53 protein-coding genes (1 of these 53 cut by a window edge) are annotated in these 56695 nt (G+C 66.6%); 30 read left to right on the plus strand and 23 right to left on the minus strand.

Annotated features, from left to right (window positions below; translation table 11 throughout):
- Together LXE91_RS24075 and mdlC are read right to left on the minus strand one after the other, a co-directional pair.
- Positions 1-756, minus strand: partial view of an aldehyde dehydrogenase gene (locus LXE91_RS24075; RefSeq protein ID WP_039350017.1) — the 5' portion only. Its footprint begins 696 nt before the window's first position; 756 of the gene's 1452 nt are visible here — the first part of the coding sequence; it begins with the start codon at positions 754-756; the stop codon falls past the left edge of the window.
- 55 nt (positions 757-811) lie between these two features.
- Positions 812-2401: a benzoylformate decarboxylase gene (mdlC, locus tag LXE91_RS24080; RefSeq protein ID WP_039350014.1), complete on the minus strand. Its 1590-nt coding sequence runs from the start codon at positions 2399-2401 to the stop codon at positions 812-814.
- 312 nt (positions 2402-2713) lie between these two features.
- Between mdlC and LXE91_RS24085 the strand changes: the two genes are divergently transcribed.
- Positions 2714-3628, plus strand: coding sequence for a LysR family transcriptional regulator (locus tag LXE91_RS24085; RefSeq protein WP_039350010.1), 915 nt, complete (start codon positions 2714-2716; stop codon positions 3626-3628).
- 449 nt (positions 3629-4077) lie between these two features.
- Here LXE91_RS24085 and LXE91_RS24090 read toward each other — a convergent pair whose 3' ends face one another.
- The 3 genes from LXE91_RS24090 to LXE91_RS24100 are packed head-to-tail and all read right to left on the minus strand — an operon-like array spanning position 4078 to position 6087.
- Entirely contained in the window at positions 4078-4365 is a 288-nt protein-coding gene (locus LXE91_RS24090) for a hypothetical protein (RefSeq protein ID WP_135370698.1), read from the minus strand.
- Between the two features lie 11 nt (positions 4366-4376).
- A complete protein-coding gene (locus tag LXE91_RS24095; RefSeq protein ID WP_223274447.1) occupies positions 4377-5297 on the minus strand; it encodes a type 1 glutamine amidotransferase domain-containing protein in 921 nt (306 codons plus the stop codon).
- Positions 5278-6087, minus strand: coding sequence for an SDR family NAD(P)-dependent oxidoreductase (locus LXE91_RS24100; RefSeq protein ID WP_039350007.1), 810 nt, complete (start codon positions 6085-6087; stop codon positions 5278-5280). The genes LXE91_RS24095 and LXE91_RS24100 overlap by 20 nt, the downstream gene beginning before the upstream one ends.
- Positions 6088-6401: 314 nt before the next feature.
- Here LXE91_RS24100 and LXE91_RS24105 point away from each other — a divergent pair, with 314 nt between their 5' ends.
- Positions 6402-7349: a GlxA family transcriptional regulator gene (locus LXE91_RS24105; RefSeq protein ID WP_039350101.1), complete on the plus strand. Its 948-nt coding sequence runs from the start codon at positions 6402-6404 to the stop codon at positions 7347-7349.
- 145 nt (positions 7350-7494) lie between these two features.
- Here the strand turns inward: LXE91_RS24105 and LXE91_RS24110 are convergent, their stop codons facing one another.
- The 11 genes from LXE91_RS24110 to LXE91_RS24160 all read right to left on the minus strand — a co-directional run bounded on the left by LXE91_RS24110 (position 7495) and on the right by LXE91_RS24160 (position 19165).
- A complete protein-coding gene (locus tag LXE91_RS24110; RefSeq protein WP_039350098.1) occupies positions 7495-7890 on the minus strand; it encodes a tautomerase family protein in 396 nt (131 codons plus the stop codon).
- A 177-nt stretch (positions 7891-8067) separates the two neighbouring features.
- On the minus strand, positions 8068-9000 hold the full coding sequence (locus LXE91_RS24115; RefSeq protein WP_039350004.1) for an amidohydrolase family protein: 933 nt from the start codon (positions 8998-9000) through the stop codon (positions 8068-8070).
- A gap of 2 nt (positions 9001-9002) precedes the next feature.
- Entirely contained in the window at positions 9003-10325 is a 1323-nt protein-coding gene (locus LXE91_RS24120; RefSeq protein ID WP_039350001.1) for an MFS transporter, read from the minus strand.
- 11 nt (positions 10326-10336) lie between these two features.
- On the minus strand, positions 10337-11575 hold the full coding sequence (locus tag LXE91_RS24125) for an MFS transporter (RefSeq protein ID WP_039349999.1): 1239 nt from the start codon (positions 11573-11575) through the stop codon (positions 10337-10339).
- Positions 11572-12852, minus strand: a complete 1281-nt coding sequence (locus LXE91_RS24130) for an MFS transporter (protein WP_039349995.1) — start codon at positions 12850-12852, stop codon at positions 11572-11574. Before LXE91_RS24130 ends, LXE91_RS24125 begins: the two co-directional genes overlap by 4 nt.
- The gene (locus LXE91_RS24135) at positions 12849-13895 is read right to left on the minus strand and encodes an amidohydrolase family protein (protein WP_039349991.1); all 1047 of its coding nucleotides are present in this window, start codon (positions 13893-13895) and stop codon (positions 12849-12851) included. The genes LXE91_RS24130 and LXE91_RS24135 overlap by 4 nt, the downstream gene beginning before the upstream one ends.
- A gap of 10 nt (positions 13896-13905) precedes the next feature.
- Positions 13906-15057, minus strand: a complete 1152-nt coding sequence (locus LXE91_RS24140) for a porin (RefSeq protein ID WP_039349988.1) — start codon at positions 15055-15057, stop codon at positions 13906-13908.
- Between the two features lie 46 nt (positions 15058-15103).
- On the minus strand, positions 15104-16483 hold the full coding sequence (locus LXE91_RS24145; RefSeq protein WP_039349985.1) for an MFS transporter: 1380 nt from the start codon (positions 16481-16483) through the stop codon (positions 15104-15106).
- 85 nt (positions 16484-16568) lie between these two features.
- Positions 16569-17498, minus strand: a complete 930-nt coding sequence (locus LXE91_RS24150; protein WP_039349982.1) for an SMP-30/gluconolactonase/LRE family protein — start codon at positions 17496-17498, stop codon at positions 16569-16571.
- A 21-nt stretch (positions 17499-17519) separates the two neighbouring features.
- Positions 17520-18467 (minus strand): NAD(P)-dependent oxidoreductase, encoded by a 948-nt coding sequence (locus LXE91_RS24155; protein WP_039349979.1) that lies wholly within the window; start codon positions 18465-18467, stop codon positions 17520-17522.
- Entirely contained in the window at positions 18467-19165 is a 699-nt protein-coding gene (locus tag LXE91_RS24160; RefSeq protein ID WP_039349976.1) for an RraA family protein, read from the minus strand. The genes LXE91_RS24155 and LXE91_RS24160 overlap by 1 nt, the downstream gene beginning before the upstream one ends.
- Before the next feature lie 165 nt (positions 19166-19330).
- Between LXE91_RS24160 and LXE91_RS24165 the strand changes: the two genes are divergently transcribed.
- From LXE91_RS24165 to zwf, 5 genes are all read left to right on the plus strand, one after another.
- Positions 19331-20041 carry an IclR family transcriptional regulator gene (locus LXE91_RS24165; RefSeq protein ID WP_039349972.1) on the plus strand — a complete coding sequence of 237 codons (711 nt, stop codon included), beginning with the start codon at positions 19331-19333 and terminating at the stop codon, positions 20039-20041.
- A gap of 187 nt (positions 20042-20228) precedes the next feature.
- The gene (gene acuR, locus LXE91_RS24170; RefSeq protein WP_039349969.1) at positions 20229-20867 is read left to right on the plus strand and encodes an acrylate utilization transcriptional regulator AcuR; all 639 of its coding nucleotides are present in this window, start codon (positions 20229-20231) and stop codon (positions 20865-20867) included.
- A gap of 45 nt (positions 20868-20912) precedes the next feature.
- On the plus strand, positions 20913-21896 hold the full coding sequence (gene acuI, locus LXE91_RS24175) for an acrylyl-CoA reductase (NADPH) (RefSeq protein ID WP_039349967.1): 984 nt from the start codon (positions 20913-20915) through the stop codon (positions 21894-21896).
- Positions 21897-21981: 85 nt separating this feature from the next.
- Positions 21982-22560, plus strand: coding sequence for a peroxidase-related enzyme (locus tag LXE91_RS24180; protein WP_039349965.1), 579 nt, complete (start codon positions 21982-21984; stop codon positions 22558-22560).
- Positions 22561-22978: 418 nt separating this feature from the next.
- Positions 22979-24454, plus strand: coding sequence for a glucose-6-phosphate dehydrogenase (zwf, locus tag LXE91_RS24185; protein ID WP_039349957.1), 1476 nt, complete (start codon positions 22979-22981; stop codon positions 24452-24454).
- Positions 24455-24555: 101 nt separating this feature from the next.
- Here zwf and LXE91_RS24190 read toward each other — a convergent pair whose 3' ends face one another.
- The gene (locus tag LXE91_RS24190; protein ID WP_039349954.1) at positions 24556-25497 is read right to left on the minus strand and encodes a LysR family transcriptional regulator; all 942 of its coding nucleotides are present in this window, start codon (positions 25495-25497) and stop codon (positions 24556-24558) included.
- A 111-nt stretch (positions 25498-25608) separates the two neighbouring features.
- Between LXE91_RS24190 and LXE91_RS24195 the strand changes: the two genes are divergently transcribed.
- From LXE91_RS24195 to LXE91_RS24220, 6 genes are all read left to right on the plus strand, one after another.
- Entirely contained in the window at positions 25609-26811 is a 1203-nt protein-coding gene (locus LXE91_RS24195; protein ID WP_039349950.1) for an MFS transporter, read from the plus strand.
- A gap of 13 nt (positions 26812-26824) precedes the next feature.
- Entirely contained in the window at positions 26825-27784 is a 960-nt protein-coding gene (locus tag LXE91_RS24200) for an LLM class oxidoreductase (RefSeq protein WP_039349947.1), read from the plus strand.
- A 133-nt stretch (positions 27785-27917) separates the two neighbouring features.
- Entirely contained in the window at positions 27918-28724 is an 807-nt protein-coding gene (gene dkgB / locus LXE91_RS24205) for a 2,5-didehydrogluconate reductase DkgB (protein WP_039349945.1), read from the plus strand.
- A gap of 68 nt (positions 28725-28792) precedes the next feature.
- Positions 28793-29908: an alkene reductase gene (locus LXE91_RS24210; RefSeq protein ID WP_039349942.1), complete on the plus strand. Its 1116-nt coding sequence runs from the start codon at positions 28793-28795 to the stop codon at positions 29906-29908.
- Positions 29909-29930: 22 nt separating this feature from the next.
- Positions 29931-30941 carry an aldo/keto reductase gene (locus LXE91_RS24215; RefSeq protein WP_039349939.1) on the plus strand — a complete coding sequence of 337 codons (1011 nt, stop codon included), beginning with the start codon at positions 29931-29933 and terminating at the stop codon, positions 30939-30941.
- A 172-nt stretch (positions 30942-31113) separates the two neighbouring features.
- Positions 31114-31659, plus strand: coding sequence for a DUF3455 domain-containing protein (locus LXE91_RS24220; RefSeq protein WP_039349936.1), 546 nt, complete (start codon positions 31114-31116; stop codon positions 31657-31659).
- Positions 31660-31779: 120 nt separating this feature from the next.
- Here LXE91_RS24220 and LXE91_RS24225 read toward each other — a convergent pair whose 3' ends face one another.
- Entirely contained in the window at positions 31780-32445 is a 666-nt protein-coding gene (locus tag LXE91_RS24225; protein WP_039349933.1) for an O-methyltransferase, read from the minus strand.
- Positions 32446-32538: 93 nt separating this feature from the next.
- On the opposite strand from LXE91_RS24225, the gene LXE91_RS24230 reads away from it, so the two are divergent.
- The 6 genes from LXE91_RS24230 to LXE91_RS24255 all read left to right on the plus strand — a co-directional run bounded on the left by LXE91_RS24230 (position 32539) and on the right by LXE91_RS24255 (position 39374).
- Entirely contained in the window at positions 32539-33171 is a 633-nt protein-coding gene (locus LXE91_RS24230; RefSeq protein WP_223274446.1) for a TetR/AcrR family transcriptional regulator, read from the plus strand.
- Positions 33172-33699: 528 nt separating this feature from the next.
- On the plus strand, positions 33700-35088 hold the full coding sequence (locus tag LXE91_RS24235; protein WP_039349927.1) for an NCS2 family permease: 1389 nt from the start codon (positions 33700-33702) through the stop codon (positions 35086-35088).
- Positions 35089-35302: 214 nt separating this feature from the next.
- A complete protein-coding gene (locus LXE91_RS24240; RefSeq protein WP_039349924.1) occupies positions 35303-35896 on the plus strand; it encodes a hypothetical protein in 594 nt (197 codons plus the stop codon).
- A 207-nt stretch (positions 35897-36103) separates the two neighbouring features.
- The gene (locus LXE91_RS24245; protein ID WP_039349916.1) at positions 36104-37024 is read left to right on the plus strand and encodes a LysR family transcriptional regulator; all 921 of its coding nucleotides are present in this window, start codon (positions 36104-36106) and stop codon (positions 37022-37024) included.
- A gap of 226 nt (positions 37025-37250) precedes the next feature.
- A complete protein-coding gene (locus tag LXE91_RS24250) occupies positions 37251-38033 on the plus strand; it encodes an ABC transporter substrate-binding protein (protein WP_039349915.1) in 783 nt (260 codons plus the stop codon).
- 225 nt (positions 38034-38258) lie between these two features.
- Positions 38259-39374 carry a succinylglutamate desuccinylase/aspartoacylase family protein gene (locus tag LXE91_RS24255; protein ID WP_039349914.1) on the plus strand — a complete coding sequence of 372 codons (1116 nt, stop codon included), beginning with the start codon at positions 38259-38261 and terminating at the stop codon, positions 39372-39374.
- A gap of 129 nt (positions 39375-39503) precedes the next feature.
- On the opposite strand, the gene LXE91_RS24260 is transcribed toward LXE91_RS24255, so the two are convergent.
- On the minus strand, positions 39504-40310 hold the full coding sequence (locus tag LXE91_RS24260; protein ID WP_039349913.1) for a MetQ/NlpA family ABC transporter substrate-binding protein: 807 nt from the start codon (positions 40308-40310) through the stop codon (positions 39504-39506).
- Positions 40311-40618: 308 nt separating this feature from the next.
- Here LXE91_RS24260 and LXE91_RS24265 point away from each other — a divergent pair, with 308 nt between their 5' ends.
- The 9 genes from LXE91_RS24265 (at position 40619) to LXE91_RS24305 (ending at position 49973) form a co-directional block, all read left to right on the plus strand.
- Positions 40619-41776, plus strand: a complete 1158-nt coding sequence (locus LXE91_RS24265; protein ID WP_039349909.1) for a porin — start codon at positions 40619-40621, stop codon at positions 41774-41776.
- 212 nt (positions 41777-41988) lie between these two features.
- Entirely contained in the window at positions 41989-42249 is a 261-nt protein-coding gene (locus tag LXE91_RS24270) for a DUF2866 domain-containing protein (protein WP_011353838.1), read from the plus strand.
- A gap of 124 nt (positions 42250-42373) precedes the next feature.
- Positions 42374-42757: a DUF6232 family protein gene (locus LXE91_RS24275; RefSeq protein WP_039349906.1), complete on the plus strand. Its 384-nt coding sequence runs from the start codon at positions 42374-42376 to the stop codon at positions 42755-42757.
- Positions 42758-42957: 200 nt separating this feature from the next.
- Positions 42958-43185, plus strand: coding sequence for a hypothetical protein (locus LXE91_RS24280; RefSeq protein ID WP_039350095.1), 228 nt, complete (start codon positions 42958-42960; stop codon positions 43183-43185).
- 523 nt (positions 43186-43708) lie between these two features.
- Positions 43709-45976: a TonB-dependent hemoglobin/transferrin/lactoferrin family receptor gene (locus LXE91_RS24285; protein WP_039349901.1), complete on the plus strand. Its 2268-nt coding sequence runs from the start codon at positions 43709-43711 to the stop codon at positions 45974-45976.
- A 49-nt stretch (positions 45977-46025) separates the two neighbouring features.
- Positions 46026-47117, plus strand: a complete 1092-nt coding sequence (locus LXE91_RS24290; protein WP_039349897.1) for a hemin-degrading factor — start codon at positions 46026-46028, stop codon at positions 47115-47117.
- Positions 47114-48028 carry a heme/hemin ABC transporter substrate-binding protein gene (locus LXE91_RS24295; protein ID WP_278068170.1) on the plus strand — a complete coding sequence of 305 codons (915 nt, stop codon included), beginning with the start codon at positions 47114-47116 and terminating at the stop codon, positions 48026-48028. The genes LXE91_RS24290 and LXE91_RS24295 overlap by 4 nt, the downstream gene beginning before the upstream one ends.
- Positions 48029-48043: 15 nt before the next feature.
- Positions 48044-49132 (plus strand): FecCD family ABC transporter permease, encoded by a 1089-nt coding sequence (locus LXE91_RS24300; RefSeq protein ID WP_039349892.1) that lies wholly within the window; start codon positions 48044-48046, stop codon positions 49130-49132.
- Positions 49133-49151: 19 nt separating this feature from the next.
- Positions 49152-49973, plus strand: coding sequence for a heme ABC transporter ATP-binding protein (locus LXE91_RS24305; protein WP_039349889.1), 822 nt, complete (start codon positions 49152-49154; stop codon positions 49971-49973).
- A gap of 129 nt (positions 49974-50102) precedes the next feature.
- On the opposite strand, the gene LXE91_RS24310 is transcribed toward LXE91_RS24305, so the two are convergent.
- Both LXE91_RS24310 and LXE91_RS24315 read right to left on the minus strand, forming a co-directional pair.
- Entirely contained in the window at positions 50103-50714 is a 612-nt protein-coding gene (locus LXE91_RS24310) for a trimeric intracellular cation channel family protein (protein WP_039349886.1), read from the minus strand.
- Positions 50715-50722: 8 nt separating this feature from the next.
- Entirely contained in the window at positions 50723-52843 is a 2121-nt protein-coding gene (locus tag LXE91_RS24315) for a penicillin-binding protein 1A (protein WP_039349883.1), read from the minus strand.
- A gap of 239 nt (positions 52844-53082) precedes the next feature.
- Here LXE91_RS24315 and LXE91_RS24320 point away from each other — a divergent pair, with 239 nt between their 5' ends.
- Complete coding sequence (locus LXE91_RS24320) at positions 53083-53877, plus strand: aminoglycoside phosphotransferase family protein (RefSeq protein ID WP_039349880.1); 795 nt, start codon at positions 53083-53085, stop codon at positions 53875-53877.
- 77 nt (positions 53878-53954) lie between these two features.
- Here the strand turns inward: LXE91_RS24320 and LXE91_RS24325 are convergent, their stop codons facing one another.
- On the minus strand, positions 53955-54782 hold the full coding sequence (locus tag LXE91_RS24325) for an SDR family NAD(P)-dependent oxidoreductase (RefSeq protein ID WP_039349879.1): 828 nt from the start codon (positions 54780-54782) through the stop codon (positions 53955-53957).
- A 99-nt stretch (positions 54783-54881) separates the two neighbouring features.
- Between LXE91_RS24325 and LXE91_RS24330 the strand changes: the two genes are divergently transcribed.
- Positions 54882-55256 (plus strand): heavy metal-responsive transcriptional regulator, encoded by a 375-nt coding sequence (locus LXE91_RS24330; protein WP_039349878.1) that lies wholly within the window; start codon positions 54882-54884, stop codon positions 55254-55256.
- Between the two features lie 177 nt (positions 55257-55433).
- On the opposite strand, the gene LXE91_RS24335 is transcribed toward LXE91_RS24330, so the two are convergent.
- The gene (locus tag LXE91_RS24335) at positions 55434-56270 is read right to left on the minus strand and encodes a bifunctional allantoicase/(S)-ureidoglycine aminohydrolase (RefSeq protein ID WP_039349877.1); all 837 of its coding nucleotides are present in this window, start codon (positions 56268-56270) and stop codon (positions 55434-55436) included.
- Positions 56271-56695: the final 425 nt, after the last annotated feature.

Consider the following 56695-nt stretch of genomic DNA (forward strand, 5'->3'; position numbering starts at 1 on the left):
GAGTTCGAGTACCGAAGGCTTCAGGTATTTCGCGCACTGGGTCGCGACGATGCGGCCGACGCGGGTCGAGCCCGTAAAGTTCACCCGCCTGACCGCCGACTCGGCAATGATCGCTTCGACGATGTCGCCCGCATTCGCCGGCGCGTTCGTGACGAAGTTCACGACGCCGCGCGGTAGTCCGGCATCTTGTAACGCCTCGATGATGAGGCCGTGGGTCGCGGGGCAAATTTCGGAACCTTTGAGCACGACGGTATTGCCGCACGCCAGCGGCAACGCGATGGCACGTACGCCCAGGATGACGGGCGCGTTCCATGGTGCGATCCCGAGCACGACGCCGGCAGCCTGCCGCACGCCCAGCGCGAGACTGCCCGGTACGTCCGATGGAATCACTTCGCCCGAAATCTGCGTGATCATCGCAGCGGCTTCGCGCAACCCGTCGGCTGCAAGCTTGACGTTGAAATCCGCCCAAAGGCGGGACGCGCCCGTTTCGGCTGCCATGGCCAGCGCGAAAGCGTCGTCCTTCTCTTCGAGCGCATCCGCGGCTCGATTCAGCAATGCGCGTCGTTCGCCGGGACCCATTGCCGACCATGCGGGAAACGCCGCGGCCGCAGCGTGCACCGCCGCTTGCGCATCGGCGACAGTCGCGGCCGGCGCCGTCGATGCGACCGTGTCATCGAGCGGGTTACGGCGCTCGAATGTCGCCCCATCGCGAGCCATCGTACGCTCGCCGTTGATCAACATCGATACCTGGTTCATTACCGTCTCCTGGAATATTCTTGGAAAGCCAGCCTGTCGAATCACCGACTCACGATCAGGCCACGACGATCTCTACGAGGCATGTTTTGCCCGAGGACAGCGCGTCTTCCAGCGCGGGCTTCAGCAGCAGCGCGTCGCTCACCCGAACCCCTTTGCAACCCATGCTGTTGGCCAGAGCGACGAAGTCCAACCCCGGGAGGTCGGTGCCCTGTACCGGATCCGACGCAGAGAAGCCGAATACGGGCGCGAATTCCTGCAACGCTGCGTAGCGTGCGTTGTTCAGGATGACAAATGTGATCGGGAGATCGAGCTGGACCGCGCTGTAGATGGCTTGCGGCGAATACATCGTCGAGCCGTCACCGATGAGGCCGATCACGCGGCTGCCTGGTTTGCCCAAAGCCACGCCCACTGCGGCGGGCATGCCGTAGCCCAGACCGCCGCTTGCCATCGTGTAGAAAGTCTGACTGCGCGTGAACGGCAGGTAACGTTGCATGACGGGGCGCGAACTGGGCGCCTCCTCGACCACGATATCCGTTGCGTCGCGAACCTCGGACAGCGTCTGCAACGCATAGGCGACCGACATCACTGCCGTGGGCTCGGCTCGCTCGACGACCTCGCGCGGCGCCGGCAGAGGCCGGCCTTGCGGTGCGGGACGGGCGAGCAGGTCCGCCAGCCCCAGGCGAATGTTCGCCACCACCGACGTGCCGACCGGTGTCCATGCAGCGGTAGCCGGATCGTCGATGAGCTGGTACAACGCCGCGCCATCGGGCACGTGCGGCCCGCTGCCTTCGACGTGATACGTAAAAGCCGGTGCACCGACGGCGAAGATCAGGTCATGTCCGTTCAGAATCCCAACGATTTTTTCGCGCATCGCCGGAAGGAATCCGGCGAAAAGCCGATGATCTTCAGGGAAGCTGCAGCGCGACGACATCGGCGCAACATAAACCCGCGCATTGTGGCGCTCGGCCAGCTGGATTGCCTCGCTCCAGGCATCGGCACGATCGAGTTCCGCGCCGACGACGATGGCCGGCCGCTTGCAGTTGTCCAGCGCGTCACCGATCTCTGCGATCCGTACAGGATCGGCGCGGAACCGCGTGCTGACGCGCGTCACCTCGACGAAATCGGCCGGCTGGTCCCAGTCGTCGACCGGAATGGAAACGAACACCGGGCCACGCGGCTCCTGCATCGCTACGTGGTAAGCACGGGCGAGCGCCAGCGGAACATCCGCGGCACGAGCCGGTTCGATGCTCCACTTCACATAGGGCCGCGGCAGCTCGGTTGCTTGCGATGCCGACAGAAACGGATCGAACGGCAGAATCGAACGGGCCTGCTGGCCGGCCGTGATGATCAGAGGCGTCCGGTTCTTGAAGGCCGTGAAGATGTTGCCCATCGCGTTGCCGACACCGGCCGCCGAATGCAGGTTGACCAGGGCGGCATTGCCGGTTGCTTGGGCATAACCGTCCGCCATACCGACCACCACCGCCTCCTGCAACCCGAGCACGTACCGGAAGTCCGCCGGGAAGTCACGGAACATGGGTAGCTCGGTCGAGCCGGGATTGGCAAACACGGACGTCATCCCGAGGCGCCGCATCAAGTCCACGACGGCATCGCGAACGGTCGGCTGCCCACTTGTGTTTCGTTGCATCTCGAATCCTCTGCGGTTCGCCACTCAGGCTGGCGGTGATGGGATGAGCCGCAGTATGGGATTCGATACCTTGTTTGAAAATTGCCAAAAAGGCTCAAAGTCATTACATTCGGGCATGAGCCAATCGGGTGGCCGAATGGGACCATTCAGCCCGGAAGCCTTTCTGGACAAGGCTGTCCGCCGGCATCGCGAGCACTCCAGTCGCCACAGCGAGCTGGCACGGCGATCCCTTTCAGGGAAGACACCTAGCTGGCGCCGGGCAACCCGGGATCGCGTTCGATCCCTTCAACCCTTTCAATCTGGTTCGTCACGATGAGTTTCAATCTGCAGCAGTTGACGATGTTCACCACGATCGTCTCCGCGGGTAGCCTGGGACGAGCAGCGACCATGCTGAACATGACCCAGCCGGCGCTGAGCAGATCGATCAAACGACTCGAGGAGTCCGTAGGGGCGCCGCTTTTCGAGCGTCACACCAAAGGGATGCAGCTGACCGCGCTGGGCGAAGCATTGATGCCACATGCAATGTCGCTGCAAAGGGAGGCCGAACAGGCGCGCGAGGAACTGGACGCGATGCGCGGCCTGGCGAAAGGCGTGATCAAGGTTGGCGCGGTGGGCAGCATCGCGAGCCTCGTGTTACCGATGGCGATCACGTGTGTCCTCGAAAAATGGCCAAATCTGCGTGTGGAGGTGATCGAAGGCGTCTGGGATCGTCTCGTCGAGGGCTTGCTTGCTTACGAAATCGATCTGGCGCTTTGCACATCTGGAATCGAAACCGAGGATGTCGCCGCGATCTCCGATTGTTCATGGGCCGACAGGAGTTTCGTGGTCGCCGCGACCGATCATCCGTTGCGCTCGAAGTTCGGTCTTCGACTCGATGACACATTGACACAACGATGGGCACTCACACCCAAGGGAACCGGCCCCTATGCCCACATGCAGGAAACCTTCAGAGCCCACGGTCTCCCAATGCCAGTCATCGCGGTCGAGACTCGTTCTGTAACCGTGCTCAAAAGCCTGGTAGCGCGATGTGGCTTTGTCTCATGGATGGCAGAACCCATGTACGACACTGAAAGCAAGGCTGGCGTCATCGACGCTCTCGATATTGACGGCCTGGATGCGCAGCGCACTTTAACGGCGTTTCGGCGCCGGCGAGGCACGCTACCCACGCCTGCCGTCAAACTGCTGGACGAACTACGTCGCCTGACAGGAACTTTGCGCAAAGAATGACAAAGCCAGTCATGATGGCCGTGAATCAGGGATATCGGGTCGGCGCCACTTATCTACATCCGTAACAATCACCTGTACGTCACGGCAATTGCAGGATTCCACTGCTACGACAGAACGGGTAGTCGTTTTCCGGGCATGCTGCAGAATGCGACGCCCGCGGGACTGAAGCCGGAACACCTGCGCATCTCCATCCCAGCTGTCGAAGTACGGAGATAGTGCAAATCGTGTCCTTTCCAGCGTTAATCGCGTCCGCCTATTCTGCTAGCAGGCTGTCGCTTTCGACGCGAACGGTATTTCCCGAGGTGCCCCTGAGGATCGAGTACGCCATTTCGGCACCGGGCACCGGGCGGGCACTGCAATGCTGGCGCAGATTCCATTGCGGCGCTTATTCAACGCCTGCCCGATAACGTCATCGGGCTTGGCGAAAGCCGGCGGTCCCACGTACCGCATCAGGATTTTCCGCTTCTGTCGACCACCAGCGTCGTCAGCGCGAGCTGCACGTTGCCGAACGCGTGAGCCGGACTTCCGTCGTCAAGCGCAGCATGACCGCCAACTGGCGCGTCCTGGCACAGTTGATCGCATAATCGTGCGGTCGAGCGCCCCTTGCCGCCGCGCCGGATACTTCGCACCCAAGTTGAATACCGCGCTTTGCCCGGTCCATGTCGAATCGTCATGGCCGCCCGGTCATCGGCAACGAAGTCGGAGCGGCCGGGCACGACGCGGCCGGCCGCTGCCATCGCAGACGAACTCAGTTCGTACGGGCCTTCAGTTTCGCCACGAGGACGTCGCCGAATTCCGGTGCCGACATCGGCTGCTGCCCCGTGATCAGTTCGCGATCAACGACCACGTTGCTGTGCCAGTTCGCCACCGTGTCGACGTGAGCGCCGGCTTCGGCCAACGCGTTCACCGGATAGAACTGCACGTTGCCGCCCAGCCCGTGCGGACCTTCGAGCTGCTGCTCCTCGCCCGTCGAGAAGACGGTCATCCGGTAACCGGCATACGGCCAGCCAGCCGCCAGGGAATTCGCGTTACCGTCGTTGGCGGCCATCGATGCAACGAAGGCATTCGGGTCGCGCACCGTGGACAGCAACACGATCGGCCCGTGACAGATGATCCCGGTGGGGCGCCCGCTGTCGTGGAAGCTGACCAGGATCTTGCCAAGATTCCGGTCCTTGAGCAGGTCGACCATCGGCGCATGGCCACCCGGGATAAACAGGCCGACATAACCGCCGGTCCCCTCCGCGACAACGGAGGCCAGCGTCTTCGGATGCTTCAGTTGCGCGATGCCTTGCGCGTACTTCAGTGCATCCGCGCGCGCTGCATCGTCGCCACCGAAAAACAGCTTGTCGTTCGAATTCGCGTCCATCATCGGCATGTCGCCGTTCGGATTGGCGATCACGGGCTCGTAGCCAGCCTCGACAAGCTTGCGGTATGGAACGACGAATTCGTTGAGGTAATAACCCGTCGAATATTTCTTGCCGTCGCGCAAATCGAGCGCGTGAGCGCTCGACATGACAACCAGCACCTTGCCGCGCGATTGCGCCGACGCGCCCACCGGCAATGCGAACGCGGTCGCCGTGGCAAGTACGGCAGCACCGATCTTGAGGATGTTCATCATCAATCCCTTCCGAAGAAATAAGTGAGCCGGTTCAAGCGCCGGTCCCGGCATCCGCGATGTAGCGCGGAGCGGCCTTGGCGTTGGCGAACTGGGGAGTGAGTGCGCGGCGAGCCGCTTCCCATTGCGTCCAGCCGTCGCCGTCGTGCAGCGTCGGGATCGTCACGAGCTCGCCCTGATCGAGGCCCGCGAGCGCGGCATCCACCAGGTCGTCGGCCGTCATCGTGCTGGCGGCCTCCTTCTGCTTCGCGTAGCCGGCCACATCCCAGAACTCGGTCGCCGTCGCTGCAGGCAGCACGGTCTGCACGCGCACGCCCTTGTCCGCCAGGTCGCGCTGAAGCGTGTGACCGAAACTCAGCACATACGACTTCGATGCGCTGTACACGCCGTTGAGCAGTTCGACCGCGATACCAACGACCGAGCTGATGTTGATGATGGTGCCTGTGCCCTTGCCGGCGAACACCGGTGCGACGGCGTAAGTCAGGCGCGTGAGCGCGGTGATGTTCAGATTGATCATCGACTCCATCGTGTCGACGTCGCCGTTGAGAATCGATGCGACCGAGCCGATGCCCGCGTTGTTCACCAGCATCGTGATGTTGCTGTTCTCGCGCAGGATGTCTTCGATCTTCGCGAGCGCCGCCTTGTCGTTCAGATCGGCGGCGACGGTCTCGACCGAGCGGCCGGTTTCGGCCATGAGGCGGCGCGCGAGCGTGTTCAGACGGTCCTGGTTACGCGCTACCAGGACGAGGTCGTAGCCGCGTTTCGCAAGGCGGTCTGCGTAAATCGCACCGATGCCAGCCGATGCGCCAGTGATCAGCGCGGTGCCTTTCGTGGAAGTGGTCATGATTTTTCCTTTCCGTGAATTGAGCCGACCGGGTGTCGGTTCGTGGAAAGAATTCTGGCTTCGACTGAACTCATCCTCAATGTCATATATGCAATGATTCATGCCATCCGCGCGCTGACCGGAAACCTTGCGGATTCGTCCTTTGAGACAGGCGCCCGATTACCCAAAATCGGTTCCGTAGCTGGCTCCGCCCGGCGCCTTGCCTCCTGAAGACGACCGCGCGCAACGCCATCCAATGACACGCTGCCGCAGCCCGTGACGATGTCCGTTTTATGCTAGATTCAATTGATCAGGACACACACATGGCGGACGTCATGCACACCGTGGGGCTCGTTGTTTACCCAAATTTCCAGTCGCTCGCGCTCGCGGTGGCGAGCGTGTTCGAGTACGCGAACCTGCTGCGCGGCGAGGAGGTGTACCAGTTCCGGATCGTGTCCGAGCACGGCGGCGCGGTCGTGTCGTCGCAGGGCTTTTCGGTCAACACCGAACCGCTGGCCAAAGAGGGATATGACACGCTGATCGTCTCCGGCGACAACGAATGCCGGCTTCCATCGGCGACGCTGGTGGACTTCCTGCATCGCGCGCCCGTCCACTCGCGGCGCATTGCGTCGATATGTACGGGAGCCTTCGTCCTCGCGGCCGCCGGGCTCCTCGACGGGAAACGGGCCACGACGCACTGGTATCACGCGCGGGACTTCAAGAAGCAATATCCGAACGTGCAGCTCGACGAAGATCGCATCTTCGTCGTAGACGGCCAGGTCTGGACGTCGGCCGGCATGAGCGCCGGGGTGGATCTCGCCCTCGCGATCGTCGAAAGCGATTTCGGGCTGGAAACGGCGCGCATGGTCGCGCGCAAGCTCGTGCTATACCAACGGCGCGGCGGTGGTCAGTCGCAATTCTCGACCTTGCTCGAACTGAACGCGCGATCGGACCGCGTGCAAATGGCGCTGACCTACGCGAGCGAAAACCTGGCGAGCAATCTGTCGGTGGAACGCCTGGCAGAGGCGGCACGTCTGAGCCCACGCCAGTTCAGCCGCGTGTTCCGGGAGGAGACGGGGCAATCCCCCGCCAAGGCGGTTGAGCGGCTGCGCGTCGAAGCCGCTCGCCTGATGATGGAAACGTCGCGCCACCCGATCGAAATCATTGCGAGAGAAACCGGCTTCGGCGACCGCGAGCGCATGCGCCAGGCATTTCTGCGCGCGTTCGGGCAACCCCCGCAGACCATCCAGCGCGCCTCCGGAGTTGCGCCGCTCACGAATTAGGACGTGTTGAATCCATAGGCCGGCAGGTACGCGCAGTCCGGCTTGCCCAAACCGTGAGCGCTCGCTTCGTCCATCGCGAATGACGAGCGGTTCTGCGTCGATGAAGTGCCAGGGCTGCAAGCAGCACCCGGTCCAGGCGGAAAATCTACTGCTCGCCGGGCGCCCACTCCGGGCTATAGCCGCCAAGCGCCGGGTGGTACATTTCATCGCCGGAATGCTGCGTGAATTCGACATTGAGCCGATCCTCACGCAAGCCGAGAATCTCCACGCAATGCGCGCAAAGTGCCTGCGCCACCTCCATGCGCTGCCCGGGCGGGCGGCCCCGTCGGATATCCAGCATCATCACGGCGACCGGGACAGGCGCTTCGCCGGCCTCGGCGATACGCCAGACACCGCCTTGACCCAGCTCGCGGATCGCGACGCTGATACGCCGAATATCGACCGACATCATCCGCGCATAGGTCTCGCTCATTTTGGCGGCGAGCGACTGCTTGGTTTCCACCGAATAGTGGTCGTTCACGTCCAGTTGCAGATAGGGCATGGTATTCAGGATTCCGGGTGATTGATCGAACGCGCGCGGCATCGGCCTGTCCGGATACCGTCAGCCGATTCTGGCACCCGGCTCGCCGCCCTCACCATGTCGAATAAGCAATGATTCCGGACACGGGTTCAAAAACGACACCTGTTCGCGGAAGCGCCTCGCGACATCCTCCCCGCGCTACGCAAATCCGTACAGCTTCGCCGGGTTCGTGACGAATATCCGTTGCTGCCAGTCCGCACGCCCGATCCAGCCGGCGATCACGTCCAGCAAGCTTGCATCGTCCGGCTTGTCCGTCTTCTGCGTCGGGTGCGGCCAGTCGGTGCCCCACAGCATGCGCTCCGGCGCCATGTCGATCAGCGCCTTCGCGACCGGCGCGACGTCGTCGTAGGCAGGCGCGCCCGTCTTGCTGTCGACGTACGGCCCCGACAACGTGATCCACGTATGGCCCTTGTCGACGAGGCGTTGCGCAGTCCGAAACGCGGCCGACGAGAGCCCGTCGGGCTGCGGCACATGCGCGATATGGTCGATGACGAGCGGACACGGCAGCACCGCAAGATGACGCTCGAGCTCCGGCAGCCGCGCGCCCTGCACCACCAGCTCGATATGCCAGCCGAGGTTCGCGATGCGCGCGGCGAGCGGCGCCAGCATGTCGAGCGTCGTCGCACCCGGATAGCTCAGGTTGAACCGGATCGCACGGACGCCGCCGCGATCGAGCGCCAGAAGTTCGTCGTCGCTCACGGTGCCGTCGACGACGGCCACGCCGCGCGCGGCGTCGCCGAACTGCGCGAGCGCCGCCAGCGTGCAGCGGTTGTCCGTCCCGTACGTCGACGGCGTCACGACCACGTTGCGCTTCACGCCGGTCCGCGACTGCACGCCCCGGTATTGCGCGACGGTCGCATTCGGCGGGCGCAGCGTCGTGCCCGGCGCGACCGGAAACCGGTCGTCGTAGATATGCATGTGGCAGTCGATCGCCCCGTCGGGCAGCCGGAATGCCGGCCGCCCGATGCCGCTCGACCACGTTTCGTCGGCCTCGGCCAGCCCCGGCAATGCAGCCGAAGCCAGCGTCGCGCCGGCGACTCGGAGGAATTCGCGTCTCGCGATGCGCGCCATGATCAGATGGTCCCCGTCTTGCCGACCAGCTTGCCCGACGCATGATTGCGCGTGAGCAGCAGCAGCGTCGCGACGCTCACGAGCGTGAGGATCGCGAGCGGCATCAACGCGAGCGCGTAGCTGCCCGTCGCCGCCTTCACCCACCCGTACACGTTCACCATCAGCCCACCGCCGAGCAGGTTCGCGATCGCGTTGACCGTCGCGAGCCCGGCCGCCACGGTGCTGTTGGACAGCATGTCGGTCGCAAGCGCCCAGAACGGGCCCTTGAACGAATACGCGCCGACCAGCACCGCGCAGAGCATGCAGACCGTCGGCAGCAGCGATCCGCTCAGCGACGTCGCGAACAGGCCCACGCCGATCAGCAGCATCGGCACGACCGTGTGCCAGCGCCGTTCGCCGACGCGGTCCGAGCGACGGCCCCAGTAGACCATCAGGACGGAAGCCACCGCGTAAGGCACCGAATTCAGCAGGCCGGTCTCCATGACGCTCAAGCCGAACGACTTCAGCAACTGCGGCTGCCACACGGACAGCGTGCTGCCTGCCGCGGAAGCGCACGTGTCGACGAGCGCGAGGCACAGCACGTAGCGATTGCGGAACAGCTGCGTGAGCGGCAGCGACGGCACCTTCTTGCGCGTCTTGTGGCCGGCGGCCAGCGCGGTCGTGAGCCATGCGCGCTCGTCGTCGTCGAGCCACCTCGCGTCGTCCGGCTTGTTCGTCAGCACGAACAGGCACGCGATGCCGAGCAGCACGGTCGGAACGCCTTCGAGGATGAACAGCCAGTGCCATCCGCGCAGGCCCCACACGCCGTCCATCTGCAACAGCAGCGCGGAGATCGGCGAGCCGATGAAGCTCGCGGCCGGAATCGCGACCATGAACGTCGCGACGATCCGCGCACGATACTGCGCGGGAATCCAGTACGACAGATAAAGCAGCACGCCGGGGAAAAAGCCGGCCTCGGCCGCACCCAGCAGGAAACGCAGCACGTAGAACGTCGTCGCGTTGTGCACGAGCGCGGTCGCCGCCGACACGATGCCCCACGTGATCATGATCCGGGCGATCCAGATCCGCGCGCCGTATTTCTGCAGCGCGAGATTGCTCGGTACTTCGCAAAAGAAGTACGAAATGAAGAACAGGCTGCTGCCGAACCCGAACACCTGCGCCGACATCCCGAGGTCATGGTTCATCTGCAGCGACGCCATCCCCACGTTGCCCCGGTCGATGAAGGCAAGCAGGTAGCAGATCATCAAAAAGGGAATGAGCCGCCAGACGACCTTCCGTATGGTCCGGCGCTCGATCGCGGACGCGTCCATGAAACCGGTTTGCATGTTGTCTCCGTTTATTGTGCGCCTGAGCGCGTTCCTGTGAACCGTTGCCACGCGATGACCGCGATGACGCCGCACGCGAGCACGGCGGCCATGGCGGCGAAGGTGTGTCGCACGCCGAGCGCCTCGGATGCGCTGCCGACGAGCAGATAACCGAACGGCATCGTGCCGTTGTAGGCCATGCCGTACATCCCGACGAGCCCGCCGCGCACGTGATCCGGACACTGGCGCTGAATGGTCGCGTTCGTCGACGTGGCCGCGAACGTGAGGCTGAAGCCGAGTGCATAGAACGCGGGGATCGATCCGGCCGCATCGGTCGCCGCGGCCAGCACGGCCAGCGCGCCGACGGCCGTCCACGGCGCATACGCGATGAACCGGTGCGACGCGCGCGGCCCGACCGCCGACGACAGCAGCACCGCCGCGCTCAACGAGCCGGCGCCGGCGCACGCGAAGAACACGCCGGTAAAGCGCGCGGCGTCGTGAAAGCCCTGGTCCGCGAGCAGCGGCACCAGTGTCTGGTAGCTGCCGGCGAACAGGCCGATGCACGCGAGAATCGGCAGATAGCGGGCCGAGAACGCATCGGACAGCACGTAGCCGACCGCGTCGCGCAGGCCGCTGTCCGCGCGCGACGGGCGGTCCGCCGCCGCAGTCCGGATCGACCGCACGCATGCCGCCATGAAGCACAGCGCGAGCGCATAGATCGCAAACGACGTCCGGGGCCCGAGCGTCGGATAGACGAAGCCGGCGATGGTCGGGCCGACCATGCGCCCGACGTTGTAGACCATCGTGTTCATCGCGACCGCGTTGGAGGTGTGGGTCGCATCCTGAAGGCTCGTCAGCAGCAGCACCTGCCGCGCCGGCGTTTCCACCGCGCTCGACACGCCGATCGCCAGCGCATGCGCGAGGATCAGCTTCACGCCGAGCAGGCCGAGCAGCGACAACGTGAAGAGGCTGCTCGTCAACACCAGCGACGTCGCCAGCACGCAGAGCGTCACGCGCCGCGCGTTGGCCGAGCCGATGCGGGAGCCCGCCACCGGCGCGACGATCAACTGCGGCCCGTACAGCAGGAAGTTGAGCAGCGCGAGGATCGCCGCCGAGCCGGACAGGTGATAGATCAGCAGGTTCAGCGTGACGTTCTGCGTCCAGCTGCCGAGCACCGATGCGACCTGCCCGCTCAGGTAGCGCCGCAGCGACGCCTCGGTCAATGCGGGAAACAGCCTGTTCACCCACCCCGCTTGCGTTGCCACGTTCATGACAGCGCCTTCCCGCGAGTTTCGGGCGCGACCAGCACGACCGCAGCTGCGGCGACGAATGCGACGATCGTCGTCGCGAGTCCGAGCACGAAGCCGCCCGACGTCGACGCCAGCGAACCGATGACCAACGGCGCGATGAAACCGCCGAGCCGGCCGCCGTTGTATGCGAGGCCCATGAAGAAGCCGCGCGAGGCGGTGTTGCCGATAATCTCCGCGAGGAACGGGCCGGCACCCGCGAAGATGCCGTTCACACTGAATCCGGTCAGAAAGATCGCGGCCATCAGCAGCAACGGATTCGCCGACACGATATACACGCCGACCGCCATCGCGCCGACCAGCAGGTAGGCCAGGAACATCGGCCGCCGGCCGAGCCGGTCGACCCATGCCGAGAACAGCAGGAATCCGGTGATCGCGCCGAACTGCAGCGCCAGCACGAACTTCAGGCTATGCACGAAGTCGAGGTGCTTCACCGTGACGAGGAACGTCGGCGTCCACGTGAATACGCCCCAGTACAGGTACTGCAGAAAGAAGATGAAGCAGAAAGCGGTGAGCAGGCCGCGCACGTTCAGCTTCTCGCGGCTTGCCGTGCCGAGCGTGCGGGCCTGCGACTTCGCGTGCCTGCGTTCGAGCCAGATCGGCGATTCCGGCGTCTTGCGCGCGACCCAGAACAGAATGAAGAACGGCGACGCGCCGATCAGGAACAGCACACGCCAGCTGTCGCCGGCCAATCCGCCATGCGCGGCGCCGACGATGCCCGAGATCGCGATCGCGAGAATCGCGCCGATCGGCAAGCCCATCTGCATCAGCGCGCCGCCCTTGCCGCGCCGGCTCGGGTGCCAGGTCTCCGCGATGAGCGCCGCGCCGGCGGTCCAGGTTCCGCCCATGCCGAGCGCGCCGAAAAAGCGCAGCGCGGCGAACGAATGCGCATCGGGCGCAAATGCGATCAGGCCGGAGAACAGCGAGTAGATGCCGACGCAGAGCAGCGCGGTGCGCACGCGCCCGATCCGGTCCGACACGAAGCCGAACAGAATGCCGCCGACGATCTGTCCGGCCGCCGTGACGCTCGTGAACATGCCGAGCTGCGCCTTGCTCAGCCCGAACTGCAGCGCGAGCGTCGGCAGCAGCAGCGACAGCAGGAACGAGTCGTAGCTCTCGAACGTCCAGCCGAGCCCCGCGAGCGACAGCGAACGCCACTCGATATCGGTCACGCGCGTGAACCCTTTCTCCGCGGCTGCGGAATCGATGTCCTGTGTGGCCACGGTTGCACTCGTCTTCATCGGTTGTCTCCGGGAATCGCGACGCGATACGTCGATGCGGCCGTCCGGCTGAACAGCGCGGCCTTTTCATCGGCCGACATCGCGGACGCGAGTCGTTTGAAGGCGTTCCACAGCACGCGATAGCCGAACATCCCCTTGTCGACGGGGAAGTTGCTCTCGAACATGCAGCGTTCGACGCCGAAGAGGTTGACGCAGGTGTCGAAATACGGCTGCCACGCGGCCGCCAGTTCCTGCGACGACGGCGGCAGGTCGCGCGTGGCGAAGTCGAAGCCGAATACGCTCATGCCCGCGCCACCGAGCTTCATGCGCGTGTTCGGCAGCGCGGCGAGACGCGCGAGTTGCCGTGTCCATTGCGCATGGACTTCCGCGCGTTGGCCGGCATGCGGACCCACGCCGAGCGGACCGCCGAAATGGTCGATGACGACGGTGACGTGCTCGCATGCGCGCGCGAGTTCGTACAGGTCGTCGAGCTGCGTGTGATAGACCCACGCGTCGAGCGACAGCCCATAGCGGCCGAGCGTCGCCACGCCCCGCCGGAAAGCCGGATCCGACATCCGGTCGCGCGGCGGCGTCACCGGGCTCGATCGCACGTCGGCGCTCGCATGCCACGCGAGCGGATTGCGAATCCCGCGCAGTCGCCCGCCGGATACCTGCAGCATCGTGTCGAGCACCGCATCGAGTTCCGCGCCGAGCGACAGATCGGCGCCGCCGACGATGGCCTCGCAGCACCGCGTGGGGCCGTATGCGCCGCTGTCGAACATCGCGGCGACGCCGCTCGCGAACGCCACTTCGCCCACCGGCTTGAATGCCTCGGGCCCGCTTGCACGCAACATCGATCGACACTGCACGTAGACCGTCGACACGACCCGATGTCCGCTGCGCACGTCCGCACCGAACTCGTCCGCGAGATAGCGACCGGTCTGGCGGTCCCACAGGTGGTGATGGGCGTCGACGATGGCAAGCTCGGGTTCGAGCACCGGCTCGTCGCGCAAGGCGAGCCACGCGGGCCGGACGGGCAGATGGGGCGCGTGAACGGTCTGCATCGCACGCGCCTCAGAACTTCTGGCGCATGCCGATCACCACGCCCGTCTGGTTGTGATCGGGCGCGACCGTGCCGTAGCCGTTCACGCCGAGCGCGGAGCCGCCCTTGTTGCGCGCGAAACCCGCCGTCGCGTAGATATCGGTGCGCTTCGACAGCAGATAGTCCGCGCACAGCACGGCGAGCCACGGGTCGGCACTCGTCGAATGCACGTCCTGGTAATAGGCCGTTGCCGTGACCACGAACGCCGGCGACACCGCGTATTGCGCGCCGGCCCAGTACAGGTTCGCCGCGCCGGCTTCGGAACCGTTCGCGAGACGGATCGGGTTCGCCGGCAGGAACGCGTTCGACGCCTGAAGATAGCGATAACCGGCGAATCCCTTCACCGGTCCGATCGCATACGATGCGGCGGCCGTCGCGCGTCGCTCGGCGCCCGTGTTCGTCGCGACGGTGTTGCTGTTGCGCTGCTCGTACGACACGCTCGCGGCGAGCGGCCCTTGCGCGAAAGTCAACGCCCCGCTGAAGAAGCGGCCGGTGAGTTGCGCGCCCGGCACCTCCGCGCCGTACCCGGTGTCGTAGCGGGTGCTATACATGGCCTGCGCCGTCAGCGGGCCGAACACGCCGGTGTACTTCGCCGAATTGTCGATACGCGCGGCCGCCGCGTAGTCGAGCGACAGCAACGAATACCGCGACGACGCGCCCATCGGGTCGAAGGCCACGGCCTGTTCGTAGAAGAGCGAATTCTGGCGGCCGAACGTCAACTGCTGGCCGCGGTACGCCAGCCCGACCCACGCCTGGCGGCCGAAAATTCGCGACGTCGTGGCGGCATTCGAACCGAGGCCTTTCGTCGACTGCGCGGTCGTGCCGTCATTGATGTTGAAGCCGTCTTCCAGCTGGAAAATGGCTTTCATGCCGGCGCCGAGATCCTCGACGCCCTTCAATCCCCAGCGCGAACCGGACAGGTTGCCCGACACTTCGCGCGTCTGCGCGCCGCCGGTACTCGTGTTGTTGATGTGCTCGATGCCGACGTCGGCAATACCGTACAGCGTGACGCTGCTTTCTGCCTGGGCGGCACCGCACCACGAGGTCGCGCTCGCGACGGTGATGGCGCCGAGCACGAAGCGGGAGGTCGGGCGGGTATTGCGGCTGGCCTGATTCGACAACATGGAGTCTCCAAACTGTTTTTTATGGGTAGGTCGGACGAAGGAAAATTCACGGCTCGCGGGCGACAGGCGCTTCGCCGGCGCCCGAGCCCGGATCGCCGAGCCAAGCGATGGTCAACGCGCCGAGCAGCAGCACGCCCGACACGGCGATGAGCGGCGCGGTGAAGCCGCCGGAGAATTGCTTGAGGGCGCCGATCAGCGACGGCCCGACGAAGCCGCCGAGATTGCCGACCGACACGATCAGCGCGAGCCCGCCCGCGGCGGCCCGGCCGGTGAGGAATCCTGACGGGATGGCCCAGTACGTCGCCTGGAACGCGAGGACCCCGCTCACCGTGACGCACAGCGCGATCAGCTTGAAAACCGGCGCATGAATGAAGGCGCTCGCACACAACGCCACGGCGGCGACAGCCAGTGCGCCTGCGACATACGGAATGCGGTGGGCCGCGCGATTGGCGAGACGCGCCCACCAGAGCATCACGACGGCGCCGATCGCATACGGAATGGCCGTCAGCCAGCCGACCACCGCGTGTTCGACGCCGAACTGCTTGATGATCTGCGGCATCCACAAGCCGACGCCGAGCGAGCCGACGATCCCGCAGAAGTTGACGAACGCGAGCACGAACACGCGCCAGTTCGTCATCGCGTCGCGCAGTTTGCTGCCGTGCTTCGCGCCGATGTCGCGCTGCTCGAACGCGAGGCGCTTCGCGAGCGACGCCTTCTCTTCGTCACTGAGCCACGCGGCTTTCTCGGGACGGTCGGCCAGCACGAACAGACACGCGATGCCGAGCATCACCGCAGGGACGCCTTCGATCAGCAGCAGCCACTGCCAGCTGCGCAGCCCGTGCAGGCCGCCTAGTTCGAGCAGCGCACCGGAAATCGGCGAGCCGATCATGTTCGCGACGGGGATGCCGACGAGGAAGGCGGCCGTCACCTTCGCGCGCCACTTGCCGGGAAACCAGTGCGTGAAATACAGGTAGATGCCGGGCGTGAACCCCGCCTCGGCGAGCCCGAGCAGAAAGCGCGCCGCCGCAAAGCTTTTCGGTCCGACGACGAACGCCGTCGCCATCGAGAACAGGCCCCACGTGATCATGATTCTCGCGATCCACACGCGCGCGCCGACCTTCTGCATGATCAGGTTGCTCGGAATCTCGAACAGGAAGTAGCCGATGAAGAACAGGCCGGCACCGACACCGAACTGCTCGGCCGTCAGACCGAGATCCTGGTTCATCGTGAGCGCGGCAAAACCGACGTTGGTCCTGTCGAGATAGCTGATCACGTAGCAGACGAAGATGAACGGCAGAATGCGCCGGAACGCCTTCGCGAGCGTGCGCTCGCTGGCCGCGTAATCGTCGCCGGCCAGGCGCTCCGCGGACGATGCGTCGGCGCGCGGTGCGTCATCGCCGGCACGCAGCGCGTGCGAAATGGTCATGCTTGTCTCCTTCGTCGCGCGACTGGCGGCGCGATCTTTCGGCATACGGGCGGGAAACCGGCGAGCGGCTTCCCGGTTCGCGGTTTCAGTCCTTCTTCGCTGACTGTTTCGGCAGCGGGCCGGCAATGCTCATGTCCGCTTTCAGGACGGAACCGGATGTCGATTCGGTGATGAAGAGCGTCTTCATGTCGGCGCCGCCGAAGCACACGCTCGTGAGCGACGCCCCTTTCGGCCCGGTCAGGATCTCGACGGGCTCCGCGCAGTGGTTGAGCACCCACACACGGCCGAGCCCCGGATTCGCGACGAACAGGCGGCCTTCGAGATCGACGGTGAGGCCGTCGGGGCCGCTCGGCCCGTAGGACGTGAAGAACTGGCTGACCTTGGTGACCGATCCGTCGGCCTGCAGCGGCATGCGCCACACCGCATTGCCGCGCGTCATCGCGACGAACAGCACCTTCTCGTCGCGCGACAGCACGAGCCCGTTCGGGCTCGGGCAGGTGCCGAGCAGCATGTCGAGCTTGCCGTCCGGCGAGAGCCGATACACGCGGCCCGTCGGATCGTGCAGCCCGGTCTGCCCCTGGTCGGTGAAATAGATGTTGCCGGCCGAGTCGAACGTCAGGTCGTTCACGCCCTTGAAGCGCTCGGTGTTGCGGCGCTCGAGATACGGGCGAATTTCACCGCGCTCGATATCGAGCAGCATCAGGCCGTTCCGGTAGTCGGTGATGATCAGGTGCGCTGCGTCGAAGCGCTTCATTCCGTTGGGCTCGCCGTCGTATTCGACGACGAGATCCCAGTCGCCCGACGGCGAAATGCGGAAGATGCGCCCGTGCGGAATGTCGGTCACGAACAGATAGCCGGCGGGATCCCACACCGGCCCTTCGAGAAACGAATCGGTGACCATGCCGCCGCGATTCGCGCGTGCCCATTCCGTGCGGACGTCCGGCTTGCGAAACTTCTCCGGCATGCGCGTGAACACGTCGGCTTCGCGCACGTCGGGGTTCGTCAGATAAAACATGCGTACCTCGATGTCCAGGGTTCAAGCCGCGCTGTGCGCGCGTTCGTCGAGCACCGCGAGGACGTTGGCCGCCGCACCCTTGCCCATGTTCACGTACGCGGCATCGCTCACGCCGCCGACATGCGGCGACAGAATCACGTTGGGGATCTGCTGGAACGGGTGCGGCACCGTCATCGGCTCGACGTCGAAGCTGTCGAGCCCGGCCGCACGCAAGTGGCCGCTCGCCAGCGCGTCGGCCAGCGCGGCTTCGTCGATCAGGCCGCCGCGCGCGGTATTGACGAGAATCGCCCCGCGCTTGAAACGCGCGAGCGTGTCGCGGTCGAGCATCCGGCGGTTGTCGGCCGTCAACGGACAATGCAGCGACACAACGTCCGACGCCGCGTACAGCGTGTCGAGCGGCACGAGCTTCACGCCGGCGGGCGCTTCCTTCGCGAACGGATCGAACGCGAGCACCTTCATGCCGAACGCCGTGCCGATCGCGGCCACGCGCCGGCCGATCGCACCGAGCCCGACGAGGCCGAGCGTGCGCCCGTCGAGTTCGACGGACTTGTGCGTCGACTTGTCCCAATGGCCTTCGCGCATGCGGATGTCGAGTTGCGGAACCGACTTCGCGCACGCGAGCAGCAGCGCCCACGCGTGCTCGGCGACGGCGGCCGCATTCGCGCCGACCGCGGCGCGCACCGCGATGCCGCGCGCGGCAGCTGCGTCCTGATCGATCACGTCGATGCCGCTGCCGTGCTTCGAAATCACCTGCAGGTTTTCGGCGGCGTCCATGATGCGGCCGTTGACCTTGCCGTACCGGACAATGATCGCGACCGGCTTGTGCTGGGCGCAGAGCGCCACGATGTCGTCCTCGGTCGGTTGCTTGCCGGCGAACACGACGTCGAACTGGGCGAGCATCTCGAGCGCTTGCGGCGCAAGGTCGGCGGCGGTCACGAGGACCACGGGCTTGTGCGAAGCGATCTGCATCAGAGTGCCTCGCCCTCGGCCAGCATGCCGGCTGCACGCAGCTCCTTCTCGATCCAGCCCGGACGAAGGTCGCCCTTGTGGATCGCTGCGATACGCGCGGTTTCGAAATCGAGCTTTTTCTGCGCCAGATCGACGATACGCGCGACGTCGGCGCGCGCAATGACGACGACGCCGTCGGCGTCGCCGACCACCAGATCGCCCGGATTCACTGCCGTGCCGCCCAGCGAGATCGGCGCATTCACGCGCCCCGCGACGCTTTTGGTCGGGCCGCACGGATTGAGGCCGGCCGCGAAGACCGGATAGTCGCCGTTGGCCAGTTCGTGCGCGTCGCGCACAGCGCCGTCGATGACGATGCCGGCGATGCCGCTCGCCTTCGCCTGCGCCGCCATGATTTCGCCGAGCAGCGCGCACGAGATGTCGCCCTTGCCGTCGACCACGACGACGTCGCCCGGTTTCGCGACGGCGAGCGCCGCATGGATCGCCAGGTTGTCGCCCGCGCGGACTTCGACCGTGACCGCCGGGCCGGCGACCTTCATCTTCGGCGACAACGGCCGCACGCGGCCATGCACCGTGCCGCGGCGGCCCGCGACGTCGGCGAGGATCGCGGCCTGGTAGCGCGCGGCAGCCTGAACGAGTTCCGGCGAGACGCGTTCGATGTCGCGGGTGATCGGCGAAGGGCTGGCGGATGGATTGCTCATGATTCGACCTCAGGTTGTGCGTTGTACTCTGTACAACACTGGTGTACATGGTGAAATCAATATAACCAGAGGAGACGCGTCATGGCACTGGCGTTTACCCTTTTACGTGGTAAACCAGCGTTTTACTCTGTACAATTCCAGGTGAATGTCGACCGGAGAAAAGGAATGGGAAACGACGGTGTCGTTGCCGTGGAAAAGGCGCTTTCGCTGCTGGACTGCTTCAAGCCCGGCGCCGAATCGCAATCGCTCGCGACGCTGTCGCAGGCATCCGGCATGCACAAGACGACGGTCTATCGGCTGATGAACTCGCTGGAGCGAATGGGCTATGTCGTGCGCGCGCAGTCCGGCAACTATTCGCTTGGGCATCGTGTGCTGTACCTCGGCAAGCTGTACGAGCAGTCCTTCCATCTGTCCACGGTGGTCGAACCGGCGCTGCATGCGCTGGCCGCGCTGACGAAGGAAAGCGCATCGTACTACGTGCACGACAGCGGGCACCGGCTCTGCCTGTTTCGGGTCGAGCCGTCCGAAGGCCTGCGTGAAACGCGGCTCGCGGGGACGATGCTGCCGCTCGATGACACGGCCATCAGCCAGGTGATCCGTTTCTGGGGACTCGGCGAACCGATCTATGACAAGCCGCCGGCACTGCCCCTCTTCACCGCGGGTGCGCGCGATGTGCACACGGCAGCGTTCGCGGTGCCGGTTTTCGGCGCCGGCGACAAGTTCATGGCGGCGCTGACGCTTTCCGGTCCGGCATCCCGCCTCAGTGTCGCGCACGAGTCGGGCGAGCTGGATCGACCGCAGCTGGATGCCGCCGCCGATCTATCGCGGAAGCTGGGCGCGAGTGTCGCGCTCTGCGAGCACATGTACGGCAGCTGATCGCCGCTTTGGCAAAGGCCGGGTTCAGGCGGACGTGCCGTTCGTCGCCTGCCCGCGGACACGTTCGCACGACGCCACGCGCGGGCCGGGGCATGACACCTGCAGCGCAGCACCGACGCGACGGCCCGTCCGACCGGCCTGGCACACGGGCCATTGATTTTTGAGACGAACGGTCTATTATTCCGCCATGGACGCTCGAATCGATCCGCCTCGCCGCCGCGGCAGGCCGCCCAAGCAGCACGACGACCTCGTCGCCACGCGTGACATGCTGTTGCGCACCGGGCTCGAGATCCTCACCGAAAAGGGCTTTTCCGCCACCGGGCTCGACGAGATCCTCGGGCGCGCCGGCGTGCCGAAGGGCTCCTTCTATCACTACTTCGACAGCAAGGAAGCGTTCGGGCTCGAACTGATCGACCGCTACGCCGAGTTCTTCGCCCGCAAGCTCGACCGCCATTTCAGCCAGCCGGAACGCTCGCCGCTGGCGCGCGTGCGCGCGTTCGTCGACGACGCCCGCGACGGCATGGCCCGCCATGCATACAGCCGCGGCTGCCTGATCGGCAACCTCGGACAGGAAATGGGCACGCTGCCGGAAAGCTTCCGCGCACGTCTGCGTGCGACGTTCGAAGACTGGCAGCACCGTCTGGCCGAATGCCTGCGCGCCGCGCAGCAGGCGGGCGAGCTGGCGGATTCGGCCGACCCCGCCGAGCTGGCCGCGTTCTTCTGGATCGGCTGGGAAGGCGCGGTGCTGCGCGCGAAGCTCGAACGCAGCGATGGGCCGCTCGTGCTGTTCGCGCAGTTTTTCTTCAATGGATTGCCTCGCCGCTGAATTTTTTTACCATTTATTAGACGATCGGTCTAAAAAGGAGGACGCATGTTCCAGGGCATCGTGATCGACAAGGACGAAACCGGCCAGCACGCGCGGCTGCATACACTGGACGACGCGCAGTTGCCCGCCGGCAACGTGACGATCCGCGTGGGCTATTCGACGCTGAACTACAAGGATGGGCTGGCGATCACCGGCAAGAGCCCGGTCGTGCGCAAGTTCCCGATGGTGCCGGGCATCGATCTGGTCGGCGAAGTCGAAGCGAGCACGCACCCGGATTACCGCCCCGGCGATCAGGTCGTGCTCAACGGCTGGGGCGTCGGCGAAACGCACTGGGGCGGCCTCGCGCAGAAGGCGCGGGTCGACGGCGACTGGCTGGTGCCGCTGCCGTCCGCGTTTTCGGCGCAACAGGCGATGGCCATCGGCACGGCCGGCTACACCGCGATGCTGTGCGTGATGGCACTCGAGCGGCACGGCGTGCGCCCGGATGACGGCGAGATCGTGGTGACCGGCGCGGCCGGCGGCGTGGGCAGCGTCGCCACCGCTATCCTCGCCAGGCTGGGATACCGCGTCGTCGCGGTAACGGGCCGCCCCGCCGATGCCGACTACCTGCGGCAGCTCGGCGCGGCGGAGATCCTGGAGCGATCGCAATTCAGCGAGCCCGGCAAGCCGCTCGGCAAGGAACGCTGGGCCGGCGCCGTCGACGTGGCGGGCAGCCACGTGCTCGCCAACGTGTGCGCGACCACGCGCTACCGCGGCGTCGTGACGGCCTGCGGCCTCGCCGCCGGCATGGATTTCCCCGCGACAGTCGCGCCGTTCATCCTGCGCGGCGTCACGCTCGTCGGGATCGACAGCGTGATGTGCCCGCGCGCCGAGCGGCTGGAGGCGTGGCGCCGGCTCGCATCCGACCTCGACGTCGAAAAGCTGGGCGCGATCAGCCATCAGGTCGGCCTGGGCGACGTCATCCCGCTTGCAGGGGAATTGATCGACGGCAAGGTGCGCGGCCGCATCGTCGTCGACGTCAACGCGTGACGCCGCTGACGACCACCCGCGCCACTTCAATCGGACGGCGGCTCGCGCGTCGAGTACGCCCTCGCCACGTTATCCAGGAGACCTCATGACCGCCGCAAACACCGCACCCATCAGCCGCTTTCCCGTGCCCGCGCTCGAAGACTTGCCCGAGGACATTCGCGAGCGCATCACAGCCGTCCAGGAAAAGTCGGGCTTCATCCCGAACGTGTTCCTGACGCTGGCGCATCGCCCGGACGAGTTTCGCGCGTTCATGGCGTACCACGACGCGCTGATGGACAAGCCCGGCAATCTGAGCAAGGCCGAACGTGAAATGATCGTCGTGGCCACCAGCGCCGTGAACCAGTGTCAGTACTGCGTGATCGCGCACGGGGCGATCCTGCGGATTCGCGCGAAGGACCCGCTGATCGCCGACCAGGTCGCCACGAACTACCGCAAGGCCGACCTCACTGCCCGGCAGAAGGCGATGCTGGACTTTGCGATGAAGGTGTCGCAGGCCGCGCATCTGGTGGGAGAAACGGACTTCGCCACGCTCGAGTCGCATGGTTTCATCGAAGAAGACGTGTGGGACATCATGGCGATCTCGGCGTTCTTCGGGATGTCCAACCGCATCGCGAACGTGACGAACATGCGGCCGAACGCGGAGTTTTACGCGATGGGGCGTTGAGCGCACGCGAACCCTGGCATTCCACATGCTTTTCAGTAACTCAGTCGTCAAAAGTTACCAGGCTCTCATCTTATCCCTTGAGGAACGCTCGGAACGCTCACGAGCCACATCCTGCCGATCACCTCCAGCCCCGCTGCACTGGCAGCCTCTCCACGCGCTTCGCGCACGATCGCAGCACGCGGGCGGCGCGGGCCCTCACGCACTGGGCCGCACGGCCGCTCGCCGCTCCCGGCGAGCCAACCCGATGTCAGCGCTCACTCCTGTACCTTCGACGGCAATACGCCGCCCGGCCGCTTCGCGACAGTCAACGGACCCACACGCAATCCATCAAAAGCGTGCACTATTAGGGTTTTGCCGTACCGGCGCCCGACGCCTCGACGTTCGTTTCACGTTCCCCGTTTCAAACCGCGAACCTCCCATGACGAATCAGCCTACCCAGACCGCGGCCGACCGGCCCGTCGACATGATCATCTTCGGTGGCGGCGGCGACCTGGCCGCCCGCAAGCTGTTGCCCGCGCTGTACATGGCGCACCTGCACTGCAACCTTCCGCCCGAGACGCGCATCATCGCGGTCGGCCGCCGCGACTGGGGCATCGACGGCTATCGCAAGTTCATGGACGAGCAGTCGCGCCCGTTCATCGACGAAAAGGCGTTCGATCCCGCGGCCTGGAGCCGCTTCCTCGACCTGTTCAAGTACGTGCTGATCGACGTGAACGCACCGGACGACTACCTGCGGCTCGCGGAAGCGGCGCGCGGCGACGCGATCCGCGTGTTCTACCTGTCGACGTCGCCGGAGCTGTTCACCACCATCTGCGACAACCTGTCGGCCGCGCACCTCGTCGACAAGCACTCGCGCGTCGTCCTCGAAAAGCCGCTCGGCCACGATCTCGCGTCCGCGAAGGCGATCAACGATGCGGTCGGCAAGCACTTCGAGGAATCGCAGATCTATCGGATCGACCACTATCTCGGCAAGGAAACCGTGCAGAACCTGATGGTGCTGCGCTTCGGCAACCCGATCTTCGGGCCGCTGTGGCAGGCGCCGAGTATCCGCAGCGTGCAGATCACGGTGGCGGAGACGGTGGGGGTCGGCAGCCGCGCGGGCTTCTACGACCATACCGGCGCGCTGCGCGACATGGTGCAGAACCACCTGCTGCAACTGCTGTGCATCGTCGCAATGGAGCCGCCGGTGTCGCTCGACCCGGACGCGGTGCGCGACGAGAAGCTGAAGGTGCTGCGCTCGCTGCGGCCGATGGCGGCGGCGGACGTCGCGCGCGACACGGTGCGCGGCCAGTACACGGCCGGCGCGGTCGACGGCCAGCCGGTGAAGGGCTATCTCGAGGAAGACAACGTGCCGGCGGACAGCCGCGCGGAAACCTTCGTCGCGCTGCGCGCGCACATCAACAACTGGCGCTGGGCCAACGTGCCGTTCTTCCTGCGCACCGGCAAGCGGCTGCAGCGCCGCCAGTCGGAAATCGTGATCGAGTTCGCGGACATGCCGTTCTCGATCATCCCGACCGGCCCGCGCCACTACAGCAACCGCCTCGTGATCCAGCTCCAGCCGGAAGAGTCGATCCAGCTGCAGATGCTCGCGAAGGAACCGGGCAGCGGGATGAACATGGTGCCCGTGAGCCTGAACCTCGACCTGCAGCAGGCGATTCCGGAGCGGCGCGCGGAAGCGTACGAGCGTTTGCTGATCGACGTGATCCGCGGCCGCCTCACGCACTTCATGCGCCGCGACGAGCTCGAAGCCGCGTGGTCGTGGGTCGAGCCGATCCTCGACGGCTGGAAGGAGCTCGGCGACCGGCCGCGCCTGTACACGGCCGGCACGTTCGGGCCCGCGGCTTCGTCCGCGCTGCTCGCGCGCGACGGGATGTCGTGGTCCGAAGAGGCGTAACCGCCACGCGACGGCGTGCCGGAATACGGCACGCCGGATCGCACGTCAAATCCCGCATCAAACCGCACGGGGCGTAACCTGCCCCGTCGTCCCGGCCGCCGTTACCGCGGCTCCATCCACGACGCCGCCTTGCGCCGCCCCGGCGCATCATTGCCGCTGCCGCCCAGCGCTTCGATCAGGTAATCGACGAATGACGCGATCCGCGACGAGATCGCGGTATTGCGGTAGTACACCGCGTGGATCGGCTGCTCGACCTCGAGCGTCTGGCGCGCAAGCACCTGCACGAGCCGGCCCGCCTCGCGATCCTGCGCAGTCATGAAATCCGACAGGCAGACCACGCCCGCACCGTCGAGCGCGAGCTGCCGCAGCGTCTCGCCGCTCGACGAGCGGATGCCCGGCTCGATGCGGCACGGCTCGCCGTCGGTGCCGAGGATCGGCCACACGTTCAGCGATTCGGGCTGCGTGAAGCCGAGCAGCGTGTGCTTGCCGAGATCCTCCACCTTGCGCGGCTGGCCGTGCGCCGCCACGTACGCGGGGCTCGCGAGCATGCGGATCCGGCTGGTGCCGATGCGCCGGCTGTGCAGCGTCGAATCCTTCAGCCGGCCGATCCGGAACGCGACGTCGGTGCGCCGCTCCAGCAGGTCGATGATGCCCTCGTTGCTGTTCAGCTCCAGCTCGACTTGCGGGAAGCGTTCACGGTAGCCGCGCACGAGCGGCACGATCACGTGCAGCATGAACGGCGTCGCCGCATCCACGCGCAGCCGCCCCGACGGCATCTCGCGGCGTGCGAGCATCTGCTCTTCCGCCGTCTCGACCGATTCGATGATCGCGCGCGCGTCCTGCAGGAACGCGCGCCCTTCCTCGGTCAGTTCGAGCCGGCGCGTGGTCCGGCGCAGCAGCGTGGTCTTCAGCTTTTCCTCGAGCCGCCCGAGCGTGCGGCTCGTCGCCGACACCGTGAGGTCGAGCTGCTGCGCGGCCGCCGTGATCGAACCGGAGTCGACCACGGCGGCAAAGGCCTGGAGTTCGTCGAGCGTAATCTTCATCGCAGCATTCTTGATTTCAAATCAAAACAATTTGGTTTATAAGCCTGTTTTTCGGCAAAAGTAAAGGCGGCACACTGCGCTCCATCCTCACCGGACCCTGGAGCACCCATCATGCCACTCGCCCTGCTTGCGCTGACCATCAGCGCATTTGCCATCGGTACCACCGAATTCGTGATCGTCGGGCTGATCCCGACGATCGGCGCCGACCTCGGCGTCAGCCTGCCGTCCGCCGGCCTGCTCGTCAGCCTTTACGCACTGAGCGTCGCGATCGGCGCGCCGCTCCTCACCGCGCTCACCGGCCGCGTGCCGCGCAAGACCCTGCTCGCCGCGCTGATGGCGTTGTTCACCGTCGGCAATCTCGTGGCCTGGCAAGCGCCCGGCTATGAATCGCTGATCGTCGCGCGCATCCTCACCGGCCTCGCGCACGGCGTGTTCTTCTCGGTCGGCTCGATCATCGCGACCACGCTCGTGCCGAAGGAGAAGGCCGCCAGCGCAATCGCGACGATGTTCAGCGGGATGACCGTCGCGTTCGTCGCCGGCATTCCGCTCGGCACCTTCATCGGCCAGCACTTCGGCTGGCGCGCGACGTTCCTGGTCGTCGCGCTGTTCGGCCTCGTCGCGTTCGTCGGCGCGGTGGCCTTCGTGCCGCGCGGATTGCCGCAAACGGCGCCCGCGCCGCTCGCCCGCCAGTTCCGCGTGCTCGCGCAGCCGCGCCTCCTGCTGGTCTATGCAATGACGGCCGTCGGCTACGGCGGTTCGCTGATCGCGTTCACGTACATGGCCCCGCTGCTCGAGCAGATCGCCGGTTTCACGCCGTCGCAGGTCAGCCTCGTGCTCGTCGGCTACGGCGTGTCGGTCGCGTTCGGCAACGTGTGGGGCGGCAAGCTCGCGGACGCCGTCGGCCCCGTGAAAGCGCTCAAGCGGATCTTCCTGCTGCTCGCGATCGTGCTGCTCGCGCTCACCTTCACGATTCACGTCAAATGGCTCGCCGTGCTGACGATGCTCGCGTGGGGTGCGGTGGCGTTCGGCAACGTGCCGGGCCTGCAGGTGTACGTCGTCAAGCAGGCGCGCCACTTCGCGCCCGACGCGACCGACGTCGCATCCGGCTTCAACATCGCCGCATTCAACCTCGGCGTCGCGGGCGGCTCGGCACTGGGCGGCGTGATCGTCGCGCACGTCGGCCTCGGCCATACGCCGTGGATCGCGGCGGCCGTCACGCTCGGCGCATTCGCACTCACCGCACTGAGCGGCCGGCTCGACCGCAGCGCGGGCCTGCCGGAACGCACGGCGGAACCCGTCCAGCTCGCGCACTGAACGGAGCCCGACCATGTCCACTTCACTCACGGCACTCGACACACTCGCAGACGGCAGCTTCAGCATCGGCCTCGAACTGCCGCTCGACAACGACTGGTCGCCGGCCGGCAACGCGAAGCGCCAGCACGACCGTCGCTACCCCGGCGTACCCGACCTCGCGCGCCATGCGGCGCTCGCGCAGCGGGCCGATACGCTCGGCTTCCGCGCGCTCTGGGTGCGCGACGTGCCGGTGTACGACCCCGCGTTCGGCGACGCCGCGCAAGTGTTCGAAACCTTCTCGTATCTCGGCTACCTCGCCGGCATCACGAACGACATCCTGCTCGGCACGGCGGCCGTCGTGCTGCCGCTGCGCGAGCCGCTGCTCACGCTGAAATCGGCCGCGACGATCCAGGAACTGAGCGGCGGCCGCCTGCTGCTCGGCGTGGCCAGCGGCGACCGCCCCGTCGAATATCCGCTGTTCGGCCGCGACTTCGCGTCACGCGGCGCGAATTTCCGCGACCAGATCGCGCTGCTGCGCGACGGCGCGCGCGGGCATCTGCCGCCCGGCCTCGACGTGCTGCCCGCCGCCCGCACCCCGCTGCCGCTGCTCGTCGCGGGCCTCGCGCAGCAGACACCCGCGTGGATCGGCGAACACATGGACGGCTGCCTCGCGTATCCGGGCACGCCGGACGACCACCGGCAGCGCGCCGCGAACTGGCGCGCGGTGGCCGGCAACAAACCGTACGTGAGCTTCATCCACCTCGACCTCGCGGAAGATCCGCGCGAACCGCTGCAGCGGCACCGCTTCGGCGCCCGCGCCGGGCGTCTCGCGCTCATCGAGGAGCTGGCGGACATGCGCGACGCAGGCGTGCAGCACATCGGCCTGCATTTCCGCCGCAACCGGCGGCCGCTCGACGAGACGATGGCCGAGATCGCGGCAGAGGTACTGCCAGTGTTCCATGCGGTTGAAAACGCACGGCCGCACGTTGCATGACGCCGCCGAAATCCACTTCCGATACTTGATTTCAGATCAAATATTTTTGACCTGAGACGGCGTTTATCTCACCAATCCCGAACGCCACAATGACACCCGTATCGAACCCGTTCCACTTTCCCAGGAGCACCTGATGAGCAAGATTCCCGCCTTCGGCCTCGGTACGTTCCGCCTGCAAGGCCAGACCGTCATCGACTCGGTGCGCAACGGCCTCGAAGTCGGCTACCGCGCGATCGACACCGCGCAGATCTACGGCAACGAGGCCGAAGTCGGCGAAGCGATCGCCGCGTCGGGCGTGCACCGCGACGACCTGTTCCTCACGACCAAGATCTGGGTCGACAACTACGCGCCGGACAAGCTCGTGCCGAGCCTCGAGGAAAGCCTGCGCAAGCTGCGCACCGACCACGTCGACCTGACGCTGATCCACTGGCCGGCCCCCGACAACGGCGTCGCGCTCGACACATTCATGACCGCGCTCGCCGATGCGAAGGCACAGGGTCTCACGCGCTGGATCGGCATCTCGAACTTCAACATCGCGCTGACGAAGGAAGCGATCGCGGCCGTCGGCAAGGACGCCATCGCGACGAACCAGATCGAGCTGAGCCCGTACCTGCAGAACCGCAAGCTCGTCGAGTTCCTGAACGCCGAAGGCATCCACGTCACGTCGTACATGACGCTCGCGTACGGCAAGGTGCTCGGCGATCCGGTGATCGGTGCGATCGCGCAGCGTCACGACGCGACGCCCGCGCAGGTCGCGCTCGCGTGGGCGTTGCGGCTCGGCTACTCGGTGATCCCGTCGTCGACGAAGCGCGAGAACCTCGCGAGCAACCTGCTCGCGCAGACGCTGCGCCTGACCGACGAAGACATGACGCAGATCGCCGCGCTCGAACGCAACGGCCGCGAAGTCGACCCGGCCGGCCTCGCGCCGACGTGGGACTGACCGCACCACCCGCCACTCACATTTGATTCGCCGCGGCCCGCAGGCCGCGGCACCGACAGGACATCTCCATGACCCAGGACCCGCTTTTTCAACCGCTGCAACTCGGCGCGCTGACGCTGCCGAACCGCATCGTGATGCCGCCGATGACACGCTCGCGCGCCAGCCAGCCCGGCGACGAAGCCAACGAACTGATGGCCGCGTATTACGCGCAGCGCGCGAGCGCGGGCCTGATCGTCAGCGAAGGCACCTATATCGCGCCGCTCGGCAAGGGTTACGCGTGGACGCCCGGCATTCACACGCCGTCGCAGGTGGCCGGCTGGCGCAAGGTGACGGACGCCGTGCATGCCGCGCACGGCCGGATCTTCGCGCAGCTGTGGCACGTCGGCCGGCTGAGCCACACGAGCCTGCTCGGTGGCCGGCAGCCCGTATCGTCGTCGCCGCTCCAGGCGAAAGGCGTGAACGTGTTCATCGCCGGTGAAGACGGCAGCACGCCGGGCTTCGTGCAGGCGTCCGAGCCGCGCGCGCTGACAATCGACGAGATCCGCGAGATCGTCGATCAATACCGCGCCGCCGCGCGCCATGCGATCGAGGCCGGCTTCGACGGTGTCGAGCTGCACGGCGCGAACGGCTATCTCGTGAACCAGTTCATCGATTCGAACGCCAACACGCGCACCGATGCGTACGGCGGTTCGCTCGACAACCGGCTGCGCTTCCTGCGCGAAGTCACGCAGGCGCTGATCGACGGCACGGGCGACGCATCGCGCGTCGGCATCCGCCTCGCGCCGCTGACGACGCTGAACGGCTGCGTCGACGACGATCCGGAAACGACCTACCTCGCCGCTGCAAAGCTGCTCGGCGAACTCGGCGTCGGCTACCTGCACATCGCGGAAGCCGACTGGGACGACGCACCGTTGATGCCGGTCGAATTCAAGCGGCAACTGCGCGCCGCGTTCCCCGGCGTGCTGATCTACGCCGGCGCGTACACCGCCGAGCGCGCACGCGAAGCGATCGCCGCCGGTTGGGCCGACCTCGTCGCGTTCGGCCGCCCGTTCGTCGCCAACCCCGACCTGCCCGAGCGGCTGCGCACCGGTGCCGCGCTCGCGCCGCACGACCGCAACACGCTGTTCGGCGGCGGCGAGCGCGGGCTGACCGACTATCCGACGCTGGCCCAGGCCGCGGCCTGAGCCGGCATACCCGGGACTGCTCATGAGAATCTCGCTCCCTTCCCGCCTGGGTTTCGGCACCGCGCCGCTGGGCAACATGTACCGGGACATCCCGCACGAAGAAGCGCTGGCCACGGTCGACGCAGCGTGGGACAGCGGTATCCGCTACTTCGACGCCGCGCCGCTGTATGGCGCCGGCCTCGCCGAGCTGCGCCTCGGCGAAGCGCTCGCGGGGCGCCCGCGCGACGCGTATTCGCTCGGCACCAAGGTCGGCCGGCTCGTCCTCGACGAACACGAGGACGCATCGCAACGCGATCTCGGCGAGAAAGGCGGCCTGTTTCGCCACGGGCTGCCGAACCGGATCGTCTACGACTACACCGAGGACGGCACGCTTCGCTCGATCGACGCGAGCCTCGAGCGGCTGCGCACCGACCGGCTCGACACCGTGTGGATTCACGACCCGGCCGTCGACTTTCACGGCGACGCATGGCACGACGTGTTCGACATCGCGATGTCGGGCGCGGCCAGGGCGCTCACGCGGCTGCGCGACGAGAAGGTGATCCAGGGCTGGGGCCTCGGCGTGAACCGCGTCGAGCCGTGCGAACTCGCGCTCGAACGCGCGGACCCCGACGGCTTTCTGCTCGCCGGGCGCTATACGCTGCTCGACCATGCGGGCGCGCTCGAACGGCTGATGCCGGAAAGCGCCGCGCGCGGGCTCGGGATCATCGTCGGCGGCCCGTACAACTCGGGCGTGCTGGCGGGCGGCACCCACTACGAGTATCAGCCGGCCACGCAGGCCATGCTCGACCGCGTCGCGCGCATCCGCCGGATCTGCGAACGATTCGGCGTCGATGTCCGCGCGGTGGCACTGCAATTCTCGCTCGCGCACCCGGCCGTCGCGGCCGCGATCCCCGGCGCTAGCCGGCCCGATCGCATCGACGACAACCTGCGTCTCGCGGCGGCGTCGATCCCTGCCGAACTGTGGGATACGCTGAAGGCCGAACGCCTGATTGCCGCGCTGGCACCGACGCCGGTGGGCCCGGATCGAGGTTGAATCGGGCAGGCGCGGCCGCGTCAACCAACGGCCGCGCATGCCCGTGCCTCGCGCAAATGCAACGGCTATCGCCACGATTGCCATTTGCGCATTGCAGCCGGTGCAATTGGCGTCTAGCGTTTACGGGTTCGTCGACGTATACCCGTCATCCCACCCGAAAGGATGCCTCGCCATGCGAAGCCGCTTCCCGAAACGCCCCCTGCTACCGGCCGCCGTGGCCTGCGTCGCATTCGCCTTCTGCGCGTCGTCCGCCCGCGCCGACGACTCCGCCGGCCTCGCGCCGCCCCAGCCGGCCACGCCCGTGCTGTCGACGACTGCGGCCGGCATACAGGTCTACACGTGCGACTACGATGCCGGACACAAGCTCGCGTGGGTGTTCCAGCATCCGGAGGCGATGCTGTTCGACGCGAGCGGCACGCTCGTCGTTCGGCACGGTGCCGGGCCGTCATGGGAAGCGCTCGACGGCAGCCGCATTACCGGCAAGAAACTCGCGGAAGCGCCGAGCGCGCGCGCCGGCAGCATTCCGCAACTCCTGCTCGCGGCGACACCGGCCGCAACGGACGCAACGGACGCGAAGGCCACGGCCGGCACGCTCGCCGGCGTGCGCTTCGTGCAGCGGCTCGATACCGCGGGCGGCATGCCGCCGGATGCGGCGTGCTCGACCGAGCATGCGGTCGGCCGCTTCCCGTATTTCGCGCGCTACGTGTTCCTGAAGTGACGCACGACGGCGCCCGAACCACCGGGGCGCCGCTGCGGCTTCGTCCACTGCCCGCATCGCATTGATCAGTTGTCCTCTCCTTGACGGCCGGATGCGTGCCGTCATCAGGTACCGCAGAGCTCAGCCGATCCGCATCGACAACTCGACATCGCCGCCGAACGGCACCGACAGATAGCCGTTCTCCGGCGCGCGCACGTACGCGAGATAGTCGCGGTTGAAATCGGCATTGTCTGCAACGACGAACGCGCCGGGCCGCAACCGGTGTTCGACGCGTGCAAGCACCTCCGGATACAGCGCCTTCGCGCCGTCGAGCAGCAGCAGGTCGACCGAATCCGGCAGATCGGCGGCCAACGTGCGCAGCGCATCGCCCTCGCGGATCTCGACGAGATCGGCCAGCCCGGCCGCTGCCAGGTTCGCCCGCGCCCGCACGACCTTCGACGGCTCGAATTCGCTCGTGACCAGCCGGCCGCCGCCGTTGTCGCGCAGCGCGGCCGCGAGGTGCAGCGTCGAAATGCCGAACGACGTGCCGAATTCGACGATCGACCGCGCGCCGCCGCTGCGCGCGAGCATGTACAACAGCGTGCCCGTCTCGCGCGACACGGCGAGCGGATAGTCCTTCAGGCGCGCATACAGATCGGCGTATTCGGTCTTGCTGCGCATCAGCCGCGCCTGCTCGTCGCGCGACAGGCTGGCGAAGTCCGGGCTCGTGGCGGGCGACGAAGCGTCGGCCTCGTCGAACAGGCGTGCCAGCAGCGAGGCCAGCGGGTCGAGCGTCAGGGTGGTCATGCGAATCTCCGGGTTCAGGTTGAGTGCGTCGTTGCACCTGGCTAGAATATGACGAACTATTCAGGTTTTACTATTCGCATTGGCCAGCCGCTCATGACCGACCGCCCGAACGCCCGGATTGCCACGCGCAAACAGCCTCAGCAGGCTCGCTCGACCCAGCTCGTCGAGGACGTCCTGCAGGCCGCTGTTCAGGTTTTGGCGAGCGAAGGCGCGCAGCGCTTCACGATGGCGCGGGTTGCCGAGCGCGCCGGCGTGAGCGTCGGCTCGCTGTACCAGTACTTCCCGAACAAGGCGGCCGTGCTGTTCCGGCTGCAGCATGACGAGTGGCGGCAGACGGCCGAGATGCTGCGCGGGATGCTGGAGGACGTGAACCGGACCCCGCCCGAGCGGCTGCGCACGGCCGTTCACGCGTTCATCCGTTCGGAATGCGACGAGGCGCGGATGCGCATCGCACTCGACGACGCCGCGCCGCTCTATCGCAACGCGCCCGAGGCACACGAAGCGAAGGCCGCCGGCAACCGCATCTTTCAGGCGTTCATGCGCGAGGCGCTGCCCGATGCACCGGACGCCACGCGCGAACTGGCATGCGACCTGATCACCACCACGCTCACCGCGGCCGGCAAGGCGTTCTCGGAAAGCGAGCGCTCGCCCGATGAAATCGACGCGTATTCGAACGCGATGGCCGACATGTTCCGCGCCTATCTCGACCGTCTCGCGCACAATTGAGGCCGGGGCGACGACGAAAACCGCCCCTGCGCGATCGCGCCATCGTCCGAATGCAGGTTGCGCGCGACGGCGCCCCCCGCCACCGGCCCCTGTTTCCACCGGCCTGGCCGGCCATCATGAAAGACACTTGTAATTTTCGATGCATCTCCCGCTTCCCCCTGCCCGTCGACTCCGCATTCAAATAATCGCCTTAACGGATTCGAACTAGGCGTATACACGCGTGTCGACACGACGAAGCCCCGTTGCACGCCGATATAAGCGCTGAGACATGCGCTGCATGCTCTTCCCCCAATGGGACGTGATGGGCCGTTCGCCTAACCTTCGCTACGGCAAAGCACACGTGACGGGGTCGACACCACAACGCGTCGCACGACGCGACACCCTCGCGATCGTTTCGATTCGCACGTAACGACACGGATCACGCGTCATTCGTCCCCACGACGTTGCCGACAATCCCAACTAGATACGAGACACCCTGACGACGGTTCGCTACGGGCCGTTTCAGCATGCTGATAAAGGAGCAAGCTCATGAGTGATACCCCGGTGCAGCCGACGGTCGGCGTCGGCGCGGAAGAAACTGACTTTGGCACCAAGGGAGTCATCGACCGGTACTTCGGCATTTCGTCGCGCGGCAGCACGCAGCGCCGCGAGATCATTGCCGGCGTCACGACCTTCCTCGCGATGGTCTATTCCGTGTTCGTCGTGCCCGGCATGTTCGGCAAGGCCGGCTTCGACACGAGCGCCGTGTTCGTCGCGGTCTGCCTCACGACCGCGTTCGGTTCGCTGCTGATGGGCCTGTGGGCGAAGCTGCCGATCGCGATCGGCTGCGCGATCTCGCTGACCGCGTTCACCGCGTTCGGTCTCGTGCTCGGCAAGGGGCTGTCGCCGACGGTCGCGCTCGGCGCCGTGTTCCTGATGGGCCTCGTGTTCACCGGCATTTCCGTCACCGGCGTGCGTTCGTGGATCCTGCGCAACCTGCCCGCGGGTGTCGCGCACGGCACCGGCATCGGCATCGGCCTGTTTCTGCTGCTGATCGCATCGAACGACGTCGGCCTCGTGATCAAGAACCCGGGCGCCGGCCTGCCGGTCTCGCTCGGTCAGATCACCGCGTTCCCGGTCATCATGTCGGTCATCGGCCTCGCCGCGATCTTCGGCCTCGAAAAGCGTCGCGTGCCCGGCGGCATCCTGCTCGTCGTGATCGCGATCTCGATCTTCGGCCTGATCTTCGATCCGGGCGTGAAGTACCACGGCATCTTCGCGCTGCCGTCGCTGAGCGCACCGGGCCATGCGTCGCTGATCGGTGCGATGGACATCAAGGGCGCGCTGTCGATGGCCGTGCTGCCGAGCGTGCTGGCGCTGGTGATGACCGCGGTGTTCGACGCGACCGGCACGATCCGCGCAGTGGCGGGCCAGGCCGGCCAGCTCGACGAGAACGGCCGCATCATCAACGGCGGCCGTGCGCTGACCGCGGATTCGCTCAGCTCGATCTTCTCCGGCTTCCTTGGCGGTGCACCGGCGGCGGCCTACATCGAGTCGAGCGTCGGCGTGGCCGCCGGCGCGAAGACGGGCCTCGCGGCTGCCGTGGTCGGCCTGCTGTTCCTCGTCGTGATGTTCTTCTCGCCGCTCGCGGGCCTCGTGCCGTCGTACGCCACCGCACCGGCGCTGATGTACGTCGGCCTGCTGATGCTCGGCAGCGTGAGCAAGCTGCACATGGACGACATGGTCGACGCGATGTCGGGCCTCGTGTGCGCGGTGTTCATCGTGCTGACCGCGAACATCGTGACGGGCATCATGCTCGGCTTCTCGACGCTCGTGATCGGCCGCATCGCCAGCGGCGAATTCCGCAAGCTCAACGTCGGCACCGTGCTCATCGCAGCCGTGCTCGTCACGTTCTATCTCGGCGGCTGGGCGATCTGACCGCGAATCGTGCGCGACGTCGCCGGCAGAAGGACGGCGCGCATCGGGACGACATCGTCTCCTCCACCATCATCGTCGATGGTCTCCAGGCCTGGGAACGCGAGTTTCCAGGCTTTTTTTGTCGATGCGGCGCAGTGCGACTGCGTATCACGGAAACGGCGCGGCGCGAATCCGCCCCCGGTGCTACGATCGGGCTTTGCCTTCAGGAGCCCCCATGAACGCGCTCGGCATCGTCTCCGAATCGAGCACCCGGACGTCGGCGCACAAGCCGCCGTTCATCCCGTCGTTCGGCTTCCACGAAGTGCACGAATCGAAGCCGATCGAGGCCGCGCCGGCGCGCATCATCGACACGGTCACCACGCTCGACATGCGCACGGATCCGATCGTCGACGCCCTGCTCAACGTCCGCGAATTCCCGACGGCCGTTGCCGCGTCGCTGCGCCACGGCACCCCGCGCGGCGAACGCGAACGCTTCGGCCTCCACGCGTTCACGCCGCTGCGTCGCGACGAAACATCAGTGTCGCTCGGCCTGATCGGCCGCTTCTGGCGCCCCGACCTCGGCGTGCTGAAGATCGCCGACACAGCCGCATTCGTGCAGCACGACGACCCGCGCGATGCGAAGCTCGTGCTCCGCTTCGAAGTCGTCGGGCTCGCGTCGGGTGCGCACCTGCTGCGCACCGAAACCTTCGTGCATTGCCCGACCGCTCGCACGCGGCTGCTGTTCATGCCGTACTGGCTCGCGATCCGGATGGCGAGCGGCTGGATTCGGCGCCGCACGCTGACGGCTGTCGAAATGGCGCTGGCGTAGGGCCTCGCCGCACCTGCCATTGCGGCACGCGCGGGCTACCCGCGTCAAAACGGCTTGATCACGACGAGCCCGACGACGATCGCAGTCACGGCTCGCCATACCTCGCCCTGTCGGCACATAACCCTGCGCACGCAACCGTCAGGATCGCTACCGAATGCCGCCACCCCCCATCGCCCGCCCCAGCATCGCGCCAACCGGACCCGATCGATGACCCGCATCCGCAACCCCCTGAACCTCGCGCAGCTCCAGGCGTTCGTCTCCGCCGCGCATCACAAGAGCCTGCGCGCCGCCGCGCGCGAACTCGGCGTCACGCAGCCCGCGATCACGCATACGATCCGCGAGCTCGAAACCGCGCTCAACGCGGAGCTGCTCGCGCGCAGCGTGCGCGGCGTCGAGCTGACCGTGTGCGGCCATGCGCTGCTGCCGCGCGCCGAGCAACTGCTCGGCGATATCCGCCGCACGGTCGAGGCCGTCGAGCAGGTGAAAGGCGAGATGTCGGGGCGCGTGGCGGTCGGCACGATGCCGTCGATCGCGCTGACCGCGCTGCCGCGCGCGGTGACGGCGTTCCGCCAGTCGATGCCGAACGTGAGCCTGCATCTCGAGGAAATGACTGTGCCCGACGCGCTCGCGCAGTTGCGCAACGGCACGCTCGACATCGCTGCGATGCACCACGTGCCGGCGCTCGACCGCGATTTCACGCAATTGCCGCTGCTGTCGACCGAATTCACCGTCGTGATGCGCGACGGCCACCCGCTTGCGCATGCGCGCCGGTTAGAGGAATTGCTCGATGCCGAGTGGATCGTCACCGTGGGCGCCGAGCAGTTTCCGCACAGTGTGATGATCGGGATGTTCGAGGCGCACGGGCTGCCGCTGCCGAAGCGCCTGCTGCGCTCGCCGATGTCGTTCGCGGTGACGCTCGGGCTCGTCGCGCGCTCGGACGTGATCGGCTGCTTCACGCGGCCGCTCGCCGAGATGGTCGCGCCGCTGGGCATCCGCACGGCCGAACTCGACGAAAGCATGCCGCGCTTCGACCTGTCGATCATCGCGCGGCGCGACCTGCTGCCCACGCCCGCCGTCACGCGATTCGTCACGTGCCTGCAGCGCGCGGTCAACGAAACGCTCGGCTGAATCGTTCCTGTGTCTGAAACGGCGACGCCCGTCACGCGCCGCCGCCGGGCCCGGTATCGGGGCTTGTCCTAGGCGCCCTGCCGGTATTTTGTCTTGATAATCTTCCGCACGTCGCGCGCCCGCATCGGGTGGGCGAAACGGACAGCCTGTCGCGAAGCCGCGCCGGGCCGAAGGCTTACGGCGCGGCACAACCGCGCACCCATCGAACAAAACGAGGAGTCACCGAGTGAAAAAGATTCTTGCGGCTGTGACCGTAGCCCTGCTGGCCGTATCGGCAGGCACCGCGTATGCGAAGGACTGGACGACCGTGCGGTTCGGCGTCGACGCAAGCTACCCGCCTTTCGAATCGAAAGGCGCTGACGGCAAGGTGGTCGGGTTCGACGTCGACCTCGGCAACGAAATCTGCCGCCGCATGAACGCGAAGTGCGTGTGGATCGAAAACGACTTCGACGGGATGATTCCGGCACTGAAGGCCCGCAAGTTCGACGGCGTGCTGTCGTCGATGTCGATGACGCCGGCGCGCGAGGAACAGATCGCCTTCTCGGCGAAGCTGTTCAACACGCCGACGCGCCTCGTCACGAAGAAGGGCACCGGCCTGCAGCCGACGGCCGAATCGCTGAAGGGCAAGTCGGTCGGCGTCGAGCAGGGCACGATCCAGGAGACCTATGCGAAGACGTACTGGGCGTCGAAGGGCGTGAACGTCGTGCCTTACCAGAACCAGGACCAGGTCTACGCCGACCTGATCTCGGGCCGTCTGGACGGTGCGCTGCAGGACGCGGTGCAGGCTGAGATCGGCTTCCTGAAGACCCCGCGCGGCGCGAACTTCGATTTCGCCGGCAAGGACATCGACGATCCGAAGACGCTCGGCAACGGCGCCGGCATCGGCCTGCGCAAGGAAGACACCGACCTGAAGGCGAAGATCGACGGCGCGATCGCCGGCATGCGCAAGGACGGCACGTACGACAAGATCGCGAAGAAGTACTTCGATTTCGACGTCTACGGCAAGTAAACCGCCAGCCAAGCGCACGCTTCGCTTCGGCACGAACGGGCTCCGCAAGGAGCCCGTTTTTTTTCGCCGGCGGCGCCGGCAGCGTTATTTTTTCCGCCCCAACCTGATGATTCTCAACGAGAATCGGCGCGCTCTGGCGCCGGTTTGATGGCGGCGAGGAAGGCAACGTACAATCGATCTTCCACGCACACCGGATCATTCGCGGCTGCGCCGCACTCCCCCATCATGCAAACGCAGACCCATCCGCTGATTTCCCCCGCCGTCGGTACCGAACGCCAGATCACGAGCTTTCACTACGGCCCGCGCGGCGGCAAGAAGGTCTATATCCAGTCGTCGCTGCACGCGGACGAACTGCCCGGCATGCTGGTCGCCACGCTGCTGCGCCGCAAGATCGCCGCGCTCGAGACGGCCGGCAAGCTGCGCGGCGAAGTCGTCATCGTGCCCGTGCCGAACCCGATCGGCCTGTCGCAACACGTGTTCGGCGATCACCTCGGCCGCTTCGAGCTCGGCTCGATGCAGAACTTCAACCGCAATTTCTACGATCTCGCGGCGCTCGTGCTGCCGCGTGTCGAACACCGCCTGACGAACGACGCGCAGCACAACCTCGTCGCCGTGCGCGCCGCGATGCGCGAAGCGCTCGACGAGCAGAAGCCGCGCACCGAGCTCGACTCGCAGCGCCTCGCACTGCAGAAGCTGTCGTTCGACGCCGACATCGTGCTCGACCTGCACTGCGACAGCGATGCGGTGATGCACCTCTACACGAATCCCGATCTGTGGCCGGACGTCGAGCCGCTGTCGCGCTACCTCGACGCACAGGCGTCGCTGCTCGCGCTGAATTCGGTCGGCAACCCGTTCGACGAAATCCACAGCTTCTGCTGGTCGGACCTGCGCAACCGCTTCGGCGACCGCTTCCCGATCCCGAACGGCGCGATTTCCGTCACGATCGAACTGCGCAGCGAGCGCGACGTGTCGTACGAGTTCGCCGAAAAGGACGCACAGGCGATCGTCGAATACCTGACCGAGCGCGGTGTCGTCGACGGCACGCCGGCGCCGCTGCCGCCGCTTGCCCATCCGGCCACGCCGCTCGCGGGCACCGATCCGCTCGTCGCGCCGGTGTCGGGCGTGATCGTGTTCCGCACGCCGGTCGGCGTGATGATCGAGGCCGGCCAGGCCGTGGCCGACATCGTCGATCCGCTGACCGATCGCGTTGTCACGCTGAAGAGCAGCGTGTCGGGCGTGCTGTACGCGCGCCAGATCGTGCGCTTCGCGACGGCCGGCATGGAGGTCGCGCGCATTGCCGGCGCGACCGCGATCCGCACCGGTTCGCTGCTGTCGGCCTGAGCGACCGGCCCGCGTGCCGGAGCACGGCGCGCATCGCGTTCACCCGCCCGCACCAACGAAATCGCCCGCTTGCGCGGGCGATTTGCTTTCCGGATCGTCGAGATCCGGCCATCCGGTACGTGAAAACGTTCAGAACGCCGGTACGATCGCGCCGCCGAACTTCTGGTCGATGAACTTGCGCACGTCGTCCGATTCATAGGCCGCGACGAGCTTCTTCACCCACGGCTTGTCCTTGTCCTGCGCGCGCACCGCGATCAGGTTCGCGTACGGCCCGCGCAGATCCTCGATCGCGATCGCATCCTTCACCGGCGTGAGCCCGGCCTTCACCGCGTAGTCGGTGTTGATCGACGCGGCATCGACGTCGGGCAGCGCGCGCGGCAGCTGCGCGGAATCAAGCTCGACGATCTTGATCTTCTTCGGGTTCTCGGCGATGTCGAGCGGCGTCGCGTTCACGCCGTTCGCGCCGACGCCCGGCTTCAGCTTGATCACCCCGTACTTCTGCAGCAGCAACAGCGCGCGGTTGCCGTTCGACGGATCGTTCTGGATCCCGACCTTCGCCCCCACCGGCAAGTCCTTGAGCGACTTGAGCTTTTTCGAATAGAAACCCATCGGCGCCGTGTACGTGAGCCCGACGTTGACGATCTTGTAGCCGCGCTGCTTGATCTGGCTGTCGAGGAACGGCTGGTGCTGGAAGCCGTTCGCGTCGAGATCGCCGGCATCGAGCGCCGCGTTCGGCTGCACGTAGTCGTTGAATTCGATGACCTTGATCGCGAGGCCTTCGCGCGCGGCGACCTTCGTCACCTCGGTCCAGATCTGCGCGTCGGGGCCGCTCATCGTACCGATCTTGAGCGTTTGCGAGTCGGCGTGCGCGCAGGGCGCCGCGAATGCCAGCGCGGCAGCGAGTGCGCCGAGGCCGGTCAGGAATGAACGTCGCATGGTGACCTCTTGTCCCGTGTCGTTTGTTGGAACACGGATCGTGGCATGGGGCCCGAACGCCACCAACCAAGCTTATTTCATGTGCATATTCCTGCTTCCGATCGAATCTCAGTCTGAATCGGTATAACCATCGGCTATACAAGCGGGCAGAATTCGGTGTCGCATCGACGCCACACATTCTTCATATGACAGTCGCTGTCATATTCATTACGTGGCCCCTCGATAAAGTTGCCGCCGGTCCGTGAAAGCGCCCATAGAGAGCGCCGGAACCGCAACTGGACACGCCATTTATTCGCTCGGAGAATCCTTTGAACAAGAAACTGTTGACCATCGCCGTCCTGGCAGCAACGGCCGGCACGGCGCACGCACAAAGCAGCGTGACCCTGTACGGCGTCATCGATGCCGGTATCAGCTACGTGAACCACAGCAAGACCGCCAACGGCGGTACGGGCAAGCTGTTCAAGTACGACGACGGCGTTGCCCAGGGCAGCCGTTGGGGCCTGCGCGGCACCGAAGACCTCGGTGGCGGCCTGAAGGCGATCTTCGTGCTCGAAAACGGCTTCAACAGCGGTAACGGCACGCTCGGCCAGGGTGGCGCGATCTTCGGCCGCCAGGCTTACGTCGGCCTGAGCCAGTCGCAATACGGCACGGTCACGTTCGGCCGCCAGTACTCGTTCTCGACCGACATCCTCGGCTCGAACTACTCGACGGGCGGCAACACGGTCGGCGGTAACTACGCTTACCACGTGAACGACATCGACCAGCTCACGTCGAGCCGCATCAACAACTCGGTGAAGTTCCAGAGCGCGAACTACTCGGGCTTCACGTTCGGCGCGTTGTACGGCTTCTCGAACTCGACGGACTTCGCCGGCGCACCGGCAACGACGACGGGCACGACGACGACGGCAGGCTCGTCGCGCGCATACAGCTTCGGCCTGAACTACGCGAACGGCCCGTTCTCGCTGGGCGCCGCGTACACGGACATCCGCTTCCCGAGCCAGTCGACGCCGGCCTTCTCGACGACGATCGCGAACATCGCAACGGGCAACGTCCGCGACCTGCGCACGTACGGCGTCGGTGGCCGCTACGTCTGGGGCCCGGCAACGGCATGGCTGCTGTGGACGCGTACGCAGTTCTCGACCGTGTCGGGCGCGGGCGGCACGTTCTACAACGCGTATGAAGCAGGCGCGAAGTACGCATTCACGCCGGCTCTGTCGGGTGGCCTCGGCTACACGTACACGAACGCGACGCAAAGCGGCAACTCGTGGCACTGGAACCAGGTCAACGGTATCGCCGACTACGCACTCAGCAAGCGTACGGACGTGTACGGCCTGGTCGTGTACCAGCAAGCGTCGGGCAAGGGCGTGCAAGCGCAGATCGGCTCGAGCACGAGCTACTTCAACACGTCGGGCACCGGTTCGAAGAACCAGATCGCCGCACGTATCGGCATCCGTCACAAGTTCTAAAGCATCCGCTTAACTCGCGGATCACGACGGCAAGAAGCGCCCCGCTCCACGCGGGGCGCTTTTTTATGTGCTTTTAAGTTTCGCTTAATTCTGGGCTGAGAGGATGCTCTCACCCCCCCTGTTGGCCGCCTGAACATCGGCGGCTTTTTTTTTGAACCGCCGACGGCGCCGCCATCGATTGCCCACAAGACGAGACAGGATCGGAGGCCATGATGATCGAAGATACCGTTTTCAGCCATCTGCACGCGATTCTGACGTGCCAACACTCGATGCCGGTACAGAGCTGCCGCGTATCGGTCGAAATGCAGCGTCCGTGGGGACGGCCGTATCGCCTCGTCGAATGGACGATGCATCTCGACGCGCCCGCGCGGCGCCAGATCGTGCCGGCCGAATCGACTGACGAAGAGATCGCCGAAGTGGTCGCCTCGCACGTGCCGGGCCGGCTTTACGGCGACGGCCGCCTGCAGTTCTGAACGCCTTCCCGCTCCATCCGCTTCCCTGGTTTCACCCGCGCCGCACGCATCGTGCGGCAGTCGGTCTCGTTTGATGCCGCAACGAAACCTGCTACGCTGCGCGTTTTCGTCCACGCAACACACGATGGAAAACGCATTCAACGAACGTGGCGTGATGATCACGCGCAACGGGCTGTCGGCCGCCGGGCAGGTATTCGCACTCCGTGACATCCGCCAGGTCGACGTCGTCAAGATTCCGAAGAACCGCCTCGTGCCGTCGCTGATCTCGCTGATCGGCGCGGCCACCGCCGTCGCAGGCGGCATCGCGGGATCGAGCGCCGCGCTCGTCGTCGGCGTGATGCTCGGCGTCGTCGGCTATCTCTCATGGGCCACCCAGGACGTCACGTATCGCCTGATGGTCGAGATGCCCGACGGCAAGCGCGAAGCGCTGTCGAGCGTCGACGTCGAGTTCGTCGAACGCGTCGCGCAAGTCGTGCGCGATGCGCAAGCTGCGAAAGCGGCCGGCTGATTCCGTTCGCCTCCCTGCACGCTTCGATTCGCGGTGCGCCAGGCACGCGTGGCGCGTTTCGCGCCGCGCAACGGCAACGTCGATTGCGCCGTCGAACCGCATTCCGCCTCCCCGTCGCCCACACCGCGCCTGCGCTGCGTCCGCCGAGCGCCTAGTATGGAAAGAGCGGCTCGCCGCCGCATCGTCCGATGGAGGCCAGCATGAACGTCCAGACGCTGTCCGGCACGCTTCGCGCGCAGGAACTGCTGATCGTGTCGATGATCCGCGCGCTTCCCCCTGACACGCGCCGTGCGCTCGTCGACCTCTACACCGAACAGATCGCGTTCGCCGAGCAGGCCGGCCTCGAAGGCCACGGCGATCGCGCGACGCACGACGCGTTCATCACGCATGCGCGCAACCTGCTGATCCGCATCGAAGCGCTGGCCTAGGGCCTGTTCACGCTAATAACGGGCTTGCGCTGGCCACCAGAAGGGCCGAGTGCAAGGATTGCGACGAAGCGAATACTCGATGTATTCGCGAGGAGCATGACGCGGCGATCGGCCCTTCTGGTGGCCAGCCCCACGAATGAATTTTCCCGAACAGGGGAACGCGCCTTGCCGGCCGTATTGCGGCGTCGATCGTCGCTTGTTTGGCTCGGCCAAACGGCGCTCCTCACTCCTTGCACTACGACCGGCAAGGCGCGTTCGCAAGCCCGTTATTAGCGTGAACAGGCCCTAAGCCCGCATTTTTCCCGAATTTCCCGCCGTGGCTCGCGCGAGCCGCGCAGGTAAGCGCTCACCCACGCGAGCCGCTTTCCGTTCTTGTATTGATAATAATTCTCATTTACACTGGTAAAGTTATCAGTTGCCTTTCAATTCGCCGCTCGCTGCCTTCCGTGCGCGGGCGGGCCAGCCAGGTGAACGCGTCACCCAGCCAGCCTTCGGGCTTGTCATCATCAATGGGAGACCACCTGTGCATTGCTATACGCTGGCGCGGCGGCCGATCTGTGCCGCGCTGTTCGGCGCGTTCGGCCTGTCCGCCGCCACGGCTCACGCCGATTCGACGCCGCAAGGCGCCACCCCGCCTTCCACCCTCCTCGTCGCCGCGTCAGCGCGCGGCGGCGCGGCGCTGCTCGATCCCGTCACCGTCACGGCCAACCGCACCGCCACGGCCGCGAGCCGCACGGCGGCGTCCGTGTCGGTAATCACCGACGAAGATCTGGAAGAACAGCAGGCCACCAACATCAAGGACGCGCTGCGCTACGAGCCGGGCGTCACCGTGCGCCGCACCGCGTACCGGCCCGGCAGTGCCGCGCTCGGCGGCGGCCGCGACGGCGATTCGAGCATCAACATCCGCGGCCTCGAAGGCAATCGCGTGCTGCTGATGGAAGACGGCATCCGCCTGCCGAATGCGTTTTCGTTCGGCCCGCTCGAAGCGGGGCGCGGCGACTACGCCGATCTCGACACGCTCAAGCGCATCGAGATCCTGCGCGGGCCGGCCTCGGCGCTGTACGGCAGCGACGGCCTGACCGGCGCGGTGAACTTCATCACGAAGGATCCGCGCGACCTGCTGTCGATCTACAACAAGCCCTATTACTTCTCGTTCCGGCCGAGCTACGACTCGGCCGACCGCAGTATCGGCGCGACCGTGTCGGCCGCGGGCGGCAACGATCGCGTGCAGGGGATGATCATCGCCGACGGCCGGCGCGGCCACGAGGTCGACACGCGCGGCAGCAACAACTCGGCGAGCACGCTGCGCACCACGTCGAACCCGCAGGACGTCTATTCGGAATCGCTGCTCGGCAAGCTCGTGCTGACGCCCACCGCGCGCGACACGATCAAGTTCACCGCCGAAACGGTGCAGCGCCGCGTGAGCACCGACGTGCTGTCGGCGATCAGCCCGCCGACCACGCTCGGCCTCACGACCTACGACCGGCTCGAGCGCAACCGCTTCAGCGTCGACTACGACTTCCACGACGACGCGTTCCGCTGGTTCCAGACCGCGCACGTGCAGTTCTACTACCAGGACGCGAAGCAGGACCAGTACGCGTTCGAGACGCGCGGCCGGGCGGCTTCACGTTCGCGCGACAACCAGTACAAGGAGCGCACGTTCGGCGGCGCCGCGTTCGCCGAAAGCGGCTTCGCGACCGGCCCGTTCGCGCACAAGCTGCTGTATGGCATCGACGGCAGCGTGTCGCGCGTGACGAACATACGCGACGGCACGGTGCCGGGCGTCGGCGAGGCGTTCCCGAACAAGGCGTTCCCCGACACCGACTACACGCTGTTCGGCGCGTTCGTGCAGGACCAGATCGGCTACGGCCGCCTGCTCGTCACGCCGGGCCTGCGCTTCGACACGTACCGGCTGAGCCCGACCGCGAACGATCCGCTGTTCACCGGCAAGGCCGTGTCGACGAGCGCGAACGAACTGTCGCCACGCGTCGCCGTGCTCTACGAGATCACGCCCGCGGTCATCCCGTACGTGCAGTATGCGCACGGCTTCCGCGCGCCGACGCCCGACCAGGTGAACAGCAGCTTTTCGAACCCGGTGTACGGCTACACGTCGATCGGCAATCCGAACCTGAAGCCCGAGACGAGCGATACGTTCGAAGCCGGCTTGCGCGGCAAGGCCGGCACCGGTTACGGCGTCGTACGCTACAGCGCCGCCGCGTTCACGGGCCGCTACCGCAACTTCATCTCGCGCACGACGATCGCCGGCAGCGGCCGGCCAACCGACCCGTTCGTGTTCCAGTACGTGAACTTCGCCGACGCGCGCATTCACGGCCTCGAAGGCCGCGCGGAATGGGTGATGCCGAACGGCATCACGCTGAAGACGGCAATGGCGTTCACGAAAGGCTCGACACAGAACGACGGCGCGGACAGCCAGCCGCTGAACACCGTCAACCCGTTCTCGGCCGTGTTCGGCGTGCGCTACGAACCGACCGAACGCTGGTACGTGCAGACCGACCTGCTGTTCCAGGCCGCGAAACGCGACAAGGACATCGACAAGTCCGACTGCTCGAACAAGGCGTGCTTCGCGCCGCCGTCGTCGTTCGTCGTCGACCTGCGCGGCGGCTACCGCTTCAACAAGCACGTGAGCGCGACGATCGGCATCCGCAACCTGTTCGACCGCAAGTACTGGAACTGGTCGGACGTGCGCGGCATCGCAGCCGATTCGCAGGTGCTCGATGCGTATACGTCGTCCGGACGCACGGTCGCCGTCAGCATGAAAGTGGATTTCTGATGCGCGCCGCCCGCGCTGCCACACCAACCGTTACTTGAAGGAGTCCGACATGATGCAATCCGCCCTTCCCGGTCAACCGGCCACGCCGGCCCGCGCCGCTGCCGCGCTGCGCGACGCGTTCATCAAGCTCAAGACCGAGCGTCAGCTGCGCAACCGTGACGTCGCGCAGGCGCTCGGCGTCAGCGAAGGCGAGGCGCTCGCCGCGTTCGTCGGCGAGCACGTCGTGCGGCTCGACGCGCGCTTTCCGGCGATGTTCGAGGAAATGCCGCGCCTCGGCCGCGTGATGGCGCTCACGCGCAACGACACGGCCGTCCACGAGAAGGACGGCGAGTACGCGCAGATGAGCCACGACGGCCCTGTCGGCCTCGCGCTCGGCGATATCGACCTGCGCATCTTCTATCGTCACTGGGTGTCGGCGTTCGCGGTGCGCGACGAGACCGCACACGGTCCGCTGAAGAGCCTGCAGTTCTTCGACGCACAGGGCCATGCGATCCACAAGGTCTACCTGCGCGCGCACAGCGACCATGCCGCGTACGACGCATTCGTCGAGCGCTGGCGTGCGCCGTCGCAGGAGCCGGGCCTCGAGGTCGCGCCCGCCGCGCCGAAAACGCCCGAGCGCGCCGATACCGAGATCGACGTCGCGGGCTTCCGTGCCGCTTGGGACGCGATGACCGACACGCATCAGTTCTTCGGCATCACGCAACGCTTCGGCGTGAGCCGCATGCAGGCGCTGCGGCTCGCCGATCCGCAATACGCGTATCCGGTCGAAACCGCGCATGCGCTGCGTCACGTGCTTCAGCACGCGGCGGAAAGCGGCCAGCCGATCATGGTGTTCGTCGGCAACGCCGGGATGATCCAGATTCATACGGGCCCCGTCGCGAACGTGCGCGAGGTCGGTGCGTGGATCAACGTGCTCGACCCGGGCTTCAACCTGCATGTGCGCGAGGACCTGATCGCCGCCGCGTGGGTCGTGAAGAAGCCGACGAGCGACGGCATCGTCACGTCGCTCGAGCTGTTCGATCGGCAAGGCGACCACGTCGCACTGCTGTTCGGCGAACGCAAGCCCGGCCAGGTCGAACGTGACGACTGGCGCGCGCTCGTCGCGACGCTGCCTGCCGCGGCGCGCGGGGGCGCGCGGTGAGCGCGCGGCCGTTCGATCCGCGCCGCCGCGCGCTGCTGGCGAGCGCGGCGGCCGGCGCGCTCGCGGGCGCGCTGCCCGGCAGCGTGCTCGCCCAGGGTGCGCAGGCCACGCCGAAACGCGTGGTCGTGATCGGCGGCGCGCTCGCGGAAACCGCGTTCGCGCTCGGCGGCGCGGAAACGCCGCGCTACCGGCTCGTCGGCGCCGACACCACCTGCACGTACCCCGACGCCGCGAAGCGTCTGCCCAAGGTCGGCTACCAGCGCGCGCTGTCGGCCGAGGGGCTGCTGTCGCTGCGGCCCGATCTCGTGCTCGCATCGGCGGAAGCCGGCCCGCCCACCGCGATCGCGCAAGTCAAGAACGCCGGCGTCGCAGTAACGACGTTCGATGAACGCCACGACGTCGAATCGGTGCGCGCGAAGATCACGGGCGTCGCGCAGGCGCTCGACGTGCGCGATGCGGGCGCCGCGCTGCTGCAACGTTTCGACCGCGACTGGCAGGCCGCGCGCGACGCGGTCGCTGCCCGTGCGCGCGGCGATGCGCCGCCGCGCGTGCTGTTCGTGCTGAACCATACCGGCAACCGGGCGCTCGTCGCCGGCCAGCGCACGGCCGCCGACGCGATGATCCGCTACGCGGGCGCGCGCAACGCGATGCAGGGCTTCGATCACTACAAGCCGCTGACCACCGAGGCGCTGGCAGCCGCCGCGCCCGACGTCGTGCTGATCTCCGACGAAGGGCTCGCGGCCGTCGGCGGCCGCGCCGCGCTGCTCGCGACGCCCGGCTTCGGCGCGACGCCGGCCGGCCGCGCGCAGCGCGTGGTCTCACTCGACGCGCTGTTCCTGCTCGGCTTCGGCCCGCGCCTGCCGCTCGCTGTCACGACCCTGCACCGACGCCTGTCGGATGCGCTCGCCTGATTCCGGATTGCCCCGATGCCCGCTCACGCTTCGCCTTTCCCCGCCTCGTCGTCCGCATCGCGCTCCGGCGCCGCACGCATCGGCACGTCGCGTCGCTTTGCGCCGTTCGCGCTGGCCGCGCTCGCCTGCCTCGTGTGCGCGATGTCCGTCGTCGCGCTGTGCGTCGGCGCCTATCGCATTCCGCTCGCGGAAGCCTGGGCCGCGCTGACCGGCGACGCGGCCGCACAGCAGGCGCGCGCGGTGCTGTTCGACATCCGCGCGCCGCGCGTCGCGCTCGCGCTGCTGGTCGGCGGCGGCTTCGGCGCGACCGGTGCCGCGATGCAGGCGCTGTTCCGCAATCCGCTCGCCGATCCGGGGCTCGTCGGCGTGTCGAGCGGCGCTGCGCTCGGCGCGACGACGATGATCGTGCTCGGCCCCGCACTCTTTGCCGCACAGGTGAGCGCGGCCGCGTTGCCTGCCGCCGCGTTCGCGGGCGCGCTCGCGGTCGCGGCCCTCGTCTACCGGCTCGCCGCGTCGCGCGGCCGGCTCGCACTGCCGCTGCTGCTGCTCGCCGGCATCGCGATCAACGCGCTGGTCGGCGCGGCGATCGGGCTCCTCACGTTCATCGCCGACGACGCGCAATTGCGCTCGCTGACCTTCTGGAGCCTCGGCAGCCTCGGCGGCGCGCAATGGTCCGCGCTGGCGGCCGTCGCGCCGTGCGTCGCGATCGGCGGTGCGCTGCTCGCGCGCGAACGCGACGCGCTGAATGCATTGCAGCTCGGCGAAACCGAGGCGCTGCATCTCGGCGTGCCCGTGCAGCGATTGAAGCGGCGCGTGCTCGTCGCGGTCGCACTCGCGGTCGGCGCGCTGGTGTCGTGCTCGGGCATCATCGGCTTCATCGGGCTCGTCGCGCCGCATTGCGTGCGTCTCGTGTGCGGCCCCGATCAACGCGTCGTGCTGCCCGGCGCCGCGCTGTTCGGCGCGCTGCTGACACTAGCCGCCGATCTCGCCGCACGTACCGTTGCCGCACCCGCGGAAGTTCCGCTCGGCGTGCTGACCGCGCTGCTCGGCGCACCGTTCTTTCTCGCGCTGCTGTGGAAGAGCCGCGGCGCGCTCGGCGGCTAACCCTTCCCTCACGACGACCATGCTGACCGCCCATCACCTCGACGTCGCCCGTCGACACCACGCGATCCTGCGCGACCTGTCGCTGTCGATCGTACCCGGCCGCGTGACCGCGCTGCTCGGCCGCAACGGCGCGGGCAAGAGCACGCTGCTGAAGACTTTCGCCGGCGAGCTGACCGGCAACGTCGCGCCGAACGGCGTGCGCGTGACCGGCGACATCACGCTGAACGGCGAGCCGCTCGCACGCATCGACGCGCCGCGGCTCGCGTGCCTGCGCGCGGTGCTGCCGCAGGCCGCGCAGCCGGCGTTCCCGTTCAGCGTCGACGAAATCGTGCTGCTCGGCCGCTATCCGCATGCGCGGCGCAGCGGCGCGACGTCGCATCGCGATCGCGACATCGCGTGGTGCGCGCTCGAACGCGCGGGCGCGGATGGGCTCGTCGGCCGTGACGTGACGACGCTGTCGGGCGGCGAACTCGCGCGCGTGCAGTTCGCCCGCGTGCTCGCGCAGCTGTGGCCCGATGACGAAGCGACGGAAAGCGGCCCGCGCTACCTGCTGCTCGACGAGCCGACCGCCGCGCTCGATCTGTCGCATCAGCACCGCCTGCTCGAAACCGTACGCGCCGTTGCACGCGAATGGCAGCTCGGCGTGCTCGCGATCGTGCACGATCCGAACCTCGCCGCACGGCATGCGGATACGATCGCGCTGCTCGCCGACGGCACGATCGTCGCGCACGGCACGCCGCGCGACGTGATGACGCCGTCCCATATCGCGCAGTGCTACGGATTCGCGGTGAAGATGGTGGAAACCGGCGACGGCGCGCCGCCGGTGATGGTGCCTGCGTAGCGCAGGCGTATGCCACATGTCGCATGAGCTTTGCATCGCGCGATGCCCTGGTTGATCGATAGCTACGACTGTCACGCCCAGGCCGGCGCCACCCTCGTCCTGCACTGCGCGGACGGTGCGCCTCCAGGCTCAATGCTCGAGATCCGCCGCACCGAACGTCCGCATCTTCCACCCGAGCCGCACGGCGAGCATCCGCATCGAGAATCCGGCCGCCAGCGCGGCCACCGTCGCGATGCCCGCATCGACACCCAGATGCTGCATCCCGACATAGAGCCCGCCCGTGACGAACGCGACGCACGCATACAGTTCCTCGCGCAGGATCAGCGGCATCTCGTTGCACAGCAGATCGCGCAGCATCCCGCCGCAGACACCCGTGATCGCGCCGGCCAGCACGACGATGATCGGCGCGCTGCCCGTCGATGCGCCAATGTCGCACCCGATGATCGTGAACGCCGCGAGGCCGATCGCATCGACGGTCACGAACAGCGTCTTCATCCGCGCGACATGCCGTGCGACCCACGACGCGACGGTCGCCGCGACGAGCGTGATCACCAGATACTCGGGATGCGCGATCCAGCCGAGCGGATAGTGGCCAAGCAGCACGTCGCGCACGGTGCCGCCGCCGAGCGCCGTCACCGCGCCGACGAGCGCGAGCCCGAAACGGTCCATCCCGCGGCGCATGCCCATCAGCGCCCCCGACATCGCTTCCGCGACGATTGCAATCAGATAAAGCGTATGCATGGCGAACGTCAGTCATCCGTCCGGAACAGGTCGAGCACGCGTTCGCGCTCGGCCGCATCAACCGCGGCAGGCGTCGATTCGGCAGGCTTGCCGTCGTTGCCCGGCGCGTCGGACGCACCGGCCGCCGCCGCCCCGCCGCACGCGAAGCGGCTGCGGATGTATGACGGCACGTCGGCCGTGCACGTGCCGCGCGTGTATTCGGCGTAGACGAAGTCGCCGTCGACGAGCGCGACGTCCTGCGGCGGCGTCGCCTCGACCGGTGTACGCCCGTCGACGGCCGTCTTCATGTAGTCGAGCCAGACCGGCAGCGCAAGCGTCGCGCCGGTCGCACGCCCCATCGGGCGCGGCGTGTCGTAGCCGAGCCACGCGACCGCGACGATGCCCGACGAGTAGCCGGCGAACCAGACATCCTTCGACCCGTTCGACGTGCCCGTCTTGCCGGCCGCGTCGTCGCGGCGCAGCGCGAGCGCGCCGCGCGCGGTGCCGGACTTCACGACGTCGCGCAGCATGCTGTCCATCACGAACGCGTTGCGCGCCGACACGACGCGCTCGCCCGCCGGCGCCGTCGCCTCGTACATCGCGCCGCCATGACGCTGTTTCACCGACAGGATCAGGCGCGGCTCCATCCGCGTGCCCCCGTTCGCGAACACGCTATACGCGCTCGCCAGTTCGAGCGGCGTCACGGCGCCTGCGCCGAGCGCGAGCGGCAGCGACGCCGGATTGCGCTGCGCGTCGAAGCCGAAGTGCACCGCATGCTGCTGCACGTAGCGCGCGTCGGTGGCCTGCATCAGGCTGACCGCCACCAGGTTCTTCGAGCGCATCAGCCCGCGCCGCACCGGGATGAAGCCCTCGTAGTTGTTGGCGAAATTGCGCGGGCGCCACGGCCGTGCGCCGGTTTCCTCATGCGTGAGCGTGCGCTGCGTGTCGTCGACGAGCACGCCCGGGAAGTAGCCCTTTTCCAGCGCAGCCGAATAGACGAACGGCTTGAAGCTCGAGCCCGGCTGGCGATACGCCTGCAGCGCATGGTCGAACACGTTGCGGTTGAAATCCGCGCCGCCGACGAGCGCGAGCATGTCGCCGGTTGCCGCGTCGAGCGACACCAGTGCGCCTTCGAGCCCGTTGCGCGCATCGCGCTTCGCGCGCGTCTGGCGGCTCAGCGTACGTGCGAGCGACGATTCGGCCGCGCGCTGGTCGCGCATCGAGATCGTCGTCGTCACGTCGAGGCCGAGCGTATAGGCATCGTCATGAAAACGCTCGACCATCATCCGGCGCGCGCGCTCGGCGACGTACGGCGCCGCGATGATCCCCGGCGGCGGCGTGGTGGCCAGCGCGATGGGTGCGTCGACGGCCGCGTGATACGTCGCGTCGTCGAGCTGGCCGAGCGCGTGCATCCGGCCGAGCACGTAGTTGCGCCGCGCGGTCGCGCGTGCCGGATTGACGACCGGGTTGAACGCGGACGGCGCCTTCGGCAGCCCCGCGAGCACGGCGGCCTCGCCCGCGCTCAGCGCGTCGAGCGGCTTGCCGAAATAGACGTTCGCGGCCGCCGCGAAACCGTACGTGCGCTCGCCCAGATAGATCTCGTTCATGTACAGCTCGAGCAGCTTGTCCTTGCTGTATTCGCGTTCGAGCTTGGCGGCCATCAGGATCTCGGCGAGCTTGCGGCTCAGCACCTTGTCGCGCGTCAGGTAGAAGTTGCGCGCGACCTGCATCGTGATCGTGCTGCCGCCCTGCCCCGGCTGCCCCGTCACGACGTTCGCGAACGTCGCGCGCGCGAGGCCGCCGAAATCGACCGCGCCGTGCTGGTAGAACTTCGCGTCCTCGGCCGCGAGCAGCGCCTGCCGCATCAGCGGCGGGATGCGTTCGAGCGGCACGAACTCGCGTCGCTCGACGCCGTATTCGGCCAGCAGATCGCCGTCGCGCGAGAAGATCCGCAACGGCAGCGCGGGACGATAGACAGCGAGGTGCTCGACGGACGGCAACTGCGTCCAGATGCGCTGGATCGTCCATGCGCCGATGCCCGCGCAGGCGACCGTCAGGCCGAGCAGCGCGCCCGCGAGCGTGCGCCACACGCGGCGGCGGCGTGGCGGCGACGCGGGTGGTGGTGGCGGGGCTGCGGTGTGGTCGGTCATGTCGGGCTCCTTCTTCGATGCTGCGACGGCCGGTGCGCAAGCGGCACCGACGGGTCACGAAAGGCGCGCATTGTCGAAGGGATGACGGGAAACCGGAACATTCTTTAGCCAAAGTTTGGCTGGCTAAATTTTATTTAGGAAAGTGCGTGAGGGCCGTTCATGTCGTATCTGCGACCGCGTGACGCATGCGTCGGGCGAACCGCGCTGCGCGCGATCCGGTTCGGCGGTAGCATCGTGTGATGTTCGATCGATATCTCGGCCTGTGGGGCCTCGTTCCCGATGGCGGCCCGCTCCTGACCGCGAGCGGCGGCCTGCTGCCCGTCGTCTGGCAATCGCGGCCGGCGATGTTGAAGGTCGCTACCTGCGACGAGGAGCGTCGCGGCAATGCGCTGATGACGTGGTGGAATGGGCAAGGCGCCGCGCAGGTGTGGCTGCACGACGGCGATGCGATTCTGCTCGAACGGGCGCAGCCGGAACCGACGCTGGCCGGTTTTTCGGCATCGGGGCATGACGACGACGCGATGCGCATCGCGTGCGACGTCGTTGCGCGGCTGCATGCGCATCGTGCTTCGGAGCCGCCTTCGGTCGTGGCGCTGCATGCGTGGTTTCAGGCGCTGCTGTCTGACGCTTCAGCCAGTGTCGTGCTTCATCGCTCCGCTACGGTCGCGCGCCAGCTGCTCGCTGGGCCGCCCGTCGATGAAGTTGTCCTGCACGGCGACATCCATCACGGCAACATTCTCCATTTCGGCGATCGCGGCTGGCGTGCGATCGATCCGAAGGGGCTGCGCGGCGATCGCGCGTTCGACTACGCGAACCTGTTCTGCAATCCTTCGCACGACGTTGCGGTCGATCCGGTGCGGTTCGCGCAGCGCGTCACGCTCGTGGCCAGCACCGCGCAGCTCGACAGGCGCCGGCTGCTGCAGTGGATACTCGCGTGGTCGGGCTTGTCGGCGGTATGGCTGATCGAGGACGAGCTGCTGCCCGATACGCGATTGCAGGTCGCAACGCTCGCGGCGGCTGCACTCGGCTTGTAGGAATACGCATCATCCGCCCGAAATGGCCACCGGAAGCCGCTCATGGAGCGCAATATCGGGCGGATAGCGGCCACGCCCTACGCGTTGGTCTCTCGCGTCACCGGGTCCTGACCGCCTCTCGGCCGAAGGATTTTCTCAACCAGCCGTGCCGATGTCTCGCGGCTCAACAGTCTCTGCAAATTGGCAAGCAGCCGGTTCCGGGTTCCGACAATCCGATGGCTCCGATTGCGATCCAGCGCCCACAACGCATCCTCCACCACACTCGCGACAGGCATCGGCGTGCCGACGGCCGCCTCCTGCGCGCCAACGACATCGAAAAACGCGGTTTGCGTCGCCCCGGGACATAACGCGACGACCCGGATGCCGCGATGCCGGTTCTCGGCCCAAACGGCTTCTGAAAATGACAACAGAAAGGCCTTGGTTGCGCCGTAGACGGCCATATAAGGATCGGGCTGGAATGCGGCTGTCGACGCGACGTTGATGACCGCGCCAGCGGAACGCGCCTGCATCCCCGGCAGCAGAAGATGAGTCAGCTCGATTGCAGCCATGCAGTTCACAAGAACCTCGTCGCGCTGGCGCGTCCACGGAATCGTTTCGAAGCGCCCGTAAGCCGCAAAGCCCGCATTATTGACGAGTACGTCGACGACTTTGCCGGTCACCTTCAAGTGGCAATCGATCGTGTGTACGGCATCGGCTGTGCTCAGGTCGACGGTCAGGAAATCGGCGTCGCACGCATAGTCGCGTCGCAGCTCCGCGGCCAGATCGTGCAGCTTGTCGCGAGAGCGCGCGACCAGCAGAAGTCTCGCACCACGTTTGGCCAATGCATAGGCAAACGCGCGCCCGATACCCGACGATGCGCCCGTGACGAGTGCTGTTTTTCCGTGAAAATCGAAACGATCTCTCATAGCCCGCGAGTGGAGTGGAAGGTGACCCGGACTGTAAACCGTTGACTATAGGCAACGGTCAAGCCTTAATGACGGTCCACAACATTGAATGGAGGCAGCATGCGCATCGGCGAACTGTGCAAGCGGGCGGGCGTTTCGCACGATACCGTGCGCTACTACGAGCGAATGGGGCTGCTGGACAAAGCAACCCGACCTCACGCGACAAACACATACAAGCACTACTCCGAGCGCTCGTTACAGCGGATACGGCTGATTATCCATGCGAAGGCATTGGGCTTCACGCTCACGGAAATTGGCGACGTCATTCATGTATGGGACAGTCCGACATTCGGTGTTGCGCAAAAGGTCGCGTGCCTGCAAGCAAAGCTCACGGAAATCGACGAAAAGAGCCGCGCGCTGGTCATGCTGCGCGCAGGGCTGCTGAATGCGCTGGCCAAAGTGGGCAGCGATTGTGTCGAAGGACATATCGCGTAGTGAGGCGTTGTCGGCGAAAGCGACAAGCCGACTCGAGCAGGCGTGTCAACGGCCGCTTCGGTTTCAGGCGAGCGTCCGCTTCGGGTCCGGGCACATGACATCCACGGAAATCCACGACGCAAAAAAGCCCGCCGGCATTCCCCGGCGGGCTTCCACATCCAACTGCTTCCTCGACGCTCAACGCGCCGGGTTCAGCAACAGGTTCATGTGACGGTTCACGTCTTTGTACAGCAGGTAACGGAAGCGGCCAGGGCCACCCGAATAGCATGCCTGCGGGCAGAACGCGCGCAGCCACATGAAGTCGCCCGCTTCCACCTCGACCCAATCCTGGTTCAAGCGATACACGGCCTTCCCTTCGAGCACGTACAACCCGTGCTCCATCACGTGCGTTTCGGCGAACGGAATCACGCCGCCCGGCTCGAACGTCACGATGTTCACGTGCATGTCGTGGCGCATGTCGCTCATGTCGACGAAGCGCGTCGTCACCCATGCACCGTTGGTGCCCGGCATCGGGATCGGCTCGACGTCCTGCTCGTTGGTCACGAAGGCTTCCGGCAGCGGAATGCCGTCGACGGCCTGGTAGTGCTTGCGCACCCAGTGGAAACGCACCGCGGCATCGCTGACGTTGTGCAGCGTCCAGTCCGCACCCGGCGGAATGAACGCGTAGCCGCCCGGCTTCAGCACGTGCTTCGTGCCTTGCAGCGTCAGCTCGGCTTCGCCTTCGACGACGAACAGCACCGCTTCGGCGTTCTTGTCCTGCTCGGGCTTGTCGCTGCCGCCGCCCGGGTTCACTTCGACGATGTACTGCGAGAAGGTTTCCGCGAAACCCGACAGCGGGCGGGCGATCACCCACAGGCGCGTGTTCGTCCAGAACGGCAGCCAGCTCGTGACGATGTCGCGCATCACACCCTTCGGGATCACCGCGTACGCCTCGGTGAACATCGCGCGATCGGTCAGCAGATCGGTCTGCGGCGGGTGGCCGCCATGCGGCGCGTAATACGTTGTCTTAGACATAGTGCATCCAGGCAATGGGTTGGTCCGGCCCCGGGTGCCAACGGCATCGGGCGGCACGTATGCGCGTGGGGCACGCATGCGGCGGCGGGACATCGTTGCCGGGGTGGCTTGAAGGCGCATGCGCCCTCGTTCGGTCGGCCAGGCTTCGCGACGGGTTCGTCCGGTTCTTCGGACGCAGCGGCCCATGCTGGTGGGGCCGGCGGCCGGGCCGTGGCGCCCGCGATCATGCGGCGAGGCGCGGCCAGCGGCACGGTGCGATGCCGTACGCGAGCATCGCCGACGATAGCGAAGTCGTTCTCAATCGACCAATTAAATGTTGCGATGGATTCCATTCGATTTCCCACTACCAGCGGGCAGCCGCGATACGCGGTAAGGAAGCGTGCCGCGACGCTCCGGCTATCAGGGAAATCCTGACGGGCGGGCAA

Source organism: Burkholderia contaminans (assembly GCF_029633825.1).
In the GTDB taxonomy this organism is placed as follows: Bacteria; Pseudomonadota; Gammaproteobacteria; order Burkholderiales; family Burkholderiaceae; genus Burkholderia; species Burkholderia contaminans.

Bases quoted from the DNA above. Each gene is read 5' to 3' on its own strand.
- LXE91_RS24195 (WP_039349950.1), top strand. From the start codon at position 25,609: ATGCCACTCGCCCTGCTTGCGCTGACCATCAGCGCATTTGCCATCGGT.
- LXE91_RS24120 (WP_039350001.1), bottom strand. From the start codon at position 10,325: ATGCAAACCGGTTTCATGGACGCGTCCGCGATCGAGCGCCGGACCATA.
- LXE91_RS24330 (WP_039349878.1), top strand. From the start codon at position 54,882: ATGCGCATCGGCGAACTGTGCAAGCGGGCGGGCGTTTCGCACGATACC.
- LXE91_RS24125 (WP_039349999.1), bottom strand. From the start codon at position 11,575: ATGAACGTGGCAACGCAAGCGGGGTGGGTGAACAGGCTGTTTCCCGCA.
- LXE91_RS24335 (WP_039349877.1), bottom strand. From the start codon at position 56,270: ATGTCTAAGACAACGTATTACGCGCCGCATGGCGGCCACCCGCCGCAG.
- LXE91_RS24270 (WP_011353838.1), top strand. From the start codon at position 41,989: ATGATCGAAGATACCGTTTTCAGCCATCTGCACGCGATTCTGACGTGC.
- LXE91_RS24145 (WP_039349985.1), bottom strand. From the start codon at position 16,483: ATGACCATTTCGCACGCGCTGCGTGCCGGCGATGACGCACCGCGCGCC.
- LXE91_RS24245 (WP_039349916.1), top strand. From the start codon at position 36,104: ATGACCCGCATCCGCAACCCCCTGAACCTCGCGCAGCTCCAGGCGTTC.
- LXE91_RS24280 (WP_039350095.1), top strand. From the start codon at position 42,958: ATGAACGTCCAGACGCTGTCCGGCACGCTTCGCGCGCAGGAACTGCTG.
- mdlC (WP_039350014.1), bottom strand. From the start codon at position 2,401: ATGCAACGAAACACAAGTGGGCAGCCGACCGTTCGCGATGCCGTCGTG.
- LXE91_RS24320 (WP_039349880.1), top strand. From the start codon at position 53,083: ATGTTCGATCGATATCTCGGCCTGTGGGGCCTCGTTCCCGATGGCGGC.
- zwf (WP_039349957.1), top strand. From the start codon at position 22,979: ATGACGAATCAGCCTACCCAGACCGCGGCCGACCGGCCCGTCGACATG.
- LXE91_RS24155 (WP_039349979.1), bottom strand. From the start codon at position 18,467: ATGCAGATCGCTTCGCACAAGCCCGTGGTCCTCGTGACCGCCGCCGAC.
- LXE91_RS24220 (WP_039349936.1), top strand. From the start codon at position 31,114: ATGCGAAGCCGCTTCCCGAAACGCCCCCTGCTACCGGCCGCCGTGGCC.
- LXE91_RS24305 (WP_039349889.1), top strand. From the start codon at position 49,152: ATGCTGACCGCCCATCACCTCGACGTCGCCCGTCGACACCACGCGATC.
- LXE91_RS24110 (WP_039350098.1), bottom strand. From the start codon at position 7,890: ATGCCCTATCTGCAACTGGACGTGAACGACCACTATTCGGTGGAAACC.
- LXE91_RS24310 (WP_039349886.1), bottom strand. From the start codon at position 50,714: ATGCATACGCTTTATCTGATTGCAATCGTCGCGGAAGCGATGTCGGGG.
- LXE91_RS24235 (WP_039349927.1), top strand. From the start codon at position 33,700: ATGAGTGATACCCCGGTGCAGCCGACGGTCGGCGTCGGCGCGGAAGAA.
- LXE91_RS24325 (WP_039349879.1), bottom strand. From the start codon at position 54,782: ATGAGAGATCGTTTCGATTTTCACGGAAAAACAGCACTCGTCACGGGC.
- acuI (WP_039349967.1), top strand. From the start codon at position 20,913: ATGTTCCAGGGCATCGTGATCGACAAGGACGAAACCGGCCAGCACGCG.
- LXE91_RS24095 (WP_223274447.1), bottom strand. From the start codon at position 5,297: ATGCCGGGACCGGCGCTTGAACCGGCTCACTTATTTCTTCGGAAGGGA.
- acuR (WP_039349969.1), top strand. From the start codon at position 20,229: ATGGACGCTCGAATCGATCCGCCTCGCCGCCGCGGCAGGCCGCCCAAG.
- LXE91_RS24150 (WP_039349982.1), bottom strand. From the start codon at position 17,498: ATGTTTTATCTGACGAACCCCGACGTGCGCGAAGCCGACGTGTTCACG.
- LXE91_RS24135 (WP_039349991.1), bottom strand. From the start codon at position 13,895: ATGCAGACCGTTCACGCGCCCCATCTGCCCGTCCGGCCCGCGTGGCTC.
- LXE91_RS24210 (WP_039349942.1), top strand. From the start codon at position 28,793: ATGACCCAGGACCCGCTTTTTCAACCGCTGCAACTCGGCGCGCTGACG.
- LXE91_RS24260 (WP_039349913.1), bottom strand. From the start codon at position 40,310: ATGCGACGTTCATTCCTGACCGGCCTCGGCGCACTCGCTGCCGCGCTG.
- LXE91_RS24290 (WP_039349897.1), top strand. From the start codon at position 46,026: ATGATGCAATCCGCCCTTCCCGGTCAACCGGCCACGCCGGCCCGCGCC.
- LXE91_RS24215 (WP_039349939.1), top strand. From the start codon at position 29,931: ATGAGAATCTCGCTCCCTTCCCGCCTGGGTTTCGGCACCGCGCCGCTG.
- LXE91_RS24160 (WP_039349976.1), bottom strand. From the start codon at position 19,165: ATGAGCAATCCATCCGCCAGCCCTTCGCCGATCACCCGCGACATCGAA.
- LXE91_RS24190 (WP_039349954.1), bottom strand. From the start codon at position 25,497: ATGAAGATTACGCTCGACGAACTCCAGGCCTTTGCCGCCGTGGTCGAC.
- LXE91_RS24225 (WP_039349933.1), bottom strand. From the start codon at position 32,445: ATGACCACCCTGACGCTCGACCCGCTGGCCTCGCTGCTGGCACGCCTG.
- LXE91_RS24315 (WP_039349883.1), bottom strand. From the start codon at position 52,843: ATGACCGACCACACCGCAGCCCCGCCACCACCACCCGCGTCGCCGCCA.
- LXE91_RS24275 (WP_039349906.1), top strand. From the start codon at position 42,374: ATGGAAAACGCATTCAACGAACGTGGCGTGATGATCACGCGCAACGGG.
- dkgB (WP_039349945.1), top strand. From the start codon at position 27,918: ATGAGCAAGATTCCCGCCTTCGGCCTCGGTACGTTCCGCCTGCAAGGC.
- LXE91_RS24100 (WP_039350007.1), bottom strand. From the start codon at position 6,087: ATGACCACTTCCACGAAAGGCACCGCGCTGATCACTGGCGCATCGGCT.
- LXE91_RS24105 (WP_039350101.1), top strand. From the start codon at position 6,402: ATGCACACCGTGGGGCTCGTTGTTTACCCAAATTTCCAGTCGCTCGCG.
- LXE91_RS24255 (WP_039349914.1), top strand. From the start codon at position 38,259: ATGCAAACGCAGACCCATCCGCTGATTTCCCCCGCCGTCGGTACCGAA.
- LXE91_RS24165 (WP_039349972.1), top strand. From the start codon at position 19,331: ATGGGAAACGACGGTGTCGTTGCCGTGGAAAAGGCGCTTTCGCTGCTG.
- LXE91_RS24130 (WP_039349995.1), bottom strand. From the start codon at position 12,852: ATGAAGACGAGTGCAACCGTGGCCACACAGGACATCGATTCCGCAGCC.
- LXE91_RS24115 (WP_039350004.1), bottom strand. From the start codon at position 9,000: ATGGCGCGCATCGCGAGACGCGAATTCCTCCGAGTCGCCGGCGCGACG.
- LXE91_RS24090 (WP_135370698.1), bottom strand. From the start codon at position 4,365: ATGGCAGCGGCCGGCCGCGTCGTGCCCGGCCGCTCCGACTTCGTTGCC.
- LXE91_RS24200 (WP_039349947.1), top strand. From the start codon at position 26,825: ATGTCCACTTCACTCACGGCACTCGACACACTCGCAGACGGCAGCTTC.
- LXE91_RS24240 (WP_039349924.1), top strand. From the start codon at position 35,303: ATGAACGCGCTCGGCATCGTCTCCGAATCGAGCACCCGGACGTCGGCG.
- LXE91_RS24180 (WP_039349965.1), top strand. From the start codon at position 21,982: ATGACCGCCGCAAACACCGCACCCATCAGCCGCTTTCCCGTGCCCGCG.
- LXE91_RS24300 (WP_039349892.1), top strand. From the start codon at position 48,044: ATGCCCGCTCACGCTTCGCCTTTCCCCGCCTCGTCGTCCGCATCGCGC.
- LXE91_RS24085 (WP_039350010.1), top strand. From the start codon at position 2,714: ATGAGTTTCAATCTGCAGCAGTTGACGATGTTCACCACGATCGTCTCC.
- LXE91_RS24230 (WP_223274446.1), top strand. From the start codon at position 32,539: ATGACCGACCGCCCGAACGCCCGGATTGCCACGCGCAAACAGCCTCAG.
- LXE91_RS24140 (WP_039349988.1), bottom strand. From the start codon at position 15,057: ATGTTGTCGAATCAGGCCAGCCGCAATACCCGCCCGACCTCCCGCTTC.